The sequence below is a fragment of the Psychrobacter sp. H7-1 genome (assembly GCF_904846585.1).
In the GTDB taxonomy this organism is placed as follows: domain Bacteria; phylum Pseudomonadota; class Gammaproteobacteria; order Pseudomonadales; family Moraxellaceae; genus Psychrobacter; species Psychrobacter raelei.
In genome coordinates this window covers 1-57671 of sequence record NZ_CAJHBH010000007.1, presented here as the reverse complement: position 1 = coordinate 57671, position 57671 = coordinate 1, and the positions used below count along the sequence as shown (strand labels likewise).

47 protein-coding genes and 1 pseudogene (1 of these 48 running past the window's edge) are annotated in these 57671 nt (G+C 45.7%); 23 read left to right on the top strand and 25 right to left on the bottom strand.

The genetic code is table 11. The features are described 5' to 3' along the window. From ssb to JMX92_RS04115, 4 genes are all read left to right on the top strand, one after another. Positions 1–501 carry the 3' portion of a single-stranded DNA-binding protein gene (gene ssb, locus JMX92_RS04130; RefSeq protein ID WP_155587458.1) on the top strand. Its footprint begins 216 nt before the window's first position, so 501 of the gene's 717 nt are visible here — the last part of the coding sequence; its start codon lies beyond the left edge, outside the window; its stop codon occupies positions 499–501. A gap of 121 nt (positions 502–622) precedes the next feature. After that, positions 623–853: a hypothetical protein gene (locus JMX92_RS04125; RefSeq protein WP_201544069.1), complete on the top strand. Its 231-nt coding sequence runs from the start codon at positions 623–625 to the stop codon at positions 851–853. Continuing rightward, positions 843–1733 (top strand): TatD family hydrolase, encoded by an 891-nt coding sequence (locus tag JMX92_RS04120; protein ID WP_201544067.1) that lies wholly within the window; start codon positions 843–845, stop codon positions 1731–1733. Before JMX92_RS04125 ends, JMX92_RS04120 begins: the two co-directional genes overlap by 11 nt. A 107-nt stretch (positions 1734–1840) precedes the next feature. Then, positions 1841–2647 carry a ThiF family adenylyltransferase gene (locus JMX92_RS04115; protein WP_011961204.1) on the top strand — a complete coding sequence of 269 codons (807 nt, stop codon included), beginning with the start codon at positions 1841–1843 and terminating at the stop codon, positions 2645–2647. A 39-nt stretch (positions 2648–2686) separates the two neighbouring features. Here JMX92_RS04115 and mnmC read toward each other — a convergent pair whose 3' ends face one another. The 4 genes from mnmC to ispZ all read right to left on the bottom strand — a co-directional run bounded on the left by mnmC (position 2687) and on the right by ispZ (position 6476). Next, positions 2687–4906, bottom strand: coding sequence for an FAD-dependent 5-carboxymethylaminomethyl-2-thiouridine(34) oxidoreductase MnmC (mnmC, locus tag JMX92_RS04110; protein ID WP_201544065.1), 2220 nt, complete (start codon positions 4904–4906; stop codon positions 2687–2689). A gap of 70 nt (positions 4907–4976) precedes the next feature. Then, the gene (locus JMX92_RS04105) at positions 4977–5543 is read right to left on the bottom strand and encodes a hypothetical protein (RefSeq protein ID WP_201544063.1); all 567 of its coding nucleotides are present in this window, start codon (positions 5541–5543) and stop codon (positions 4977–4979) included. A 36-nt stretch (positions 5544–5579) separates the two neighbouring features. Then, positions 5580–5876 carry a YciI family protein gene (locus JMX92_RS04100; RefSeq protein ID WP_041773804.1) on the bottom strand — a complete coding sequence of 99 codons (297 nt, stop codon included), beginning with the start codon at positions 5874–5876 and terminating at the stop codon, positions 5580–5582. 30 nt (positions 5877–5906) lie between these two features. After that, positions 5907–6476 carry a septation protein IspZ gene (ispZ, locus tag JMX92_RS04095; RefSeq protein WP_011961200.1) on the bottom strand — a complete coding sequence of 190 codons (570 nt, stop codon included), beginning with the start codon at positions 6474–6476 and terminating at the stop codon, positions 5907–5909. 237 nt (positions 6477–6713) lie between these two features. Here ispZ and JMX92_RS04090 point away from each other — a divergent pair, with 237 nt between their 5' ends. Beyond that, positions 6714–7643 (top strand): PHP domain-containing protein, encoded by a 930-nt coding sequence (locus tag JMX92_RS04090; RefSeq protein ID WP_011961199.1) that lies wholly within the window; start codon positions 6714–6716, stop codon positions 7641–7643. A gap of 23 nt (positions 7644–7666) precedes the next feature. On the opposite strand, the gene truD is transcribed toward JMX92_RS04090, so the two are convergent. Further along, positions 7667–8836, bottom strand: a complete 1170-nt coding sequence (gene truD / locus JMX92_RS04085; protein WP_201544061.1) for a tRNA pseudouridine(13) synthase TruD — start codon at positions 8834–8836, stop codon at positions 7667–7669. Positions 8837–9023: 187 nt separating this feature from the next. Between truD and JMX92_RS04080 the strand changes: the two genes are divergently transcribed. Beyond that, complete coding sequence (locus JMX92_RS04080; RefSeq protein ID WP_227675263.1) at positions 9024–9569, top strand: GNAT family N-acetyltransferase; 546 nt, start codon at positions 9024–9026, stop codon at positions 9567–9569. A gap of 40 nt (positions 9570–9609) precedes the next feature. On the opposite strand, the gene JMX92_RS04075 is transcribed toward JMX92_RS04080, so the two are convergent. The 4 genes from JMX92_RS04075 to lon form a co-directional block, all read right to left on the bottom strand. Continuing rightward, positions 9610–10845 carry a regulatory protein RecX gene (locus tag JMX92_RS04075; RefSeq protein WP_201544059.1) on the bottom strand — a complete coding sequence of 412 codons (1236 nt, stop codon included), beginning with the start codon at positions 10843–10845 and terminating at the stop codon, positions 9610–9612. 146 nt (positions 10846–10991) lie between these two features. Further along, positions 10992–12041 (bottom strand): recombinase RecA, encoded by a 1050-nt coding sequence (recA, locus tag JMX92_RS04070; RefSeq protein WP_011961195.1) that lies wholly within the window; start codon positions 12039–12041, stop codon positions 10992–10994. A gap of 521 nt (positions 12042–12562) precedes the next feature. Beyond that, on the bottom strand, positions 12563–13114 hold the full coding sequence (locus JMX92_RS04065) for a superoxide dismutase family protein (RefSeq protein WP_011961194.1): 552 nt from the start codon (positions 13112–13114) through the stop codon (positions 12563–12565). Between the two features lie 245 nt (positions 13115–13359). Then, on the bottom strand, positions 13360–15939 hold the full coding sequence (lon, locus tag JMX92_RS04060) for an endopeptidase La (protein ID WP_227675262.1): 2580 nt from the start codon (positions 15937–15939) through the stop codon (positions 13360–13362). A gap of 499 nt (positions 15940–16438) precedes the next feature. On the opposite strand from lon, the gene JMX92_RS04055 reads away from it, so the two are divergent. Then, positions 16439–17833 (top strand): Na+/H+ antiporter family protein, encoded by a 1395-nt coding sequence (locus JMX92_RS04055; protein WP_201544057.1) that lies wholly within the window; start codon positions 16439–16441, stop codon positions 17831–17833. A gap of 135 nt (positions 17834–17968) precedes the next feature. Here the strand turns inward: JMX92_RS04055 and JMX92_RS04050 are convergent, their stop codons facing one another. Then, on the bottom strand, positions 17969–18316 hold the full coding sequence (locus JMX92_RS04050; RefSeq protein WP_201544055.1) for a hypothetical protein: 348 nt from the start codon (positions 18314–18316) through the stop codon (positions 17969–17971). Between the two features lie 9 nt (positions 18317–18325). Continuing rightward, positions 18326–18940, bottom strand: coding sequence for a 5-formyltetrahydrofolate cyclo-ligase (locus tag JMX92_RS04045; RefSeq protein WP_110816970.1), 615 nt, complete (start codon positions 18938–18940; stop codon positions 18326–18328). Between the two features lie 187 nt (positions 18941–19127). Here JMX92_RS04045 and fumC point away from each other — a divergent pair, with 187 nt between their 5' ends. The 3 genes from fumC (at position 19128) to JMX92_RS04030 (ending at position 22509) form a co-directional block, all read left to right on the top strand. Continuing rightward, positions 19128–20516 carry a class II fumarate hydratase gene (gene fumC / locus JMX92_RS04040; RefSeq protein WP_110816969.1) on the top strand — a complete coding sequence of 463 codons (1389 nt, stop codon included), beginning with the start codon at positions 19128–19130 and terminating at the stop codon, positions 20514–20516. 389 nt (positions 20517–20905) lie between these two features. After that, positions 20906–21337 (top strand): hypothetical protein, encoded by a 432-nt coding sequence (locus JMX92_RS04035; RefSeq protein ID WP_041773356.1) that lies wholly within the window; start codon positions 20906–20908, stop codon positions 21335–21337. 239 nt (positions 21338–21576) lie between these two features. Continuing rightward, positions 21577–22509, top strand: coding sequence for a DUF1311 domain-containing protein (locus JMX92_RS04030; RefSeq protein ID WP_011961187.1), 933 nt, complete (start codon positions 21577–21579; stop codon positions 22507–22509). 197 nt (positions 22510–22706) lie between these two features. On the opposite strand, the gene JMX92_RS04025 is transcribed toward JMX92_RS04030, so the two are convergent. From JMX92_RS04025 to JMX92_RS04015, 3 genes are all read right to left on the bottom strand, one after another. Then, positions 22707–24167, bottom strand: a complete 1461-nt coding sequence (locus JMX92_RS04025; protein ID WP_201544053.1) for a lytic murein transglycosylase — start codon at positions 24165–24167, stop codon at positions 22707–22709. Between the two features lie 114 nt (positions 24168–24281). Further along, positions 24282–24839, bottom strand: a complete 558-nt coding sequence (gene ybeY, locus JMX92_RS04020; RefSeq protein ID WP_201544051.1) for an rRNA maturation RNase YbeY — start codon at positions 24837–24839, stop codon at positions 24282–24284. Between the two features lie 156 nt (positions 24840–24995). After that, a complete protein-coding gene (locus JMX92_RS04015; protein ID WP_110816966.1) occupies positions 24996–26135 on the bottom strand; it encodes a PhoH family protein in 1140 nt (379 codons plus the stop codon). 450 nt (positions 26136–26585) lie between these two features. Here JMX92_RS04015 and JMX92_RS04010 point away from each other — a divergent pair, with 450 nt between their 5' ends. Then, a complete protein-coding gene (locus tag JMX92_RS04010) occupies positions 26586–27872 on the top strand; it encodes a UbiH/UbiF/VisC/COQ6 family ubiquinone biosynthesis hydroxylase (protein ID WP_201544048.1) in 1287 nt (428 codons plus the stop codon). A gap of 83 nt (positions 27873–27955) precedes the next feature. Beyond that, positions 27956–29215, top strand: coding sequence for an FAD-dependent oxidoreductase (locus tag JMX92_RS04005; protein ID WP_201544047.1), 1260 nt, complete (start codon positions 27956–27958; stop codon positions 29213–29215). A gap of 137 nt (positions 29216–29352) precedes the next feature. Here JMX92_RS04005 and JMX92_RS04000 read toward each other — a convergent pair whose 3' ends face one another. The 3 genes from JMX92_RS04000 to nadA all read right to left on the bottom strand — a co-directional run bounded on the left by JMX92_RS04000 (position 29353) and on the right by nadA (position 33655). Then, positions 29353–30279: a lysine exporter LysO family protein gene (locus tag JMX92_RS04000; protein ID WP_227675261.1), complete on the bottom strand. Its 927-nt coding sequence runs from the start codon at positions 30277–30279 to the stop codon at positions 29353–29355. Positions 30280–30485: 206 nt separating this feature from the next. Beyond that, on the bottom strand, positions 30486–32357 hold the full coding sequence (gene nadB / locus JMX92_RS03995) for an L-aspartate oxidase (RefSeq protein ID WP_201544105.1): 1872 nt from the start codon (positions 32355–32357) through the stop codon (positions 30486–30488). A 110-nt stretch (positions 32358–32467) separates the two neighbouring features. Then, entirely contained in the window at positions 32468–33655 is a 1188-nt protein-coding gene (gene nadA / locus JMX92_RS03990) for a quinolinate synthase NadA (RefSeq protein WP_227675260.1), read from the bottom strand. A gap of 559 nt (positions 33656–34214) precedes the next feature. Between nadA and JMX92_RS03985 the strand changes: the two genes are divergently transcribed. From JMX92_RS03985 to JMX92_RS03975, 3 genes are all read left to right on the top strand, one after another. Next, positions 34215–35288, top strand: a complete 1074-nt coding sequence (locus tag JMX92_RS03985) for an NUDIX hydrolase (RefSeq protein ID WP_201544045.1) — start codon at positions 34215–34217, stop codon at positions 35286–35288. A gap of 183 nt (positions 35289–35471) precedes the next feature. Then, complete coding sequence (gene nadC, locus JMX92_RS03980) at positions 35472–36368, top strand: carboxylating nicotinate-nucleotide diphosphorylase (protein WP_011961176.1); 897 nt, start codon at positions 35472–35474, stop codon at positions 36366–36368. Between the two features lie 235 nt (positions 36369–36603). Beyond that, positions 36604–37245 (top strand): MarC family protein, encoded by a 642-nt coding sequence (locus JMX92_RS03975; RefSeq protein ID WP_011961175.1) that lies wholly within the window; start codon positions 36604–36606, stop codon positions 37243–37245. Between the two features lie 190 nt (positions 37246–37435). Here the strand turns inward: JMX92_RS03975 and JMX92_RS03970 are convergent, their stop codons facing one another. Beyond that, positions 37436–38029 carry a LysE/ArgO family amino acid transporter gene (locus tag JMX92_RS03970; RefSeq protein WP_110816958.1) on the bottom strand — a complete coding sequence of 198 codons (594 nt, stop codon included), beginning with the start codon at positions 38027–38029 and terminating at the stop codon, positions 37436–37438. A 220-nt stretch (positions 38030–38249) separates the two neighbouring features. Between JMX92_RS03970 and JMX92_RS03965 the strand changes: the two genes are divergently transcribed. Both JMX92_RS03965 and JMX92_RS03960 read left to right on the top strand, forming a co-directional pair. After that, a complete protein-coding gene (locus JMX92_RS03965; protein ID WP_201544043.1) occupies positions 38250–38840 on the top strand; it encodes a hypothetical protein in 591 nt (196 codons plus the stop codon). A 76-nt stretch (positions 38841–38916) separates the two neighbouring features. After that, complete coding sequence (locus tag JMX92_RS03960; protein ID WP_201544041.1) at positions 38917–39477, top strand: hypothetical protein; 561 nt, start codon at positions 38917–38919, stop codon at positions 39475–39477. A gap of 177 nt (positions 39478–39654) precedes the next feature. Here the strand turns inward: JMX92_RS03960 and rluB are convergent, their stop codons facing one another. From rluB to trpS, 5 genes are all read right to left on the bottom strand, one after another. Beyond that, positions 39655–40692 (bottom strand): 23S rRNA pseudouridine(2605) synthase RluB, encoded by a 1038-nt coding sequence (gene rluB / locus JMX92_RS03955; protein WP_011961171.1) that lies wholly within the window; start codon positions 40690–40692, stop codon positions 39655–39657. A 196-nt stretch (positions 40693–40888) separates the two neighbouring features. Further along, on the bottom strand, positions 40889–41896 hold the full coding sequence (locus tag JMX92_RS03950; protein WP_011961170.1) for an alpha/beta fold hydrolase: 1008 nt from the start codon (positions 41894–41896) through the stop codon (positions 40889–40891). Between the two features lie 137 nt (positions 41897–42033). Then, positions 42034–42591: an SMC-Scp complex subunit ScpB gene (gene scpB, locus JMX92_RS03945; RefSeq protein WP_041773796.1), complete on the bottom strand. Its 558-nt coding sequence runs from the start codon at positions 42589–42591 to the stop codon at positions 42034–42036. 175 nt (positions 42592–42766) lie between these two features. Further along, positions 42767–43639, bottom strand: coding sequence for a segregation and condensation protein A (locus JMX92_RS03940; RefSeq protein WP_162522629.1), 873 nt, complete (start codon positions 43637–43639; stop codon positions 42767–42769). An 84-nt stretch (positions 43640–43723) separates the two neighbouring features. Next, positions 43724–44821 carry a tryptophan--tRNA ligase gene (gene trpS, locus JMX92_RS03935; protein WP_110816952.1) on the bottom strand — a complete coding sequence of 366 codons (1098 nt, stop codon included), beginning with the start codon at positions 44819–44821 and terminating at the stop codon, positions 43724–43726. A gap of 500 nt (positions 44822–45321) precedes the next feature. On the opposite strand from trpS, the gene JMX92_RS13720 reads away from it, so the two are divergent. Further along, positions 45322–47190 (top strand): calcium-binding protein, encoded by a 1869-nt coding sequence (locus JMX92_RS13720; RefSeq protein ID WP_201544039.1) that lies wholly within the window; start codon positions 45322–45324, stop codon positions 47188–47190. An 84-nt stretch (positions 47191–47274) separates the two neighbouring features. On the opposite strand, the gene JMX92_RS03925 is transcribed toward JMX92_RS13720, so the two are convergent. Further along, positions 47275–48261 (bottom strand): lipid A biosynthesis acyltransferase, encoded by a 987-nt coding sequence (locus JMX92_RS03925; protein ID WP_201544101.1) that lies wholly within the window; start codon positions 48259–48261, stop codon positions 47275–47277. Between the two features lie 253 nt (positions 48262–48514). Further along, positions 48515–50476: an ATP-binding cassette domain-containing protein gene (locus tag JMX92_RS03920; RefSeq protein ID WP_201544037.1), complete on the bottom strand. Its 1962-nt coding sequence runs from the start codon at positions 50474–50476 to the stop codon at positions 48515–48517. A 167-nt stretch (positions 50477–50643) separates the two neighbouring features. On the opposite strand from JMX92_RS03920, the gene JMX92_RS03915 reads away from it, so the two are divergent. The 5 genes and pseudogenes from JMX92_RS03915 to JMX92_RS03895 all read left to right on the top strand — a co-directional run. Beyond that, a complete protein-coding gene (locus JMX92_RS03915) occupies positions 50644–50895 on the top strand; it encodes a SlyX family protein (RefSeq protein WP_011961163.1) in 252 nt (83 codons plus the stop codon). Between the two features lie 382 nt (positions 50896–51277). Next, complete coding sequence (locus JMX92_RS03910; protein WP_201544028.1) at positions 51278–52837, top strand: outer membrane protein transport protein; 1560 nt, start codon at positions 51278–51280, stop codon at positions 52835–52837. Positions 52838–53131: 294 nt separating this feature from the next. After that, entirely contained in the window at positions 53132–54676 is a 1545-nt protein-coding gene (locus JMX92_RS03905) for a hypothetical protein (protein ID WP_201544026.1), read from the top strand. Between the two features lie 320 nt (positions 54677–54996). After that, positions 54997–56541: a transferrin-binding protein-like solute binding protein gene (locus JMX92_RS03900; RefSeq protein WP_201544024.1), complete on the top strand. Its 1545-nt coding sequence runs from the start codon at positions 54997–54999 to the stop codon at positions 56539–56541. Positions 56542–56761: 220 nt separating this feature from the next. Next, positions 56762–57671: pseudogene (locus tag JMX92_RS03895) on the top strand (hypothetical protein); the annotation flags it as partial.

Here is a 57671-nt window from a genome sequence, read left to right as displayed (position 1 = left end):
GGCAGCAAAGTATACATCGAGGGCAGCCTACGTACCCGTAAATGGCAAGATCAAAACGGGCAAGACCGTTACACTACCGAAATCCGTGCCGATCAAATGCAGATGCTAGATGGCGCAACCGGTGGTATGGGCGGTGGCGGGTTTACGGGTAATCCGACCGGTGGCCAATGGGGTCAAGGTGCTCAAGGCGGCCAAGGTAATCAGGGCAATCAAGGCTTTGCTGGCAACCCGAACACCACTCAAGGTGGTTTTCAAGGTCAACAAGGCGGTGGTTTTCAAGGTCAACAAGGCGGTGGTTTTCAAGGTCAGCAAGGCGGCAATCAAGGTGGTAATACCTTTAATGCACCACCTGCTGCTACTTCTGGTCAAACTAACTTTGCGCCACAAGCACCGGCTGCACAGCCACCTCAGCCTCAGCAGACCCCTGCCTTTAACAATCAAACGACTACCCCTGCAGGTGGTATGACTGATACGCCTAAAGATGACGATATCCCGTTCTGACGTGTACCTTAGAGATAAGTGTAAATAACAAGCTGTTGTATTTAGAAACATATGGCCCATTGATATAACTGTCATTGGGCTATATTTTTATATCTCTTGTTGTGAGGAGATGGGGGCGGTAATGAAATACTCTAAATTGATTCAGTTAACTGCCATAGGTGTGGCGTTGTTATTAATCCCAAGGCGCAGCAGTCGTCAGCCACAACAGACTGTGGTCCGGCCATCTGATCTAGAGGCAAACTCTGATTTTGTATCTGATGATATATCGCATGCCAAGCCAAAGTCATCTAAGCGCTCTGATCAATCCACGCCACAAAGCAATACGGATAGGGATACCTCCAGTGACAGATAAGCCGATAGATTACGCGTTAATAGATACACACACTCATTTTGATGACTTTGTGTTTGATGAAGATAGGCTGAGCTTGGCAACTGCAGCTTATGGGTCTGGGCTACGTCATTTATTACTCATTGGTTATCTGGCCAAATATTTTGAGCGCATGCGGCAGACTCAGCAGCAGCTATCAAGCTATTCACATAACACACAAGCCAATAAGGCCGCAGTACCCAAGGTCTATCTTGCCTCAGGGCTACATCCTGCTTATATCTTTGAGCATACTGAAGCGGATTTAGACTGTCTGGCTCAATTTTTACAACGCCATCCTCATGTTGCTATCGGTGAGATTGGTCTGGATACCTTTAGCGATGAATTAAAAACAGATGAGTCGTTAAAAAAACAAAAACGCTTCTTTAGCGCTCAATTGGATTTGGCCGTTGAGCATCAGTTGCCGGTGTTGCTGCATATTCGTAAGGCTCATGCTGAATGCTTGGCGCTATTAAAACAGCACAAGTATAAAGCCACTGAACTTGGCGGTATCGCCCACAGCTTTAGTGGAGGTGAGCAAGAAGCCAAAGCCTTTGTTAAGCTAGGTTTTAAGCTTGGCGTTACCGGGCAGATTACCAATACCAATGCCAAAAAACTACGCCGAGCCATTACTGCCGTGGTAGAGGAGTTTGGCCTACAGAGCTTGGTATTAGAGACAGATTGTCCGGACATGACGCCTGTGTGCTGTCAGCAAGGAAGTACGCCTACCCGAAATGTGCCAGGTAATTTAGGCTTTGTGCTACAAGGGTTGAGTGAGCTTCTTCACGTGGATAAGGCCACCTTAGCACAGCAGCTGTGGCAAAACAGTTGTGAGGCGTTGAAAGTGGATTGGCCTTATCCCGCCTAACGAATACTGTATAATAGCCTGTCGTTTTTATTTTAAAACCAGGTGATCGTAACTCTATTCATTAAATCTGGCCCTAAACCCATCATTTTATAAAAAGTAAGCGCTTTATGACCTCAACTTCAGCGACAGACAATAGCCAATATGATCGACGCTTCAAAGGCACTCAGACCTTATATGGTACAAAAGGCTTTGCCAATTTTGAAAAGGCGCATGTCATAGTCATCGGCGTGGGCGGTGTGGGTACTTGGGTGGCAGAAGGGCTAGCACGTACGGCAATTGGTCAAATGACTTTGATTGATATGGACGTGTTGGTGGCCTCCAATGTCAACCGTCAGCTGCCAGCCATGGACAGTGGCTTTGGAAAAAGTAAGATTGAACAGATGGCCGAGCGGGCGCGTCAGATCAATCCAAAGATACAGCTCAACTTAGTTGATGACTTCTTAACCGCAGAAAATGTCGCTCAGCTATTGCCAAGCCGAGAGCAGGCCAAGCAAAGCGCTGAGCAAGGGACAGCGACCATTGTACTTGACTGTACCGATGACATGTCGGCAAAGCTTGCCATTGCCTTACACTGCCGATTTAACAAATTAAAGCTAATTTGTGCTGGCGGTGCTGGTGGTAAAACCGATCCATTACAAATTACAGTGAGTGACCTAAAAGATACCTATCAAGATCCATTGCTGGCACGCCTGCGCACCAAGCTGCGTAATGAGCATGGCATTAATAAGGCCATGAAAGAGAAGTTCGGCATTAAATGTGTCTATTCCACCCAGCCGCCTATTGTCAATAAATCAGCCGATGGTAGCGTGCAGACCGGCGGCCTACATTGCGGCGGTTATGGCTCTGCGGTGGCCGTCACTTCGGTGGTGGGTATGGTCATGGTCAGTGAGACGTTAGCGATGCTAAGCCGCTAGTCTTGGTAGCCATCATAAAACAAACATCAAAAAAAGCCGTTATGATAACGGCTTTTTTAAACTGCTTCGATGCACTGATAGCTTAGCGAGCAGCGCCGCCGGCAGCGGTACAAATTGTGCGGTCATCATATCAGCTAATACCTGGGCACATAGCGGTGCAAAAGCATAGCCCTTAGAGCCCATGCCGCTCAGTGTCCAAATCAGACCCTGCTCATCGACTGCACCCACCAAAGGGTGATAATCTGGCGTCTGTGATCGAATACCCACTCGTGCCTGCCATCGCTGATATAAGTCAGCCTCTGTATCCGGTAAGGGTAGAACCGCCGAAAGCTCAGGCAGCGCCGCTAGTAGCTTTTGATGGTTAATCGCATGCTCACTAAGCCGAACCTCATCATCCAAATCATTGCGAATAAAGCTCGCCCCAAGCAAAAAAGTAGGCACAGAGGGCGTGACTGAGTTAACGGCTTCATCACCGGGCTGCGGTATAAAAGGGGCGCAGTAGCCTGAATATTTTAGTGGTAAGGTTGGCAGTGCTTGCAGCTGCTCGGTAGTGGGCTCAAACCATGATAATTGACCCCGAATTTTACGAAACTCAAAAATGCGCGCATCCAAGCTTTGACTTTCAAAAGCGGCAGCAATAATCACTCTATTGACCGACAACACCTCTCCACTTTCGCAGTGCAGCATAACTTTAGCACGCTTAGCAGGCTGCGCCGTTATATCCGCAGTGACTTCAATTACTTCACTTACTTCAGTTACGTCATCAAAAGCCTTTGCCTGTAAGGGTGTAATGCGCTTAATGTTCGCTTGTTTAAAGCTGATGTTTGGGTGGGTAAGTACCTTATCGGCCAGTGCCTTAGGGTTAATAAGCCCTGATTGAGGCAGGTATAAATTCGCTGTCAAATCCTGCTGCTGTAAACCAGATATATCTCGGGCGCTATCAAGTGATAAGGTGGTGGCCATTTGCTCAGGATATTCAGCGATTTGGTGCACATCGACGTTACTTTTTTGTAGCAAGTCTAAGGTGGTGGTGGGGGTAAAGATTTTATGCTCACCTTGATCGATTTGACGATAAAAGCGTTGGCTATAAAGATAGCTGATGCTGTGCAAATGCTCAGCCACATGAGCAAGCGGCGTCATCTTAGGAGCAAGCAGTGCCCTTGGGTTGCCAGAGGCACCCGCTAACGGGGCCTCTTTGTCTATTAAGCTCACCGCATTACCACGCTGCGCCAATGACCAAGCCGCCATTAATCCACAAACACCTGCACCAATCACTGCAATCTGCTCGTTGGGCGTCACGGCATGTGTATCCAGTGTGACTTGCTTCTTAGAGCGTAATGCTAAAGTTGAATTGGCATCATACTCAGTAGCACCTTGGTTGTCACTGGTATCGTCACTGACTGCTACCGGCTCAAGCTTGGTGGCGGTTAGCATTTCACGTTTGCGTCCAAAGCCTTTGGTTTTTTTGATCTCAAAGCCTGCCGCCATCAAGCCGCGTTTGACCACGCCAGCACTGCTAAAGGTCGCCGCAGTAGTACCAGGCTTAGATAAGCGCTTTACCTGCTCAAAGATCTGATCTGCCCAAAGCGACTCATTACATGCAGGCGCAAAGCCATCTAAGTACCAAGCATCAATGTGAGCGCCGTAGGGCAGCGTGTCATAGCTATTGGCCAATTGTTGTAAGCTGAAACAGGCATCACCAAGCCATAAATCTAACGTGACATCTTCGGCCAACTGTAGGCGATGACAGCCAGATATCAAGGTGGGATATAAGGCGAGTAGCTGATCGACAAAGGGCACCAGACTGGTGTCTTTATGCTTCCAGCTTTCAAGACTGCGGCTTAAATCGGCATGAGTGAGCGGATGCTTTTCGGTACTGATGATATGCAGCCGCGGTGTTAGCGAGCGTGAGCCCTTTAAATGGTCTTGCGAGCTCGTTTGCAGGCTAGTTTGTGAGTTGAAATAAGTATGGAACTGCTGCTTACTGTGTTCCCAAAGCTGCCAAGTGGCCAGTATATTAAGACCGGTACCAAAGCCTAATTCAGCAATGCTAAAGTTAGACGCTGCGCTACTATTCGCTCGGCTAAATAAGGCTTCAAAGCGCTCAGGTAATTTATTTTGGGTCAAAAATACATAACGCGACTCATTTAATCCATCGACCAAAGAGTAATACACATCGCCGAATATCTCAGAGACGGGGACCACGTTACCGAGTTCATCTTCACGCCAAGACAGCTTGGCAGGGGTGACCTTATCCATTTTGTGCCTTATGTTATTGCTTGGGTTATGGTTTTTGTACCAAATCTTGCCTTAACTTTAAGAGTGCCCATTACCAGCGGTCACGGCGACTAAAGATAAAGCCGCCCAACAAAACGCCTAAGAATAAAGAGACGGCGACCGTCACCGCACCATACATAAACAGCTGACCGCTGCGCTCATTGATAAGTACATTAACGCGAGTCTCAAGATCATTAACATCACGCTGCAACTGAGCATTGCGGCTGAGCAGCTCTTGATTGGCCGCTGACAAATCAGCATCACTGGGCTGCATTTTACTGGCTAAGCTTTTTGGGTTTTTTAACACATCGGTATCAGCAGCGGTGCCTGATGCTTGTGCGGCGGCATCTTGTTGCTCAGAGTGAACCGTCTTTGGCAGAGTATCCCCATTAAACGGCGAGGCAGGTGGTGGCGCCACTTGTGGGTCTGTGGGTGCTTGCTCGGTAGCCTGAGCGCCGGGCTGATTGACCACCACTGTCGGCGCAGCCACCGCAGTTAGCGGCAATGCAAATGCCATGCTTAATAGGCCGGCACTGAACATGGCAGCTAGGCGATAGCGGGTTTTTGGAGACGATAATGAGGGAGTTTGAGACTGAGCAAAATCTGAGGCAGCGCGCATAGCTAGGGATTCCAAGAAGCAGTGAAGCTTGAGCAATTAGGCAGAGGGTAGGACTTTAATAAAGGGTTTGATATCGACATGGCTATATACGCCCGCTGTGAGATAAGGCTCTTGGCTGGCCCAGTCTTGGGCCGCTTCTAAGCTTTCAAAAGCGGCGATGATTAAGCTGCCTGACATGGCCGTTTGACCCACTTCAAGAGGCGTTGGTCCAGCGATAACCAAGCGGCCTTGTGCCTCAAGCTCGTGCAGACGGGCCAAATGAGCCTCACGGGTTTGCTGTCTAAGCTCAGAGGAGTTGGCCACATCATGGCCCATAATCATAAATAACGGCATATTCATTCTCAGTTAGTGTATTAGCCTAGCTTATTTTGGCTTGTTTGATTTATTAGATTTGTCATCTAGCATTTCAGGGTTAATGTGGCTTTTTAGTATCACAAACTGACCCACCATGAAGACTAACATGAAAGGTAGCCAGCCGTAGGTTTTGAAGTTGATCCAAGTTTGCTCGCTGGTATAAAAAGCAAAGTAGTACTGCAATCCGGCCATCAATACAAAATAGCCTACCCAGGCCAAAGTCAGCTTATTCCAGCCAGAGTGAGTCAGATTAAACACGCTCTTCATGGCCATCTCTAACAAAGGTCGGCCGATTAATACACTGATTAATAAGGCCACGGCAAATATGCCGTTAATCACCGTCGATTTCCATTTTAGATAAATGTCATCATGGAACAATAAGGTAAGACCACAAAAGACCACGGTAAGCACTAAGGTAATCGCTTGTTGCTTGGTCAGGCGCCCCTTCTGGGTGATCAAATGGATCACTGCCACTGCGACCGTAGCGATTAAAATAGCCCCTGCGCCCGCCAAGATGCCTTGGGTTTTGGCCACATAAAAAAAGGCAAGTAAGGGGATAAAATCTAGCAATGCTTTCATAAAGGTCACAATAATAAAAAAAGAAGAGTGGGGGATGACTTGAGGCAATAGTTTACACGGCCTGACCCACAAAAAAAAGCATTGCGCATACAATACCTTGTAAGATGAGGTTTAAAGCGGGCAGTTATCTTTTTGCGAACTTAATTAAACACAGCTTTTACCAAAACATCGACAAATACCGCTCATTAACCGCTACAATAGTCACTCTATTTTATTGTAATTTTTAAGACTGCTATTATGCCGCACTGCTCACCATCACAACCCTCTACCACAAATCTTGCTTACAAACGCATTGACTTACACAGTCACAGTACCTGCTCTGATGGCAGCAATAGCCCAAGCGAGCTACTGCACAAAGCCCATGCCGCCCATATCGACATCTTTGCGCTAACCGATCACGATACTTTGGCGGGTATCCCAGAGGCCAAGGCCACGGCGCAGGCACTGGGTATTACTTTAATTAATGGGGTGGAGATAAGCTGTCAGCACACGCTTACTGGCGGCTATGGCAAGAATAAAGCCAAAGACAAAATCATTCACGTACTGGGTCTAGGCTTTGATGATTTTGAGCAGATGAATAACACCTTAACTCACATCCAAGTGAGCCGTGGCAATCGTGGCCGGATGATTGTACAAAAAATGGCTGAATTAACGGGTCATGACTTCGATGACATGTGGCAAGCTGTACTGCTCAAGGCAGATGGCAATGCCGATGCCGTAGGACGAGCACACATTGCCAAGGTCTTGTTAGAACAAGAGATTGTGCCTACCATGCAAAAGGCTTTTGATAAGTATTTGGCCGATAATAAAGCCGCTTATGTGCCCATTGAAACCTTAAGCATGCAAGATACCATTGAGCTGATTCATCGCTGCGGCGGCAAAGCGGTATTGGCGCATCCCACCCGCTACAATCTATCGGCGACTCGGGTACGTAAATTGATAGCCGAGTTTGCACAATTTGGCGGTGATGGCTGTGAGCTGCCCAGCAATGATGAGCCATTAAGCACACGGCGCATGGTTGATAGAAGTATTGCAGAGCATGGACTGCAAGTGTCAACTGGTAGCGACTTTCATGGCAGCAGCATGCCTTGGCGCAAGCTTGGCGACGTACCAAGCTTGGCTGAGGGGCAGACATTGGTGATTGAAGCGTTATTGAGTGCCTCTTAATTAAGGTCTACTTGCCGCGGTTGCTATTTTAAATGAGTTACCAAAGCTGACAGTACGCTGGTGGCAAAGGTGCCGGTGGGTAAGGTAAATTGCAGCACCAAACTTGGCTTATCCGCTTGCTCTGTTGTCCATGACCAGCTGAAATCACTCACTGCTAAGCGGGTTGCGCGGCGCATGGTTTTTAACTGTTTTTTCTCAAGGCCTTGAGCCAGTCTTTGTAACACAGCATCTTGACTCACCACTTTATCTTCTAAGGCTTTTGCAGCCTCGCTGACTTTGTCATTTTTGATGCCCCACAATGGCGCAGTTGGGTGAATATCGCCACTGGCCAGTCGCTGGTGTATCTCTTGATCAATCTGCTCAACACAAAACACAGACCCCGATCCATCCAGATTAAACACATCGCCGTCTATGGCAGTATTCCAGCCTCCCAGCTGAACTCTGGCTGAGACGATTTGATTAAAAATAGCGCTGCGGGCTGAGGAGAGTAATAAAGATTGCGCATCACGGCTTTTTTTTGGATGAGGCGGACGGCCATTTATTGTGCCCTGTTCAAACCACTCCAAAGCGCTGACAATGTTGTTGCCCTGCCTGCCAAAGCGCTGCTCACCAAAGTAGTTGGGCACCCCTTCTTTGCTGATAAGCGTTAGGGTCTCATCAACTGTAGCAAGGGCAGCTGCCACCTTAGGGTTGAGCTCAATATCGGTTAAGCGAATGACAAATCTATTGGCCTTGTGCGTACCGCGATTGAGCTTTTTGCTGTGCCAGGTTTGCTGTCGTACTTCTACCGATTCGGTGGCAGTGGTCAAGTGCGCTTTGGCAAATTCATCAAAGCTTATATCAGGCAGCTTGCCTTTGGGTAGACGCAAGCTAAACCACTGGGTGGTCACCGCATGACGGTCTTTTAGCCCAGAGTAACCCACATCCCGACTGGGTATCTTGGCCCATTTAGCAAGCTGATCGGCCACAAAGCTGGTATTCATGGCGGTCTTTTTAATCAATAGCCACAAATGCTCCCCTTCACCAGACAGACCAACTTCCAGCAGCTCATCTACCTGAAAGTCTTCAGGGGACTGCTTAAAACAGGCGCTTAATATAGGGGCAGGCAGGGGCTGAGCTAGGCATTGACTGCTGGTCAGTTGCTTGATTTGATCGGAAGTAATTTCAGGTAACAGAGGCGTAGCGGAAGTCATAAGCGGCTCAAATGATAAAATGATTTTGGAAAATAGGGGTAAATAACTGCGATAATAACATGTTTACTTGCCTGCTTAATTTTTGGTTTAATAGCTTAACGCGTTATTTAACTCAGCCTTTGGAGAATGAGTCATGCCAAGCCCCAATGTTTTTTTGCGTCAAGCCACCCTATAGGATAGTGAGGCTTTGCTGCGTCTGTTAAATCAATGCTATCGCGATGATGTGGGCTGGACCAATGAAGCACATTTGGTGGGCGGTATTCGCACCACAGTGGCTGAAATTGAAAAGGTAATTAATACCCCTCGGCATTATTTATTTGTTTTTCCTCAAGTCACCGAAGGCAAGGAAACTGGGGATATTTTAGGCTGTATTGCTGTTGATTTTGGCCAGGCAGATAACCGCGAGCACAGCAGCCAAAATAATGATGCTTATATTGGTATGTTTGCGGTTCATTGTGACTTACAAGGTCGGGGCGTTGGCAATCAGATTCTGCAAGCGGCTGAGACCTTTGCCGGTCGGCATTTAAAATCAGAAGATACGCAAGGCAACGCCAGATTAACCATGAGCATTTTGAGCCAACGCCCTGAGCTGCTGGCTTACTATCAGCGCCGAGGCTATGTGTTAACTGGTAAGAGTATGCCGTTTCCTGTAGATGGCAATAATGGTGAGCCCAAAGTTGAGGGGCTACAATTGCTTGAACTAGAAAAGAGGCTGTCTGCCATAGGCGATTAGACACACCAAGGCTTGGCTTATCACGGCAACAGATGTGACTTTAAAACCGCTCATCAAGTGTTTGCAGGTTATATTTAATCGCCTCAAAACAAATATCAGGCTTAAAGCCGCGGTATTGTAAGAATCGAAGCTGACGCGCTTTTATTTTTTGGTCAGTGGGAATCTCATCGCCATATTTTTTGACCCGGGTTTCAACGGCCAAACGCAGCCAGTCGACGCCTTCTACCAATGTATTATCTGACAACACATCGACAAACTCTTCGTTATCCGCCATCGCCATATCAATCAGTTCATCGATGTTCGCAGGCACCTCAACTTTGCGTTTATAAAAGTCATTCTTGATCCGAACACGGCCGCGGCCTTTACGAATGCCTTCACGGATCAGCATGAGCGCTGTGCGGTGGTCGCTTTGATAGCCTTTATCTTTAAACTCTTGTAAAAGGGCTTCTATTTTTTTTGGGTCTTGCTCTTTATCGAGCAATTTTTGGCGCAGCTCTCCTGCAGAGTGTTCGCGTCTAGACAGATAATAAAAAGCCAGCCAGCGCAGCCGACTTTCCGCTTTTATCTCCTCTTTTTCTGCTTGACGTTGCTCAGGTGTTCTTAGGTAAGCTTTTAGCGCAGCAGGTAGATTGTCTATGCCTAAGTCATCGGTTATGAGGGCATTATCTGCAGAAGAATCATCAGAGTAGGAGTGGGGTGTGGATGCCGATGCCTCAGCCAAGGGGACCAGAGCGTCTGTTTGCTGTTGGGCTTCGGCCTTCACCTGTGCCAATAAGCTTTTAATACTATTGGGGTCGACTTCTTTGATGGGCTCAGCCAGCTGGGTTTTTGGCTGATAAGGGGCGGCTGGATGGAATGTTTTGTTTTTACGCTGTTTAGGCTGAGCCGATAGCTTGTGTGCAGTGTCTGGTGATACATCTACTTGATTATCACTGCCAACATCAGTATGAAACTCATCGGTATGGTCTGGTTTATTTCCTAAGCTTGGTTTTTTGGCATAAGAGCGTTTGCGGTACGAGGGTTTCGCCGCCTTAGAATGCTGTGAGGGTTTGGAGAGTTTAGAGCGCTTAGCGTCAAGCCGCTGCGGCTGACAATCTTGCAGCGCATCTACCGCACAATCATTGGTAGTACCGGCAGAGCTGGCCTGTGCCCGTGATGTTGTCTGGTGCGCGCTGTTTTTTGACTTTGCTTGCCCAGATTTTGACTGACGTTGAGTGGATTTCTTATCACCAGTCTCGTTTTCTGCCAAAATCTGAGCTAAGGTTTTTATCTGCATAATATTGTCTAATAAGACCTCATAGAGTAAATAGCCTTAAATAAAAAGGTAGGGGCTTAATATAGTTATCAAAGCCACCTACCCATTAAATCAAAGCGTCAAATCACAAACCAGATCGCTACACAGTATAGCGACTTAAGCCAAAGCTATTCGACTTCAGATTCAGGCTCAACCTCATCTACAGCTTCAGCCCCTTTTTCTGGCTCTACCGCCAGCTTTTCGGCACGGATTTTGGCTTCAATCTCTTCAGCAATGGCGGGGTTGTCTTTTAAGAACAACACTGAGTTGGCTTTACCTTGTCCAATTTTTTCATCGCCATAGCTGTACCATGCACCGGCCTTACCGACCACGCCAATCTCAACCCCTAAGTCGATCACTTCAGCCAAGTGGTTGGTGCCTTCACCATAAGTAATCTCAAACTCAGCTTGACGGAATGGTGGCGCCATTTTGTTTTTGATAACTTTAACACGGGTTTGGTTACCAATGATTTCATCACCGCTTTTCACCGCGCCAATACGGCGAATATCTAGACGTACTGAGGCGTAGAATTTAAGGGCATTACCACCGGTTGTGGTTTCAGGCGAACCGAACATAACCCCAATTTTCATACGAATTTGGTTAATAAAGATAACCATACAGTTTGAGCGTTTGGCGTTACCGGTGATTTTACGTAGCGCCTGACTCATTAGACGCGCCTGCAAGCCCATGTGGCTGTCACCCATCTCACCTTCAATCTCCGCACGCGGGGTAAGGGCAGCGACCGAGTCAATAACAATCATGTCTAATGCGCCTGAACGCACCAGCATGTCGGTAATCTCAAGCGCTTGCTCACCATTATCAGGCTGAGACACCAATAAGTCATCAGTATTTACCCCAAGTTTACGGGCATAGATGGGATCTAAAGCGTGTTCGGCATCGATAAAGGCACAAGTACCGCCTTGTTTTTGACACTCAGCAATGGCTTGCAAGGTCAATGTGGTTTTACCTGAGCTTTCTGGGCCATAAATCTCAATAATACGACCTTTTGGCAAACCGCCAATACCTAAAGCAATATCTAAGCCAAGTGAGCCGGTAGAGACCACGTCCACATCCAGCGTGGCGGAGTTATCGCCCAAATGCATAATGGTGTTTTTACCAAATTGTTTTTCGATTTGGCCTAAGGCTGCTTTTAACGCTTTGGCTTTATTGTCATCCATAATGATGTCCTAATTAAATGATTTTAAAAGAGTATGTTATTTAATAATAAATGGTGAGTTAAGAGGGGAAAACGGCAGATCGACCCAGTATATCGCTTAATTGACCTATTAACAGAACTAATTAGTAAAACGCTAACAGTCTATATCAGTTAATGTGCAATAAAGGAGGTTAAGACAAAAAGTTTATCCGCTTATAAGGCAATAAGCGCGTGATGATTAGGTCGATACACACCGCTTTTGTATACGGTAAGTATAACAAATTATCGCTCACTTAATAGAGTCACCCTTATACTATACGACAGGTAGTGTCGTATAGTATGAGAGCGGCTAACCTCATTGATTTATGCGTGCAAAACACCCGTATATAAGGGCCTAAGCGAGTGGATATAAGACAGATCAAATCAAAAAAACCAGCGGCGTCAACACAAATTAGATTTGTATTAAACACCGCTGGTTTTTTAATCAACTATCGACTATTAACTATATGCTGTTAAAAGCGAGTCAACCTAGTACTTCTCGATCTAGTACTTCTCGATAATGCCACAAGCGATACGAGCACCGGCATTACCCGCAGGCTGGCTGACATAATCATCTACACCGCCATGAACGATAAAGGCACGACGATAGACACTATTATCGCCTTGCATCGCTACAGAGATGTCTTTTTTGACAAAATTCATGGAGGCCACACCATTGGCATCAGCAGTCAAGTTAGGTAGGTCGCCTGCATGGTTCTCTGCCCCCATAGGGTTGCCATGCAACTTATGGTAAGGGTTAAAATGACCACCGGCCGCTTTACCCATATCGGCACAGCTGCCCGTCTCATGAATGTGCATCGCAACGGTGGCACCTGGTGTCAAGCCTTGTAGCTTACCAAAGACTTGAACGCCGCCGGCCACAGGACGTAAGAACATATCACCTATGTGCTTATTGCTGCCATCTGTGGTCATAATTTGTGATTTTAAAACCGGTTGGGCTTCATCAGGCACGCTTTGTTTAGTAGGGGTGCTCTGACACGCACTTAATGCTAAAGCTGAGGCTAAAAGGGTAGAGGCTGTGAATAAGGTTTTCATTATTAAACTCCAAAAATTATGGTGAAAAGTCAGACATCCCTGTCTTAGAATAAATGAGTGACAATACTGAGTATAACTTTATCTCTACAGAAACAATTATGCCAAGCGTTGCAATACGTTATGATATGTAAATAGCGTAAATAATCGTGAAAGCTTGAGGAATAAAAAAGGCCGTCCAAGTTAATTGGACGGCGTTTTTTACGTCAATGATTTGATAGAGGGCGGTGGCTAAGCCCGCCTTTAGATTAGCTGCGTAGTGCTGGCTCAGCTTTGGTCGTGTCTACCGCCACCTTAACTTTATTGGGAGCCAGTGGCTTTGGCATCTCAACCAAGGCCGCCTGAAGCACCTCATCAATGGTAGATACCGGCTGGATGGTCAAGCCCTCTTTAACATTATCTGGAATCTCAACCAGATCACGCTCGTTAGAGGCTGGGATTAACACGTGCTTGATACCACCACGGTGGGCCGCTAATAGCTTCTCTTTAAGGCCACCAATGCGCAGCACTTTGCCACGTAAGGTCACCTCGCCTGTCATAGCGATGTCTGGGCGGATGGCAATGCCAGTCATCGCAGATACTAGGGCGGTGGTCAGGGCAATGCCGGCTGACGGACCATCTTTTGGTGTGGCACCTTCTGGCATATGTACGTGCACATCTTTTGACTTAAAGGTCTCGTAGTCAATGCCAATCATCTCCCCACGGGCACGTACCACACTCATCGCAGCACGAATAGACTCTTTCATCACATCACCCAGTGATCCGGTATACACAAAGTCGCCTTTACCGGGCATAGTGATGGTCTCAATGGTGAGTAACTCGCCGCCCACGCTGGTCCAAGCTAGGCCAGTGACACGGCCCACTTCAGGCGCTTCTTCTGCCAGACCAAAGTCGTATTGATGCACGCCTAAGTAGTCGCTGATGTTATCTGCATCTACCACAACGGTCTCAATCTTGGTCTTTTTGGTCGGCTTAGCGCCATATTTCTCAATAGACTCGCGTACCACCTTACGGCAAATCTTGTTGACCTCACGCTCAAGATTACGCACACCAGCTTCACGGGTATAACGCTGAACGATGCTGTGCAAAGCTTCTGGCACAATTTCAATCTCGTCATTTTTTAGCCCGTTTTGCTTAATGGCCTTGGGCACCAAGTACTTCTCAGCGATGTTGATTTTTTCGTCTTCCGTGTAGCCTGGCAGACGAATCACCTCCATACGGTCGAGCAGGGCAGGCGGAATGTCCATGCTGTTGGCGGTACAGATAAACATCACTTGCGATAAGTCCAGGTCCAAATCTAGATAGTGGTCGTTAAACTTATCGTTCTGTGAGGGGTCAAGTACTTCAAGCAGTGCTGAGGCTGGATCACCACGGAAGTCTTGCGCCATTTTGTCGATTTCATCAAGCAAAAATAGCGGGTTTTTCACCTCAACTTTGGCCAGTGATTGGACAATTTTACCCGGCATAGCCCCGATGTAAGTACGGCGGTGACCACGGATTTCTGCCTCATCACGCACGCCGCCTAAGGCCATACGCACAAATTTACGGCCAGTGGCTCGGGCAATAGATTCACCCAGTGAGGTTTTACCCACACCTGGAGGACCTACCAGACAAAGAATGGGACCACGTAGCTTTTTGACCCGTGATTGAACGGCCAGATATTCTAAGATGCGGTCTTTGACATCTTGTAGACCATAGTGGTCCGCATCAAGCACTTCTTCTGCCTTATCAAGTTTGATAGATACCTTACTGGCTTTGTTCCAGGGGGTATCTAAGATCCAGTCGATGTAGTTGCGCACCACTGAGGATTCACTTGACGCCGGCGGCATCATTTTAAGCTTCTTAAACTCTTGCTCCGCTTTTTTGCGCACATCTTCAGGCAGGTCAGCTTCTTTTAAGCGGGCCTCTAACTCTTCAAGATCATCTTCACTGTCAAAAGAGCCATCACTGATTTCAGAAAGCTCATTTTTGATGGCCTTCATCTTCTCGTTTAAATAGTACTCGCGCTGGTTGCTCTCCATTTGACGGCGAACCGCATCTTGGATTTCTTGCTCAATCGACTGCTCAGCACTTTGCTTGGCCAAATACTCAGTGATGGTATTAATGTGCAGCGCGATGTCGTCTTTTTCGAGTAATTGCTGTTTGGCCTCAAGATCCATAGAGACACGAGTGGCGATAAAATACACCAGCTCTAATAAGTGATCGATGCGTTCAGAGACGCGGATTAATTCGCGGCTATTGCGCAGGCGAGCTTCAGCGTAGTTAGCGAACAGCTGACGCAGTGCCTCTAAGGTGTTTTTTTGCTGCGACTCATTCATCGTCAAGGTAATGGCGCTATAGGTATAGTCGCCCACAAGCATTCCATCGTCTTGTTCGGTTACCTTATCTAAGCGCACGCGGTTTTCGCCTTCAATAAGCACCTTAATACAGTTTTCATCACTGTCGTGTGGCATGGTGCTTACGATACGGCACACCGTACCATACTGATATAGGTTCTCTTGATGGATGTCTTCGCTCAGCGAATCCTTTTGGGCCACGACCAATACTTGGTCATTATGGCTTTTTTTAGCGGCGTTAATGGCTTTAATAGAGGGGTCACGACCGACAAACAAGGCAATTTGCATGTGCGGATAAACCACCACGTCACGCAGCGCAAGCAAAGGTAGCGAGCTGGCTTCTTGGTCAATACTCAGTGCCACATCCGTCGGCTCAAAATCTGTCACTACGTCAGACTCTTGAGCATCGGCTGTAGAATCAACTTCGTTATCGATGTTGTCTTCAAATTGCTGCTCAAAATCACTGTCATAGTTGTTATCGGATTTACTCATATTTTTTCCTTATCGTGTGACACAACCCATTTTTAGGGAAGTTTTTTATGCTATGACTAACTAAATGGTGGTGACTGAGTATAATTGCAAGCTTATTTTGCAGCTTAAGGCCAGCTTAAGCGACCTGCCGCACAAAAATCGGGTAGAATAGACAGTTTGTAACGCTATATTTGCGCACAGGTTACTTATAAATATACGCTTTTTTAATGGCAGGTTTAAAGCTAATTTACCCTTAATTGAAAAAATAATCAGCAACGTTCCGTTCAGAGGGCGGGGATAACTGTGTGCTGAGCTTGACTGTTTTTTTTATTTATAGCGTCGATAGGACTAAGATATAAGGGCTAAGACATATCAAACCAATAGCCGGCGCAAGAGAGTAATAACGCAAGATATGGGGTTGGCGCGTAACGTTTTAAATTATGATGTTGGAATACTGACAGACACTCAATCAAGGTATGCGTCGTGGGGCAGATCACAGGCCATATCTAGGGGATAGATTATGATAAATGCGGTATTGTTGGCAGTGGTAGTCATGCTTGGGCTATCCGTGGCTCGGGTACACGTGGTACTGAGCTTGCTGATTGGAGCCATGGTGGGCGGACTGGTGGGCGGATTGGGCGTGGATGCCACACTAGCGGCTTTTCAAGAAGGGATAAAAAATGGCGCCCAAATTGCACTGTCTTATGCCTTGCTAGGCGCTTTTGCGGTGGCTATTGCCCATTCAGGACTGCCACAGTCGCTGTCAAATGGGGTGATTAACCGCATTAACAATCAACAAGCCGGCAGCAGCATCTCCTCTATTAAGTGGCTGCTGTTCTTGGGTTTGGTATTGATGAGTGTGTTTAGTCAAAACCTCATTCCCATTCACATCGCCTTTATTCCTCTGATTATTCCGCCTTTGTTAGGTGTGTTTAATCGTCTACAAGTGGACAGACGCTTGCTGGCATGTCTGATGAGCTTTGGCTTGGTCACCACTTATATGTTTATCCCTTATGGGTTTGGTGAGATTTACTTGGACCAAATCATGCTAAAAAACGTGGGAGAGGCAGGGCTGAATGTCGAGAATATTTCGGTCATGCATGCCATGGCCATTCCTGCACTGGGTATGTTGACCGGCCTGTTGATAGCGGTGTTTTTTAGCTATCGTAAGCCGCGTAGCTATGCAATGACAGCCGATGGCACCGCTATGACAAACAATAGCATCAGTGCCAATAGCGGTGTACCAAGTGGCCATCAAGATACCCTAACCAATGTGGCCGCCAATGCCATTGTGCCCAGTCGTGGTAAGACCCTTGTTGCGCTGCTGGCCATTATCACCGCCTTTGTGGTGCAGTTATACACTGAGTCTTTGTTATTGGGCTCGCTGTTTGGCTTTGGGATATTTATGGCAACCGGTGTGGTTAAGTGGAATGAAGCCGACAGCGTGTTTAATGACGGTATTAAGCTGATGGCAATGATTGGTTTTATCATGATTACCGCGCAAGGTTTCGCTGAGGTGATGAAGGCCACCGATCAGATTGCACCGCTTGTCGATGGTGCCACCAGTCTGTTTGCCGGCAATAAGGGTATCGCAGCCTTTATCATGTTATTAATTGGTTTGGTTGTCACCATGGGTATTGGCTCGTCCTTTTCGACCATTCCTATTATTGCTGCCATTTATGTGCCGCTTTGTATCTCGCTGGGCTTCTCGCCGCTTGCCACAGTGGCTATTGTCGGTACGGCCGGCGCGCTGGGAGATGCCGGTTCACCTGCTTCAGACTCAACCCTAGGTCCTACCTCGGGCCTGAGTGTCGATGGCCAGCACGATCATATTAAAGACAGTGTGATTCCCACCTTTTTGCACTTTAATATTCCGCTGCTTATCTTTGGCTGGATTGCAGCGATGGTGCTGTAATTGAGCGCTTAATGAGTCGTTTAATACATTGCTTAATCGATCATGCTCAAAAAAAGCGAGGCTAGGTATCTGCCTCGCTTTTTTGTTTTTTAAGCCTCTGAAAATAGCTTGAATTAGGGCATAGCGGACTCTTATTTAATCCTCAAACTTGTTAATCTCACCGGTTAGATACCCCAAAAAATCATCGCCATTACTCATCAAGGCTTTGAGTTTATCGGGATTGACCAGCCGCGCCAGCTCATCTTCAGTAAATAGCTGCTCTTCAGGTGACAGTTGGCGCCGCTGGGCTGCTTGACCCTTAGTCTCTAATGCTTGCAAGTGGCTGTTAACATGGTCGGCAACACTATCTGTACTGGAGACTGTACTGGAGGCTGTACTGGAGGCTGTACTGGAGGCTGTACTGGAGACTGTGGCCGCCAAATCTGGGCCATGGTCATTGTCGTCTCGAGCAAGCTGCTTATTGTCACTGGTGTCGTTACTCATCGCTTAGCCTTATGAAAACCAACGTAATTTTTTAGGGGTGATTAACGCATTCAAGGGCACATCCCAAGGCTGCCTCTCAAGCTGATCCACCACCTGAAACTCATATGCCCAGCCGACACGCAGCGGATGACGGCGATGGTTTTTTGAGCTGCTGTAGTGATATGACGTGGCAAGCGTGGTGTCATAAAAGCCACCACCCATACCCATGCGATTGCCTTGTTCATCAGCGGCGACCAGCGGACACAGTATCAAATCTAATTGGTCGGCAGTTAACAAATGGCGACTTTTGGATTCTTTCATACCAAAGCTGTGGCGGACGGTGGCAAGGTTGGCCAATTTGCTTCGATAAATAGGTGCAAATCGGATCTGTCTGTTGCCGCGGCCTAGCGTATTAATGACCGGCAGGTAGGCCTGATAGCCCATACGCTGGCACCATGTTAACAACGGCTGGGTGGGTAGCTCACCAAAGTCATCGATATAAATACCGACTTTAGCGCCTTTAGGCAGGCGAGGGGTCAGCTTCGACAGATGATGGCTGGCAAGGGTACCGGCACTACGGCGCTGCTGCTCAGATAAGGCGCGGCGCTTACGGTTAATTTCACGGCGAGAGGGTATATTGGTCATAGTTTGGTTTATAATAGTTGGGGTCAAAAGGTGAAATGCGTTTAGCAGTGAGTCATGCTATCATAATTGCGCTGTATTTGATTGAAGCCTGCCGCATAAGCAAGCTTAATAAGCCATGTCATGCATTTTATAATTAGTAACACCATAAAAATTCTTTTAGATTTTATATAAAAAAACAGGAGACATTATGTCAACTCGTATAGAAAAAGATACCATGGGCAACGTGGAAGTACCAAGTGATGCGTATTGGGGTGCTCAAACTCAGCGCAGCCGTGAAAACTTCAAAATTGGTGGCGAAACCCTACCTCGTCCAATGATTGAAGCTATGGCACTGGTAAAAAAAGCTGCAGCCATTACTAACGCAAGCCTAGGCCGTATCGAAGAGAGTCAACGTGACCTAATTATCCAAGCGGCAGATGAGGTCATCAATGGCGGCTTAACAGATCAGTTCCCACTTGTGGTGTGGCAAACTGGCTCAGGCACTCAGTCAAACATGAACATGAACGAAGTACTGGCTAACCGTGCCAACGAAATCGCTGGCAACCCACGTGGTACTTACAAGCCTGTCCATCCAAACGACCATGTAAACCATGCTCAATCTACCAACGACAGCTTCCCAACGGCTATTCGTGTGGCGGCAGCACGTCAAATCAACAGCCTGCTCATCCCAGCGGTTAAAGCACTACGCGATACTTTGGATAAAAAAGCCAAAGAATTTGACAGCATTGTTAAAATTGGCCGTACTCATTTACAAGACGCCACGCCATTGACTTTAGGCCAAGAGTTCAGCGGTTATGTGAGCCAACTTGACCATGCTCTAGTGCGTATTGAGAACGCTCTAGATGGTCTATATCAGCTGCCTCTAGGCGGTACTGCAGTCGGTACCGGTCTAAACTCGCACCCAGATTATGCGGTAAAAGCTGCTGAGCAATTATCAGAGCTAACTGGCCTACCATTTGTCACCTCTCCAAACAAATTCGAAGCACTAGCGGCTCGTGATGCCGAAGTATTTGCTTCAGGCGCTTTAAAAACGCTAGCTGCCAGCTTAAACAAAATTGCAAACGATGTGCGTTGGTTGGCCTCTGGTCCTCGCTGTGGTCTTGGCGAATTAACCATTCCTGAAAATGAGCCAGGCTCATCTATCATGCCAGGTAAAGTAAACCCCACTCAGTCAGAAGCGATGACTATGGTTGTGGCGCAGGTTATGGGTAACGATGTCACCATCAGTATGGCGGGTGCCTCAGGTAACTTTGAGCTAAACGTATTTAAGCCAGTCATTGCTTATAACTTATTACAATCTATCAAACTACTAGGCGATGCGTGCAACAGCTTCAATGACAACTGTGCGGTAGGTATCGAGCCTGTTAAAGAAAAAATCGATGACTTCTTACATAACTCATTGATGCTAGTGACCTCACTAAACCGTCATGTCGGCTATGAAAATGCGGCTAAAATTGCAAAAACCGCTTACAAAGAAAACAAAACTTTGAAGCAAGTCGCGGTTGAATTAGAGCTGTTAACTGAAGCGCAATTCGATGAGTGGGTTATCCCTGCAGATATGGTTCATCCTAAATAAGTTTTATCCCTATTTAGGCGTCAACCATTGACGTAATACCCATAATGTATACTCAAAAGACCTTATCATATAGATGGTAGGGTCTTTTTTTTGATGAGACAAAAAATGAATGGTTGGCAAATTTTGAGTGACAGCAACAGTATGTCAATAAAAAATGAGTAAAACGCCACATATATTGTTATGTTATAACAAAACAATATATTAAGATTACGCTGCACCAACAGCTGTCAAAAAATAATAGGTTTATCATATACCTACAGTCCAAATGTTGATAATAAACGTTATAACTCAGTGCTGTTAAAGGCCATAAACATATAATATTTAATCATTTGGATGTCAGGATGGGCTTTCCGTCTTGTTTATTGTGCCAATTATAAAAGGTGTTTTTTATGAAAAAATTAACGACAGTATTATCCTCTGCAGCTATCCTATCGGCCGCATTAAGCTCAGGCTCAGCCTTGGCCTATTCTGAACAAGTGATGGATGCCGCAACCAGCCATGATACTGCAGTTAAGGTAAGACAAGTCAACTATAGCTGCCAAAATAACGCTAAAGTGAGTGTAACTTATGGCTTTAATAAACAGAATTTACCCACTTATGCTTCAGCCTATTTAAACGGCAAAGACAGATTTTTACCGATCAATCTCGCGCGCACCGATAAGGTTGATACCGTCTTTGGTGATGAAGACAACTTTAGCATTATGAGTGGGGCATTAAGCTTAAATAATTACCACAAATCAAGCATTAACGTACAGGATGCCAGCAGCAAAATCGTCTATAAAGGCTGTCATGTCAAATCAGTAAAGAAAATTAAAGGCTAAGCCTACCGCGCCATATATACAGTCGTTGTAGAATGCGTGGTTTGACTCAAATCAAAAAGACCCTGCTATAGATTGGCAGGGTCTTTTTTTTGGACGGGTAGGCCAGCTATTTTTATAATCTAAACTAAATACACTATTTCTAAATTTGACTATTTTTGTTACTATAATCTTATCACAATGTTACTTTGAATTTATTAATGTGTCTTCAGATTAAGTAGAGGCCAAATTAGGAATAGCCCATGCAAAAAAATCTATTGAAAATGGCTGTATTAAGCACAGTATTGGCCGTTGTCGGCTGTGATAAAGTCTCGGAAAAAATTGCAGGTAAAAGTAAGATTGAGTGCTCCGACCCAGATGCGAAAAATCTGGTCATTGATTCTATGCAAAAGGCGATTAACTCTAGCGCTAAGGGATATGCGTCATCTTTTGAAAAGCCCACTTCAGGCTCTAGTATTCGAGCGGGCATTAATCAGATTAAAATGAACTTAGATCACATCAGAACCTCTCAAGATGATCCGCAGAGTACCAAAAACTTCTGTAAAGGCACCTTGACGGTGACACTACCTGCTAAGCTGATTCAAAACGCAGATATTACCCGAGAATATAATGGCGAGGTGGATGTACAAGAAGATGCCTACCAGCAGGACATTGAGCTTGATGCCAATAAGATTGACTATGAAATGGAGTACTCCGTACAACCCACAGATGATGGTGAGGTTATCTTTGTGGAGTCTCAAAATGGCAGCGATTTGGCCATGTTCTTAGCGTATGTCTTGGTAGATGCCGATCAAAAAAATCATGTGAAAGGCAAAAAAGTCGTAGAAGCCAAGCAAGAGGCTAAAAAAGTATCTGAAACACAAAGTGCGGCTGATAAAGCTGCTGCCGCCGCTGCCAGTGCCATGGCTGCCACAGCTGCAGAGCAAGCTAAAGTAAAAGCTGAGATGGATTATAAACGCAGTGAATTTAATAAACTGTGGGGCAAAGCCTCTAAAGAAGCACAAGACTCTTTAGAGTATGATCAAAAAGATTGGGTAGAGTGGCGTGATGAGGTTTGTGTGGATGAAGCTCGAAGTGCCGAGCCTGCGCGTCAAGAGATTGTACGCATGCAATGTATCACCCGTCTACTCAGTGAGCGTTATTATGAAGTCAAAGAGTACTTCGATAATTATTAAAAAAGTACTTCGATAACTATTAATTGGTAGCTAAGTCGTGACAGGTCTTGATGGGCCACACCTAATAACACCGCCAATTAGTAACACTGACAATAAAAAATGCCAGGCTTAAACTCGCCTGGCATTTTGCTATTCATATTCCAACATCAATCAACCTATTTCATTAACAACCAACGAAACTCAAAAACGTGTCGCCATTAGCGTTTGCGTCTACTCACCAGTGCAATGACCAGCACAATAAACAGGCCTATCAAGATGGCCGTTAGGCTTTTAATTTGCAGCAACTTACTCAGACCCGACTTGGTTTCGCTGATTTTTTTGCTGGCACTGTGGGCATTGCCGGTAGCCAATTGATCATCATCGGCTGTATGCTGCGCTTCATCAGCGGGCTCACTTTTATGCTGCGGCATATTGGCAGTAACGTGCATCAAATGCTGATGGATTTTTTTACCGGCTCTGCCATCGGGGGTTAAGCCATTATCGGTCTGATATTGCTGAATGGCGCGGCGGGTACCATCACCGATGATGCCATCAACTTCGCCAATATCATAACCCAATAAATTAAGCGCCTGCTGCAGCTCTCGAGACTGTTTACGGCTTAAGCCTGGATCATCAGTTGGCCAAGGCGTAGCAAAGTCCACATCGGTGTTTTGCTGCTCAATACGATCAGACAAATGAGCAATGGCTAATGCATAGTTCTCAGAAGCATTGTAGGCATAAAACGCATCGAAATTACGACCGACTAAGAAAGCGGGGCCATTTTTGCCGGCGGGTAACAACAAGCCTGCATTGCTGAGTGAATCAGGCAGCTCACTGCCATCGACCAAGGTAATGCCTAAGTTGCGCCAATGCGAAATGGGCTGTTTGTTTTTGCGATCATTGCTGGCATTGATATTGGCCGGTAAGCGCACCTCATAGCCCCAAGGTTGTCCAGACTGATAGCCACTGTTTTTTAAGAAGTTGGCGGTGGAGGCTAGGGCATCGGCTTGGCTATTGACCAAGTCTTTTCGGCCATCACCATCGAAGTCTTGTGCCAGTTGCAAGAAGGTTGAGGGCATAAATTGGGTCTGCCCAAATGCACCCGCCCAAGAGCCTTTAAAGTCATTGGGGGCAATGTCGCCTTGCTTTAAGATTTTTAGGGCGCTGACATATTCAATGCGAAAATAGCTTTGGCGGCGACCAAAGCAAGATAAGGTAGCCAAGGACTGCACCACCTCTTTTTTGCCAAGGGTAGTTCCAAAGTCAGATTCAACGCCCCACACGCCAAGCACATCGTAACGGTTGACACCGTATTGCGCTTCAATACGTGCTAAGACATCGGCATAACGCTCACTGGCCGCAATGCCATCGATAACCCGCTCTTCGTCTACCAAGCTTGCCAGATAATCCCAAGGCTCTTTTTGAAATTCAGGTTGATAATCGAGCGACTCTAACACGCTAGGGTCGCCTTGTGCTGGGCGATACTGAGCCAAAGTGTCTTTAACACTGGCAAAAGCTGAAGACTGGCTCAGATTATCTAAACACACATTAAACTGGTTGTTATCCAGAGTGGGTAACGGCTTTTGCTCAGCGTAACTGGTAGGTGCAATAAAAACTAGGCTGGCAAGCCCTAGTGTGGATAATACAGGCAACACAGCAGATAACTTAGTGGATGACATGGCAACAGGCTCAGTAGTAATAAAATCTAAACCTATATATTAGCAGATAAGCTGTGATTTGAAACAAAGAGTTTCAGCTTTGTAACGCTTATCCGTCAGCTATCTGCCAGCACTCTATCTGGCGAGATAAGGATTACCAATCCCAAGCTGCTCTAGAATCGCAATTTCAAAGCCTTCCATTTCATCTTGCTGTGCTTGCCCGAGCTCATGATCAAAGCCGAGTAGATGCAAAATCCCATGGACCAATAAATGGGTCACATGCTCTGCCACCGTTTTGTGCTGCTCAGCGGCTTGCTGCTTAACCACGTCATGACAAACGATCAGCTCACCTAAAGCCAGCTCAGGCATTTGCTCAATAATAAATGCCGGCAGCTCACTGGGATACGACAATATATTGGTCGCATAATCTTTATCACGCGCCTCTAAATTAAGCGCACGACCTTCTACTGCATCGGTGATATATACTCCAAGCTGTTTGGGCTTATGTTGCCAAATACTGGGCTCAATCTCACTAAAATAAGGCAAGACTATGTCAGATTGCGCCTGCATAAAGTCAAGCGTAGTGGTCAGCACCTTTTGTAATAGCTGCGGCGTGTAGAACTGCTCAATTATCTGCGTATCTACAAGCTCAGAGGCGCTGATATCAATTAAAGGGATGGCGGCAGAGGTCATAATAAAGCTCACAAAAAATAGGGTGTCGTAAGGCTTTTTAAAGGTATCAATCGACAGTGGTAAAACAGCTAAGTAATGCGGACAAATAAAAAAGCTGGATATCATACCCAGCTTTTTAAATGATAGCCAATTAAGATAGGCCAGTCTTAAAGGCAGTTAAGACTGAGAGCCGGATGCAAGCTCAGCATCAATTTGCTTACGCTCTTGTTCCGCGATACGTGCTTGTTTGCGCGCCTCTTTTAAGGCTTCTTGCTCTTCATCAAACTCGCCGTAAGCTTCAACAATCTTCTGTACCAGTTGATGGCGTACCACATCTTTTGAGTCAAACTTAGTGATATGAATCTCATCAATATTGCTTAAGATTTGTAGTGCTTGAGCCAGACCTGACTTATGGCCGCGCGGCAAATCTACCTGCGTCACATCACCTGTAATCACCGCACGTGAGCCAAAGCCTAAACGGGTCAAGAACATTTTCATCTGTTCAGGCGTGGTGTTTTGTGCCTCATCAAGAATAACAAATGAGTTATTTAAGGTGCGGCCACGCATGTAGGCTAAAGGCGCCACTTCAATGATTTGCTTCTCAATTAATTTGCCTACTTTTTCAAAGCCGAGCATTTCATAAAGCGCATCATACAAAGGACGCAAATAAGGGTCAATCTTCTGGGTTAAGTCGCCAGGTAAGAAGCCGAGTTTTTCGCCCGCTTCAACCGCAGGACGCACCAGTAAGATACGCTCAATCTCATTACGCTCTAACATATCAACGGCACAGGCAACCGCCAGATAGGTTTTACCCGTACCGGCAGGGCCAACGCCAAAAGACACATCTGAGGTCAAGATACGCTTAACGTATTGCTGCTGATTGCCGCCACGGGGAATAATTTTGCCTTTGCGGGTACGTAGCGCAATGCTGTCGTAGTTGGCCTCGGCATCGTACTCATAGCTTGGACGCTGATAGCTGTCGCCTTCGCTATAACCAGATTTGGTGTCAGCGTCACTCACGCTTACTGCACCTTCAAAGTTACGAGATAAGCTAGATTGAATGATTAAATGCAGCTCTTCTGGAGTGATGTCATCGGCACTTTGCGCCTCATCGGCCAGTTTATTTAAGATGTAATCGCCACGCTCTACTGCTGTTAAATCACCGGCTAAGGTAAACTTGTTTTGGCGCTGATTGATAGTAATACCCAAACGATCTTGGATGTACTTTAAATGGTTGTTGTATTCGCCTACCAAAACCTTGAGTTGAGGTGAGGTTAAAAAATCTAGGTTTACTTTGCGAGTTACAGTATCAGTCAAGTGATGATCCTTTTTTTTATGAAGTATGGTTATCAGGTTTTTGTTTTACGACTGTGTTTTGTGGTGTCAGATGGCCAGTCTTTGCCATCCGCTAAGTGTAAGTATCGCTAAGATAACGGCAAGGCGTAGAGTTAACATTAGGGTTAAGGGGCTGACATCAGCCCAAAAATAAAACAGTTGCTTATGTTTATTATGGCTGTTTCATACCGAAATTCAAGCGATAGCCACTTAGCAGTTGGTCGATTTTTGTAACCCTCACTATTTTACCCCCACTTGATAAGCATTCAGTATGCACAATCTGCTCGAGTTTAAAATTTGCATAAAATCACAACAGGTTTTGGCCGCTTAGATGCACTATATTAAAGCCACCCAAGGCGCTAACATGGTAAGATAATAGCCAAAGATAAAATGAACGAACGATGAATAATTAAAAATAAAGCGAGCGATATTATGACCGAGTTAACCTGTAAATCCTTTAGCAAACCAAGCAACTGTATTACCGACCAAAGCGTCATTATCACTGGTGGTGGCCATGTTGGCCTATCGTTTGCCTTGCTATTGGCGGATAAAGGCATTGCCAGTACACTAGTTGAGCGCAATAGCTATCCTAACATTGGCCCAGAACAAGATGCCAAAAGAACCCATTATTTAGACAGCCGCAATACCGCCTTGTCACGACGCACAGTACAGATTTATCAAGAGATTGGTCTGTGGGATGAGTTGCAAAGCCATGCTTGCCGTATCGATTCAGTGCAGGTCAGCGAACAAGGCAGTTTTGGTTATGCTCAGTTGAATAAAGAAGAAGAAAAAGTAGAGTCGTTTGGGCAGGTGATGGAAAATGCGTGGCTTGGGCGCAAATTGTTATTGGCGGTGCAGCAAAACCCTTTAATTAGCCTAGTTGATGGTGCTGTGGTGACTCAAGTTGAGCAGACTGCCACAACGGCCACAATCACTTATGATACCGAAGAGCAGCAGCAGCAAACCTTGAGTGCAGACTTGGTGGTGGCCTGTGACGGTAGAGACTCAACGGTGCGTAACTTGTTGGGTATTGGTACCCAAGAATACGACTATGGCCAATCGGCAATAGTGGGTGTGGTACAGACCGATAAGCCGCATGAGCATGTGGCCATTGAGCGCTTTAGTCCAGCAGGGCCATTGGCAGTACTGCCGTTGACCGATGCAGAGGGCGATGGTAATAATGCGCATCAGGCCGGTTACCGCCGCTCGGTGGTGTGGATCTGTAAGCGAGGCGAGGAGGCGCAGTATCTGGAGGATGAAGCGCTGTTTTTATCCACCCTGCAACAAGGCTTCGGCCAGCGTGCCGGCAAGTTTATCAAAGCGGGCAGACGCGGTGCTTATCCCTTAACCCGAGTATTGGCCGACAAGCAAGTAGAGGGCCGCGTGGTCATCATGGGCAATGCAGCGCATACCTTGCATCCTGTGGCAGGACAAGGCTTTAACCTATGTATGCGTGATGCACATGTACTGGCAAAAATGCTGGCCAATCAGGTGATGCGCGGCGAGGATATTGGTGATAACCGTATGCTACAAGACTATGAGCAGGCCCGCAAAAAGGACCAAAAACGGGTTATTCGCTTCTGTGATGCAGTGGTTCTTGGCTTTACCCATCCCAATCCTGCAATCAAGCTGGCGCGCAATGTGGCGCTTATTGCCTTTGATAAGCTGCCCAACATCAAGCCTTTGGTGGCCAACTACGCCATGGGTCTTAAGTCGTGATAAAGGGCATCATATCACCTACAATGATCTGATTAAAACTTAACACATCCCACTTTGATAACTTTAATAATACGGCGGCTTTTATGGCAACATCTGCACAAACCCTAATCATCGGCGGCGGCATCGTCGGGGCAACATTGGCTTTGAAGTTAGCGCAGCAGCAGCAAAAAGTGACTTTAATTGATGCGCGTCCTGCATTAACCGAAGCGGACTGGCAACAAAAGCTATTGCAGCGTGATGCCCGTGTCTTTGCGCTTAGTATCGCCAGTATTGAGCTGTTAAAACAGGTCGGGGCGTGGCAACTGATTGCCAAATCAGGACGCAAAGCCGATTACACCCAAATGCAAGTCTGGCAACAAGATGGGCGCGGTGAATTAAACTTCGGAGATGAGGCGGTGCCACAATTGCTGGGCAGCATGGTTGAGCCTTTTGTCATTGAGCAGGCATTATATCAGCGCATGGCCGCGGATGATGTCAGTGAGTATCTGACCTTGGTCGCCGGTCACAAGGTCACTTTGCTTGACTGGCGGGGCACTCAGCAAGGCTATGAGGTGCACTTGGACAATGGCCAGACGCTACAAGGTAAGCTGCTTATTGGTGCCGATGGCCGGGGGTCATTGGTGCGACGCGAGGCAGGTATTGAGCTAGATACCTTGGATTACCACCAGACTGCCATTTGCTGCGCCATTAAGACCCAGCAGCCGCATCGAGCCACGGCCCGTCAGTTGATGTTGCCTACGGGTACTTTGGCCTTACTGCCGCTGGCTGATGTCACTGAGGACGATAAAGCCAATCCGCAGCATTGGCAGTCTGTGGTCTGGAGCTTACCTCGCAATAAAGCGCTTGAGTTGCTGCAATTAAATGATATCGACCGTGATAGTCTACGCACCGAGCTTGCCGCTGCCAGTCAATATGCTTTAGGCGATATCGAGCGGCTAGAGTCTGTTGCCAGTTTTCCATTGACGGCTCAGCAGGCCAAACACTATGTGAAAGAAAACTTAGTGCTGGTGGGCGATGCAGCACATGGCGTTCATCCACTGGCAGGTCAGGGTCTAAATCTAGGTATGCTTGATGTGGCGGCCTTGGTTGCCACTTTATTTGAAGATTATCAGCGTAGTGGCGGTAAATGTTGGGGAGAGCTTGCCACGCTTCGTCGCTACGAGCGAACCCGTCGACCACACAACAGCGTGATGATGCACAGTTTTTCATTAATGAATTGGCTGTTCGCTGGAGACTTTGCAGCGCTGCGTCCGGTACAACAAATTCGTAGTGAGGGCATGTATCAAGTGGGCAAGATTAAACCGTTAATGCGGTTTTTTACTCAAAAGGCGAGCGGGCTATAAATGAAATCTTCATCGCTAACTGTAGCTGCTATTTTACAGATGAGGGCTTTGTGCGTGTTGGTCTCTCAGGCCGATTGCCGCCAATGATGATGACTGCCTGCAAGATATTTTGAAGATTGAAGATAAATAGCAGTGTATTACCCAAACGACGCAAACACCACCATCAATACTGGCGCCACAATGTTGATAATAAAGCCAAAGCTAATGGCTAATGGAACCACACCAAGTCCGCCTGACTGTTGAATAACCGGTAAGGTGAAATCCAGGCTGGTAGCCCCGCCAAGACCTACTGCGGCAGATGGTGTCTTACGCATAAAAAATGGGATAAATAACAACGCGAAGAACTCACGCACCAAGTCATTAAACAGCGCCACACTGCCCCAAACCGCGCCATAAGCATCGGTCATCACAATGGCCGACAGCGAGTACCAACCAAAGCCTGAAGCCAAAGCCAGGCTTTGAGGTAAAGACACCTCATCGAAGACTAACCAAAAGATAATGCCGCCCATGAGTACGGCAAGCGTAAAAATCACGCTGGTTTGCATCCCACGTTTGCTCAGCAGTACCTCTTTTAAAGTGATACCAGATGCCTTTAAGCCAATGCCCACCAATAAGATTAACAACATCAATAGGCCGGTCATGGTGTTACCTGGCGGCATAAAGCTTGCGGGCAAAAATTGCCCGATAACAAAGCCAATCAGCACACAAGATACCTGAATAAGGCTGCCTCGAATACTTACCTTGTGCTTAGTAACAGACTGCTTGCCTGGTGGCGACCAAGGCACCATTCGATCAAACACCATTAGCCCGGCCAGCCCCCCACCTATGGTCAACACAGACAGCACGGTGACATACAAGGCGATACTGGCAATTTGACTGCCAAGCCCTTCTACTTGCGCCAGCTCAATACCGATTAAGGTGAGGATAATATAGACCAAATAGCCAAGTAGACGCTCTGAGAGTTGTACCAAAGTGCGGTTTAGTGGCAATGCAAACCCAATAAACAATGGAGCAAGTATGAGGACAAGGGTAATAAGATTGTCTATATTTTGAGGTGTTTGCATGATAAAAAGGACACACAGGCTGGTTGAGAAGAAATGAAAAAGTGATTCTATCATAGCTGGGTGAGACTGGGTGGTTTGCTGATCGACAATCCTAGATTTTGCCTAAATACTCGCTCAGTGTTATTTGGTTTAGTGGTGTCAACAAAAATACCCCGCTAAATCAACGGGGCAACTTTATTAGCTTTTAGCTAGACGGCTTTTTTTAGCTAGACGGCTTTGGGAATAAAAGCTGTGCATCGGTCGGCTAACAGGGGCATTGCTTTAGGCCGCACTGAATTTTGCTCTGCTGCTTGCCCCGCTATGTTTTGAGCGTAAAGCGGGGTTAGCTGTCCAAAGCTGTCGGTGCCATTGCGTAAACATAAAGCGTTACAGTCCAGCTGCGGTGGCTGCAAGCCTTGTACTAAGCTCATGGCGGCTGTGTCGGCAAGGCTTGGGTAGTCATTGCGGTAATGACCACCTCGGCTTTCAAGGCGGGTAAGGGCACAGCCGAATAGTAAGCTTGCCAGCTGAAGTAGGCGCTGTAAGCGTCTGCTATTAAGCAGTGCCACTATATCTTGACTGTCCACACCTGCTTTACTTGGGATGGGCGCTGACAGCTGTTGTTGCCAAAAAGACAGTTGCTTTAAGGCCATATTTAGACCTGAGGCGCTGCGTCTGATGCCCATGTGCTCGCTCATTAACTGCTTAAGAGCGGTTAAACTAAGCGGCGGCTGATCGGTGTCGCTATTGGTGGTATTGAAGGCTAACGGTGCAACAGGCGCATCGCGGCTAGGCTCAATAACCAATGGCTTATAAAGAGACTGCGGCGCTTGCCAATTGTCTTTATCCAGCAAGTAACTGGGTAAATGATGGGCAATTGCACGGCCCATTACCACGCATTCAAGTAAAGAGTTACTGGCCAGACGATTGGCGCCATGTAATCCAGTATTGGCGACTTCACCGGCAGCATATAAGCCTTTGATATCGGTCTGTCCCTTCGCCGTCGACAGTACGCCGCCACAGGTATAATGAGCCGTTGGCGCTACCGGAATAGGGTCTGTGGTAATGTCGATGCCTAAGCTTAAGCAGTGGGCGTAGATATCGGGGAAGTGCTCACGAATAAACGCAGCAGGTTTATGCGAGATGTCCAAATGAACGTAGCCTAAGCCGTTATGAGCAATCTCATTAGCAATAGCACGAGCGACAATGTCACGGGGGGCTAATTCTTCGCGCTTATCATAGCGTGGCATAAAGCGCTCATGGCTAATGGGACAGCGAAGTAGGCCGCCTTCACCGCGCACGGCTTCAGAGATCAGAAAATTGCTGCTGCCTTGCGCATCATTATAAACCAGACCGGTTGGATGAAACTGGATAAACTCTAAGTTAGCCAAACGGCAGCCTGCTTCCCACGCCATCATAATACCATCGCCCATGCAGACATTGGGCGCTGTGGCTCGGGTGAATAATTGACCCAGCCCGCCGCTGGCAAGTACCACCGCTTGGCTATCAAATTGAACCAGCTTCTGGGTCTGTGTGTTCACCACGATAGCGCCTGTGCAGCGATGATTGTCAGTCAATAGGCTAAGCGCCTCATGATAGGTGTAGAGCTTGATATTAGGTGCCGCGGCGATTTGCTGTTGTAGTGCCTGCATAATGTGCTTGCCAGTGGCATCATCAGCATGTGCCACACGTCGACAGCCATGACCGCCTTCTTGAGTCAGATGTAGGTCAGCGAGCGTAGGTGTGGGCTTTAAGTCAGCATCTGACTGAGGGTGCTTGGTGGTAAAAGGTACCTTATGTTTGAGCAGCCAATCAATGGCGTTGGCACCTTGGGCGAGGATTTGGGTGGTGGCCGCCGCATCACACAAGCCATCGCCGGCGATTAACGTGTCGCTGACATGATCGGCGACGCTGTCCTCGCTATCAATCACTGCGGCAATACCGCCTTGAGCGTAGTGGCTTGAGCAGGCCTGAAGATCTTGCTTGGCAAGCACAGCGATGCTGAGGTGTTTTGGCAACGAAAGCGCTGCCGAAAGCCCTGCCAACCCCGCGCCGATAATCAACACATCACAGTTTTGATGAGGGGCAGCACTGGCCATCTGTGCTAATGCGGTATCCACTGAATAAGTTGGCATAGGGTGCTCTCTGGTTAAAAGGTGTTATGGGGACTACATCTAGCCTGCCAGCAGCAGCTTAATATAGCGAAAACTTAAGCTGGGCCAACGTTTGCAAATAACGCACGGTCTTCAATAATATCGCCACTGGTGGCCACACGACGTTTTTGCTCAGCGGCGAAATCCAACATACGCTGTAGTGGCTTTAAAGCCGCCTGTGCCAATTCGGGCGCTAATTTAATCTCGCCACTGCCAGTCTGTAGACAGTTTTCGATACCCTTTAGACCATTCATGGCCATCCAAGGGCAAAACGCACAGCTCTTACAAGTTGCGCTTTCACCAGCAGTAGGGGCTGCCAAAAACAGCTTATCTGGTGAGTGCTTTTGCATCTCATGTAAGATGCCAAGGTCAGTGCCCACGATAAAGGTTTGGTTATCCATCTCTTTGGTGGCGTTTAATAGCTTGCTGGTTGAGCCCACCACATCGGCCAAAGCCACCACGCTATCAGGAGACTCAGGATGAACCAGCACCACAGCCTCAGGGTATTGTGCTTTTAATTGCTCAAGTTCACGTGCTTTAAATTCGTTATGTACAATACACGAGCCTTGCCACAGCAGCATGTCAGCACCGGTCTGTTTTTGAATGTATTTACCCAAATGACGGTCTGGTCCCCAGATTATTTTTTGACCCTGCTCATGCAGATGAGTCACAATTTCAAGACCTACAGATGAGGTCACCACCCAATCTGCACGTGCTTTGACTTCTGCGCTGGTGTTGGCATAGACCACCACAGTGCGGTCGGGATGCTGATCACAAAATGCACTAAACTCGTCTATAGGGCAGCCCAAATCCAGCGAACACTCAGCTTCAAGATCTGCCATAAGTACGGTTTTTTCCATACTCAGAATTTTGGCAGACTCCCCCATAAACCTTACGCCGGCCACCACCAAGGTTTGCGCCTCATGTTCTTTACCAAAACGCGCCATCTCTAAGGAGTCTCCCACACAGCCGCCAGTCTCTAAGGCTAAGTCCTGAATGTAGGGGTCGACATAATAATGCGCCACCAGTACCGCATTGTGCTGTTTTAGCAGGCGCTTAATGTTTTCTACCACTTGCAGGCGCTCAGTACGAGACAGCTCAGCGGGTATCTTAGCTTTGGCATAGTCGATATTAATGCTTTGAATGGCAGAAGACTGGTTGCTTTGGGCCAAAGTTGGCGCGTCATAAGCAAAAATCTCAGTCTTCTCAGCGGGCGTGTACGAGCTGGCTTGTGAGGTAGTCATAAAAAATCCCTGTCGTTGTGTGCTCTAAAGGCGGCACTTAATTAATCAAAACTTGAGAGCCAAAACTTGATAAGCAAATAATAAAGCGATGGCTATAATTATGCTCATTTTGAGTATAAATACAAGAATTTTTTTATAATTGCTTTTAAAGCCTTTTTAGTCATTATTTAAGTCACTGGGCTTAAATGTCCCTTTAGATAAGCCGCATGCTGTTGATTTTGAGAAATAAAAATGCTCTGTTAGTCTCTAAACGAGGGGATAACTTGGTTGTCCGGCAGGATGATTTTAAGCGCCGCCTTAGTGCATAAAACCAACAAAATACAGGTGCTCAACAGCTTGATACATAATGTCAAGCCGTGTAATTATCACCATTAACGGCTATACTAAAGTGACTACATAGCGAATCATTGCACCATTTGTCCAGACAACTACAAATAGCTGTTACCAAGACTAAAACTGGAAAAATAGAGCGTATGTTTGCTGCTCTAAGATGTTTTTGTGTCTGCACTACGATTTTTTGATATGTTCATTCACCCTTTTAATAAGTATTGATATTTTTATGAGTTTGTCTTTTTCTCACGCGCATAGCCAAGGCAGTGGAACCACAGAGGTGGTTGCGGTGTTGATTGCTATTACCAATAACAGTGCCCGTGTACTTACGGTGGATGGCGGTAAGCTGCTTCCTAATGGTCCATTGATGCCTTTGCACCGATCATTACAGGCCGGCGTGCGTCAATGGGTGGAGGAGCAAACCCGCCAACCTCTAGGCTATATTGAGCAGCTTTATACTTTTGTTGATACCAATCGCCGCAATAAACAGGGGCATGCTCTGGTGTATGTAAGCTATATGGGGCTGGTGCAAGAGGTGGCGGCACAAAGCCCAAATTCTGATCCTCCTCACTTAGAAGCTCGCTCACAAAGTGGCGCTAAGTGGCGAGACTGGTATGACTATTTCCCTTGGGAAAATCATTTGGATAAAAAGGTACAAAAACACACTCAGCTGATTACCCAGAAGCTGAAGCAGTGGGCAGATTTGGCCGATACAAATGATGAGCGTATCAAGCGCTTGCAACGCATTTATCTGTGTTGGGGCGGTGATTGGGAGCTAGATGACTCAGAGTTTGAAGCAGTAATCGCCAGTGATAGCAGCCACAGTAGCAGTGTCAAAGAGATGTTTAGTAAGTGGATTGCTGAGCATGCCCTGCTGCGTTACGAGATGCTGTATGAAGCTGGATTATTGCCTGAGTCGCCATATTATAATGCCGCAAAACTGCCTGATGACTGGCAACAAGCCACAGGAGAGCCGATGTATTATGACCATCGCCGCGTGATAGCCACGGCCATATCTCGCCTGCGTGCTAAGATTGAATATCGCCCGCTCATCTTTGGCTTGATGCCAGAGGAGTTTACCTTATTGCAATTACAACAAAGCGTTGAAGCGTTATCTGGTGTGGCTCTACACAAACAAAACTTTAGACGTCTGCTTGAGAGCCAAAACCTACTAGAGCCGACAGGTAACAGTAGTCAAACCGGTCGCGGGCGTCCTGCTAAGCTGTATCGTTTTCGCTTCGATGTTGAATTACAAAGCTTGCTGATGGACAGTAAACTGCCCAAAAGTGCCATCCGATCTTAATTAGTGATTGCTAATGTCAAATTTCTCCGCTATATTTATGCTCATAATGAGCATTATTAGCCTAGGTTTTATGTCGTTTTTTAGCTTTATTTAGCGACTAAAATCAGCTGTCATTGATTTAACTTTATCACCGGTCGCCGTAAACCTACCCATTTTATATCGCTTTTTAAATAAGGACGCTTTATGTCAATATCTGCCGCCCATGAGCCCGCCACTGTAGTAGAGCCACCATTGAATGATGTGTTACTGCTACCCTTAATTCAGGCCGCACTACTAGAGGATTTGGGCCGCCGTGGTGATGTGACCTCGCAGGCGACCATTCCGGCAGATAAGCAAGCAACTTTGACCTTAACTGTGCGCGATGATGGCGTGGTGTGTGGGCTTGATTTGGCCAGATTGGCTTTTGCGCAAGTAGATCCAGATATCGAATTTAAAGCGCATACTCAAGATGGTGCAGCGGTGAGTAAGGGTGAGGTGCTGGCGACCATTAGTGGTAATGCTCGCAATTTGTTGACCGCCGAGCGCACCGCACTGAATTTTATGACGCATCTTAGTGGCATTGCGACAGCCACACGTAAGGTGGTAGATTTGGTGGCTGACTATCCGGCTCAAATTACGTGTACCCGTAAGACCATCCCAGGTCTGCGCACTGTTCAAAAATACGCGGTACGCTGTGGCGGCGGGCGCAATCACCGTCTGGGCCTCGATGACGCCATCTTAATCAAAGACAATCATATTGCTATTGCCGGTAACATTGCCAAGGCCTTACAGCAAGCCCAGCAATTGGCCGGTCATCTTATTCCCATTGAGATTGAGGTTGATACCCTAGAGCAGCTGCAACAAGCAATAGAGGCAGGCGCTGAGCTGGTATTATTAGATAATATGGCTCCAGAGACGTTACGTAAAGCAGTGGCCTTGTGCAAAAATCATCCCAGCGGACGTATTAAGACCGAGGCATCAGGGGGGATTACCCCAGATAGTGTCGTCGCAGTTGCCCAAACGGGTGTTGACTTTATAGCCATGGGCTATTTGACCCACAGTACCACAGCCTTAGATATCGGTATGGATTTTACCGCTTAATCCTCTACAGATACGCCAAATATTGTGTAAGTCATTGTATAAATTTGATTTATAGCAAAATAGGGTAAAAACAGTGCTTGCTATCAACGTGAAGAAAGTCAGTATTCTTGTCGATGCCTTGTAATAATATGATACACAGCTAATACACAAAGCCATTATTGCTCTATAATAAAGGGTATTTGCACGGCTTGGCATGTGCTAAAATCGCTCCTTTTTTGCAAACTGAGGCGCCCGTATGGACACCGAAATTGTCAAAATAATTTTGGCATTTGTGGTACTAATTAACCCCTTTAGTGCCTTAACGCTATTTTTAGATTCGACTCGTGGCTATAGCATGACTGATAAGCGCCGCTTTGCGCGTATCAGTAGTTTGACGGTGTTTATTACCATTGCTTTTTTTACTGTCGCTGGTGAGACCTTACTTAAAGTGCTGGGCATCTCAGTGGGCTCGTTCCAGATTGCTGGTGGGGTATTGGTATTTTTGATTGCCATTAACATGATGAATGGCGAGGGTAATCCGGTAAAGCCCAATCAAGAAAACGTGGAAGTTGATGACAGCTTTGAGAGCATAGGCAGTACCGCCGCTGCCGTTGTGCCTTTGGCCATTCCGATGATGGTGGGACCAGGCGGGATTTCTACCGTTATTATTTACTCAGCACAAGTGACAGGTTGGCAGCAGAAGTTAGCCATCATTATTGCCGGTTTGCTCATTTCTATATTTTGTTATTTGGCTTTAATGGCCGCCGGTCAGCTAAGCCGGTTCTTAGGTGACACCGGTCTTAATATTATTAGCCGTATCATGGGTATGCTGCTTGCAGCGGTGGCCATCGAAATCTTGGTCAATGGTATTAAGACTGTTTTTCCTGGTCTGATCTAAAGGCCGATAGAGATAAGCTTTACGCTTAGCTATTGGTTGCTCATTTATGGTGTTATACCAAAAAGCCCCTGTTTAATTGAACTAAACCGTCCAAGATTTGGGGGTCAGTTCATCAGCAGGGGCTTTTTTATCAGGCTTAGTCTAACTGGAAAATTGCTAAAATATCGCTCTAATTTGGCGCAGATTTAGATTAACTGTTGTATAGATGCCAAGATAAATAAAGCATTAATACGCCCACTAAAGCATCTAAAATATTCCAAGATTTAGGCTTGGCAAACAGTGGGCCGAGTAGGCGCGCGCCATACCCTAAGCTGAAGAAAAATACAAAAGAAGCACTCACCGCACCGGTGGCAAATAGTAGCTTACTATTGGCACCGGTAGACACCATACCGACCAGCACCAAGGTATCTAAATACACGTGTGGATTAAGCCAGGTAAACCCAAAACACAGCATAAGCGATCTATTTAAGCTGCTTTCGGCGGCAGCATTACTGTCTAGGGCATGCGACTTGGTAAAGCCTGCATATAAGCTTTGCAGACCATATACTAATAAAAATAAAGCCCCAGCAAGCTTCGCAATATTCACAATATTGGGATGTTGTGCCGTCATGGCGCCAAATCCTGCAACCCCTGCCGAGATGAGAAGCGCATCTGATAGGGCACAAAACAGGCATACGGCAAACACGTGCTGCTTTTTTAGACCTTGCTTTAAGATAAAGGCATTTTGGGAGCCAATGGCGAAGATGAGTGATAAGCCGAGCGCAAAGCCTGATACATAATCCATCTGGTTATCTCATGGTAAATTATTAAAATAGAGCCATAGCTTACAATATGAGTGATTTACACCCATCAACAGCAGCGGCTTTGCCATCTGTCTTGTTTTATAAGTTTTGGGTGCAATTATAGTCGGGTGTCAGTCGAGATGATATGACCAAATGAGCCTATAGAGCTTGGGTGAGGGCACTCATTGGTCAAATGATAAACATACACGAAGGGATGAGGTTATGACGCAAGCCACTGCAATGTTTGTGATGTTCATTTTATATGGCGTGCTGCCTGCAGCCGGTATTTACTTGGGCTATCGGGGCGTAAAAAAACTTACTCAGCCCAAGATGCTTGAGTATAAAGCCATGCCGCAACTGGGCAGCATTCCCGAAAAAAGCATGCCGCAAGAGGTCGCACAAAAGCTGGCGATCATTAATGAAAAAGGTGAAAAGCTAAAGCGGCTATATGGCGATACTAACAATGATGGCGTTATTGATGACAAAGATGCAGTCAATGAGACCTATGTGATGATAAAAAACGTCATGGATATCCATATTCCTGAAGCGGTGGCCGATTATCGACGCTTGCACGACTTAGATAGTAACGTCAACAAAACCGTGGTTATCTCTGCTGAAAAAAGCGGTGACGCCTTAAGCCGTGCTGATACCACTAAGATTAAAAACTCAAACATGACGGGCAGACAAGCTTTATTGGAAGTATTAAATACAGTGGATACACAGTTTGATGGGTTGCTTGATGCCGCTTATCATCAAGATGGTCAAAAGCTGTTGGCAACCAATCGCTATTTGCAGCAGCGTTTTGAGAAATAAAAGCTTTGAGAAATAAGATGAGATGTGTACTTATCGTCGCTAAGCTCAAACTTTATAATCCATAGGTGACAAAAAAATGAGTGTGGTTATCGGTGCAGGTGTACTTACCTTAGTGGCAGCCGGCTATGTGGGCCGTAAGGGCTGGCTCGCCTTCCATCGTGCAGTGGGTATTACACCAGGCAAAATGAAATATATAGAGCCCTCACAGCAGCAGCCTAAAATGCGCCAATTGTCTTGGTCGGCTGAGCGGATGCAAGACTTACCACCCAGTGTATTGCAGCAATTACAGCGCATAGACACCAAGGCACAGCTGTTACAGCAGTGGCGAGATGAGCTGACACAGTCGGGGCAAACACCCGCTGTGAGCGAAGAAGAATTCTTAGTTAATAAGCTGCTAAAAGAGCGGTTGCCTGAGCTGTTGACCAATTACCAACGCCTTGCCCGTCATGATGCCGTGTTACAACAAACACAACCTGACTCACCTACTCAGTCGCACGGTGAGGGCAGTGCGTTAAATCTAGTGTTTGAGCTATTGATAACGATTGAAGCTAAGTTAGACGCGCTACTAACCCGTTATCAGCATAATACCTTGCAGGACATGCAGGTGATGCAGCGCTATTTGCAGCAGCGTCAGTGATGCCTCTACAAGCCCCTTTTGAGTTAAATATGAACGTCAGTTAAATATGGATATCAGTTAAATAGGGAGCATACCACCCGAAGCTGACAAAAATACCCCATAAGTTGTGTCCAACTTATGGGGTTCAGTTCATCTACTAAGGGCTTTTTATATAAATGCGCTATAAATAAGTCGTATTTAACGCTTAGAGCCTCTATTACCAGTATCTCTACCACGAGTGGCACTGGTATTTTTGCCAGTTGAGGTGCTGGCACGACCGCTGCGAGAGCTGGTACGAATGGTGCGGGCTTTCATCGGTTTTTTCTGGAAGCGCTCTTTTTTCTCTTTGGCTTTACCATGCACACCCATGTCCTCACGAGGACGTATGCCGACCAGATCAATCAGACGGTGAATGTCTTTTCTATCAAGCTCGATAAAGCGGCCGGTACGTAGCTCCTTGGGTAGATCCACTGAGCCATAGCTGGTACGCAGTAGACGGCTTACTTTTAGGCCTTGTGATTCAATCAGACGGCGTACTTCACGGTTACGGCCCTCTTTTAGCTTCACGTGATACCATTTGTTTACGCCTTCACCGCCGCCTTGTTTGATGTCTTCAAACTTAGCAAGGCCATCCTCAAGCATAACGCCATCGGTTAAATTGCGCATCATTTCAGGGGTCAGCTCGCCTAAGATACGTACCGCATATTCACGTACAATCTCGTTTGATGGGTGCATTAAACGGTGCGCCAATTCGCCATCGTTGGTGAATAATAATAAGCCCGTAGAGTTAATGTCTAGACGACCCACCATAATCCAGCGATCATGAGTCAGCTTAGGCAGACGCTCAAATACCGTGGTACGACCTTCTGGATCATTGGCAGAGCAGATTTCACCTTCTGGCTTGTAATAGGCCAAAACGCGGCGGCGTTTTTCACGCTCAGATTTGTATTTAATTAGGCGGCCATCAACACGGATTTCATCGCCTTGTTCGACACGATCACCGATGCTGGCAGGTTTTTGGTTAATAGAAACACGGCCTGCTTTAATGACCTCTTCCATTTGGCGACGTGAGCCTAGGCCCATACGAGCCAATGCTTTTTGTAGCTTTTCGGTGCCGGCTGTGCTGGCAGAAGTGGTAGGCGCTGCGAACTGATAATCGCCATTGTGGTCAATGGTAACATCGCTTTGTAGTGTATCGGGAGCTTGGGTTTCGGGGTTTTGATTTGACTGAGGCATGGTATGCATCCTGGAATCGGTGGGTGACTACATTTCACAATGTAGGTTATTCAGTTTTTAGAATTAACGCAGCTATTGTACGTGATATTGTGGCTATTGTGGATATTTTCTCACCACCCTTGAGTAATCTGGCCACTTTATAAGTGTTATGAGGGGTTACCAGCTGCATTTTTTATTGTCCACGCAAGAAAAAGCATTAGCGGCTGTGCTTTTCAATCCAGTTAAGTACTGTGGGCCAAACTTCGGCGGCAGCATTACGGCTTAAAAATATACGGGTATGGTTATAATTCTCTAAATCGCCACTGGCAATACCAAACTCCCGAAAGTGATTGTTAGCATTGTTAAAGGCTTGTAAAAACTTTAAGCACCCTTGTGGTGGTGCAACAGAGTCACCTGCTGCACAAATAGCATAAGTGGGCGTAGTGATATAGGGCATCACAGTACGGTAATCGAAGGGTTGCTGCGGGATAACAGCGGTATGACGACGTTGAAAACCCTGGCCTGAGCGTTTATCAATCAGTCGATGCATTCGCTGATTAAAGGCCTGTTTTAACTGATGTCTTATCGGGGTAGGCGAGTAGCTACTAAAGTTTTGGTTTAAGTTCCAGTCCATCCACTGTGACAGTAGATAGTAACTTTCATTCATGGTGCCAAGCTTTAGGCGTTTGCCTCTTACAATCCCCATTTGACGGGTGGCAGCTTTACTTAGCAGTAATTTGGCGTAGCTGACTGGGGTGGTCGCTGCAGCAAAAGCTTGGCAGGCAAATAAAGTGATACTAGATATTTTATCGACATACTCAGTATGGCGGGTCAGAAGCATGGTTAGGCAAATACCACCACCACTGTGGGTGATACAGTGTAAATTATCGAGGTTTAGCTCGTTAACTAAGTAATCAAGAGTGGCCCTCACATCATAAAAAGCGATATCTTCTAAATGATAGGGCGTTTTGGGCTGGCTGCTACTGCCATGACCACGCCATTCCATAATAAAACAGGGATAACCTAAAGACGCAAAATAACTGGCAATACCGAGGCAGACCCCTTTGTCCGAAAAAGCGCCATGAAGCAACAATAGATTTTGTCTTTTATGATTGCCTATGGACGGATTTAGGGGGTTTTTAATGGCCTCATTATCTGTAATTTTCCAAACAGCAATTTGCTGATGGTCTGCTGTGGTCACAAGATTAAGCGTTTGATGTATCATCGTTGATCACTTTATATCCTTATAAGCTATGCAAAATAAGCTATGCAAATATGACTGCCTGTCTATTTTTACATCATAGTCTGTTTTTACATCATAGATAGTTATCAATGAGATGCCTACCGCTTGGCTTGAATGCCCTAGTCACTTTGCAAATTTAAATCAGGAAGTGGCGGCAACTGCTCCAAGCTCTCAAGCCCAAAGGCATCCAAAAACTGTGGCGTGGTATGCAAAAGGGCAGGGCGCCCTAGAGTCTCTCGATAGCCTTTTTCAATAATCCAGCCTTTATCAAACAGCTGCCTTAATATATTGCTAGATACGGTGACACCTCGCACCTGCTCAATATCACCTCGGGTCACAGGCTGTTTATAAGCAATCACGCTTAAAGTCTCAAGCAATGCCTGACTTAAGCTCTCTAATCGCTGCGGGAAGACGTGTTGAATTAATGCACTATATTCACTGCGAATCTGTAGCCGATAGCCGCTGGCAGATTCACTTAAGCTGAGTACACCTGTGGTCAGTCTTTGCTGTAAGACTAACAGAGCAGTCTCAAGCTCCGGCTTTGATAAAGACAGATGTTTTCTAAGTTGGCTGTCGGTCAGAGGTGATTCAGAGGCATGTAGCAACACTTCAATACGGCGGCTTAGCTGATCATAACGGTGAAAATTGTTAAGGTCAGTTTGCGCTGTATCGCTCATGTCAGCCTGTGCCGATTGACCTGTTGCTGCCACATCATTGTCCTTATGGGGGTCTGAAACTGTGGTAACTGTAAGGGGCGAGTTAAAAGGCGTATTGGGCATAATCAGTAAGGCTTTTAAAAATTAAAGGGGGGTCACACAGACGAGGAGGGTTGGCATCATAGTCAATAAAGAATTAAGCGACCCAGCGCAGCTTTAAACTTGATAGGCTATAAGTCGGCTTATGCTCAGCCGGTACTGCGCCATCTATAACGGCATCTTGTGCGGTATTGGCAATGTTATGGGTGGCGAGTGGTTTTATGGCCACAGACGCAGTTGTTAACGCGCTGTCTGTCTCAATCACATCAATAATCTGACGCTTCATTAGCTCAAGCACAGCCACGAAGCTGACCACCACCCCAAGACGTCCCTGACTCTGATCAAGAAGCTCAATAAAGGCGCCTTCACCACGTTCACTTAACTGGCGACTGATGCTGGCAATACGATCTGATAAGGGAATAGGATCAACTTTGATACTGTGCATCTGATAGTCAGGTTTAAGCTGCATTTTTAATAAGCTCTCCACCAGTATTTCAGCAGGGTAGCTTGGTAGCTGGGCAGCCATAACCTCAGGGTCTGGCAGGCTAGCCATTGCCAAAAATACATCACGCTCTAGACGTATCAGATTGTCCAAACGACGAGCAGCCTCCTTAATTTGAGCATAGTCCTCCAGACGAGATATTAATTCAGCTTTCGGGTCGCGCTCATCTTCTAACTTCTCAGGCGCCGGTAGCAATAGCTCGGTCTTAATGGCAATCAAAGTCGAAGCCATCAGCAGATAATCACCAGCCAGCTCAAAATGATCAGCATCAAGCTCATCGATATATGCCAAATACTGCTCAGTAATTGGCAAAATAGCGGTGTCTGTGATGTCAAAATTGTTCTTTTTGACCAGATATAATAAAAAGTCGAGTGGGCCTTCAAACTGATCAAGCCAAATGGCAAAAGCTTGAGGTGGTATGTACAAGTCTTCTGGCAATGACTGTACAGGCGTGGTATAGATTCTAATACCAGCGCCTGAGTCTAAATTTGGCTCAGAATAGGCCTGCGTGTCTGAGCGGCTATCATTTACAGTTGTCAAAAAATGCCAACCTTATTTAAGCTTAGCTAACGGCTTAATACCGATAGCACGGCGTGTTTTATCCAACTGTTTGCGGCTGTGACGGCGGGCTTTTTCGGCCCCCATGAGCAAGATTTCCTCTAGCTCTTTAGGGTTGGCCATCAGCTCAAAATAACGCTCGCGGAAAGGGGCGATTTCACTATTAATTTTTTCAAATAAAATCTGCTTAGCATCGCCCCAAGCAATCCCCGCCTCAAACTGAGCACGTAAATCTGCAATCTCTTCTGTGCTACCAAAGGCTTTATAGATCTCAAAGATTACCGAGTCATCAGGATTTTTTGGCTCTTCAGGGGCTTGTGAATTGGTCACAATTTGCATGATGGCCTTACGCATCTGCTTCTCGGGGTCTACTTGTGGGTTATATTCACCAAATAAAGGAATGGTATTGCCGTAGCTTTTGCTCATCTTGCGACCATCAAGACCGGTGAGTAGCGCCACATTTTCATCTACCACCGCAGAGGGTAGAGTAAATAATGACTTGTATTTGTGGTTGAACGTACCGGCGATATCGCGCGCCATTTCAATGTGCTGGATTTGGTCACGGCCGACAGGCACATGGGTGGCATTAAACATTAAGATGTCGGCGGCCATTAATACAGGATACCCAAACAGACCCATGGTGATACCTTGGTCGGGATCCACGTCACTTTTTTCATTATTAATGTCGACCGCCGCTTTATAAGCATGGGCTCGGTTCATCAGTCCTTTGGGGCATGAACAGTTTAAAATCCACGCAAGCTCTGGAATCTCAGGCACATCAGATTGACGATAAAACACTACCTTTTCAGGGTCAAGACCACACGCAAGCCAAGTGGCGGCAATGGCTTTGGTTGATTCGTGAATTTGTTTTGGGTCATAGCATTTGATAATGCCATGGTAGTCGGCCAAAAAGAAAAAAGACTGATCTTCTTCATTTAGGCTGTTTTGCGCAGATTGAATCGCAGGACGAATAGCGCCCACATAGTTACCTAAGTGTGGGATACCGGTTGTGGTAACACCAGTTAAGATACGTTTTGGCTGAGTGTCTTCGGCTTTTTGAGTGTGCTCTGAAGTATTTTGTTCTACAGTCATAAGGGGTCTACTTTTACAAAGAGAAGTGGTTTGGCTGGCTTTAGATATAAGAAGCTATTTTAAGTAAATGCAGTATAACAAATTCTGATTTATTTGCTTAGCCTATTGGCCTTAGGCATTAGCATAAAAGGACAGCGAAACAAACGACAATAGCAGATTTACGCAAGTTTTTTGTCTTAGCTTGCCGTCTTAATGACTGCGTTAATAGCGTGACTATCAAGGGGCTGTATCTGCTTGATAACTTAAGCTTTATTTTATTTAATATAAACTAATTTTTTATTAAGTATTTGATTTTATCGTGTTAATTATTTTTATTTAATTGAAGCAAGGTATTAAAGTAAGGTATTAAAAAATAATTTAATATGGGCAATACTTTGTAGAAAAAATGAACTCATTGGTTTACATTCCGCTATATTAAGACTTGCATTAGTGCTTTATAGTCAGGTCTCAACTTAACCCAGTAAAATGGATTTACTACACAATATAAGGATATAACGTGTATGGGAATGTTCGACTATAAAAACTACTCAAGTGAAGAGGCCGCCAAATTAGTAGACGATGCCAGTCGTCTCTCAGCCTATACCAATGCAGTCAGCTTTTTTGGCTTTATCCCAGGCGCTGATGCGCTAAATGTTGTTGGTAAACTGACCGGTGATTTGTTCCCCAATGAGACTAAAGTAGGTATTCCTGATGGTTGGGCGCAGCTTACGCCTAGCGACTTAGGTGTCAGTGATTCTTTAGTAGATAAGGAAGGCTACTTTCAAATAGATAGCCTGTTCAGTGGCAAGACTGTGGGTGGCCCGCAAGCGCTTATCTTCGGCCAATATGACAATGCCGGCAAACTGATAGGCATTAACCTCAACATTTCGGGCACCAATAATCTCATCGATGTCTTAGACTATCTGGATTTTAATAGCCGTAAAGGCATCGCTTTATTAGAGCCTATTTTAACTGTCGTTAAAGACTTTGCTGTTGCCAATGGTTTAGACGGTAGCGATGTCCTTATTAGTGGATATAGTGCAGGCGCTGCTGTAACCAATATGATCGCCGCTGAGCGTGAAAATTTGGCAGATGGTTTTTTTGAAGATGCTGACTATATGGCCTTTGCCGTACCTACCATTTATGAAAACTCCGACGTTATTTTAAACTTTGGTTATGAGAACGATGTGGTACATCGTATTACTGGCAGCGAGTCTAGTATTATTGATGCTATCAAGGCAGCAGATTTTGGATTGGTCAACCCAGATAAAGATTTTGACGGCTCAACTGATAACGTGGTGTTATTCAATGATGTATATGCATCTCCTATTTGGGATGTGAGCTTATTTTCACTATTAAATATCCCTACTGGCTGGTATGCGCACATTAATGGTGTTACCACAGATGCCATCAGCCGCATTAGCAACTCTACTTTCTATGAATATACCAAGCAAGACAGCACCGTTATAGTGGCAGATTTAACCGCCGTAAGCCGAGCGACAACATGGGTGCAAGATGACAAGTCGCACACCTCAAGCCATTATGGCAGCGCCGCCTTTATTGTGGGTAGCGAACACAATGATTTAATCGCTGGTGGCAAAAACTTTGATTATATCGACGCAGGTTTGGGTGATGATATTATCAAAGCAGGTACAGGCGTTGATCATGTTGATGGCAATGAGGGTCATGACCAAATACGCATTGAAGGTAGAAGTGGCGACTGGGATGTCTTTAAGATGGCCGATGACACCTTATTTTTCTTAGATAAAAAAGGCACCAATTTGGTTGAGGCCAATAATGTTGAATCAGTCAGCTTCAATGGTGAATTGGCAAGCCACCTAAACAACTATGATATTGGTAGCACAGGTCTGATTGAGAACCGTCCAGTAATTAAATGGTTCAGCGAAGGCAAAGAGTATGGCGTCCACACCGAAGGCAGTGATGCGGATGATAATTTAAGTGGTAATATCGTTTTCGGTCGTGATGGTGATGATACCATTCAAGGTACCAAAGGTAATAACACCTTACATGGTGGTGAAGGCAATGATGTGCTGTATGGTCTTGGTGGTAATGACAAGCTGTATGGTGCAGAAGGTGATGACCGCTTAGATGGGGGTGCGGGCAATGATTGGTTGATTGGTGGTATCGGCAATGACACCTTTGTTGTTAATAATAACGCAGGCTCAGATACTATCCTTGACTTTAATAACGACATTGGCTATCACGATATTATTGAATTCTCCTCATCGTTATTTAATGATTTAACCAGTCTGGCCAGTCACACCATTCAGTCTAAGGCTGATGTTTTAGTGGCCTTAAATGCTAATGACTACTTAACCGTATTAAATTCAACGGTTGACGATGTGTTGGCCAGTGCGGTTATTATTTAATCAATAGCTTCTTGACCAAAAAAGACGCCTCTTTCAAAGGGGCGTCTTTTTACTTAGGTGTCTGACTGAATGAATCGGTGTCAATCAAGGATAGTAGTCACTGCGGCCATTAGGCGTGTTTTTATAACGCTTGTGAAACCACATCCACTGGGTGGGGTCAATACGAATAAGACTCTCTAATACCTCATTGATACGAGTAGCATCAGCGACTTCATCAGCTGAGGGATAGCCGTCTATTATCGGTGTAATAGTAAGGTGGTAATGCGGACGCTTACCTTTTGGCATATTATCTGGCGTCTGACGGTAAGTATGTAAAGCCATGACGACTGGGGGAGTAGACTTCTTGCCCAGTTTTGCCAGTCGTCTAGGCGCAGTAACGGTGGCAGCAGGTACGCCAAAAAAGGGTGCCATAACCCCATGCTTTAAGCCGTAATCTTGATCAGGGGAGTACCAGATAATTTTACCAAGCTTAATACGGTTTACCAGTTTGCGCATATCGCTGTGATCAATCTGCTCATCAAAAATATTGCGGCGACCATTATAAATGAACCAGTCAAGCAGTGGATTGTTTTGTGGACGATACACACAGTCAGTGGCAGCAAACTGCGTAAACAAACGGCCACCCAAATCCAACATGGTATAGTGAGCGCCTAATAACAACACCGCTCTACCTTGCTGCTGAGCTTGCACTAAGTGCTGAAGCCCTGAAATAGAAAAGGTACGCATAAACACATTCGGGCGCAGCCAAGCACACAAGGTTTCGAAGATACCAATGCCTTGATTGACGAAGACCTGCTTTGCCATACGTTCACGCTCAGCCTCCATTTTTTCAGGAAAGGCCAATCTTAAGTTCACCAAGGTATCCCTACGTCGACCTTGTAGCAGATGATAGAGGATGATACCCAGCTTACGACCTATCCAAAATTGATAGCGTAGAGGCAGATACATCAGCAACAAAAATAAAGCCAGCATGAGCCAGATCAGCCAGTACTGAGGCAATAAAAATTGCCACTTAAAAGGCTTCTTATCTGCTATATGTGCCTGCTTATGGTTATCCGTAATGCTTGGCATCCCAGCAGGAATAGGCAGCGCCTTTGATCCTGCTGCCTTGTCACTGGTATGGTTAACCGAGCTGTTAACAGATTGAGCCACAGAGCTCTCAGCAGGCGAGGCGTGCGCGCTTTGTTTGGGGTCAAACTGCTGCACAGAAGTAACAACAGGAATCTTATTAGATTCCTGTTTTTTTGGATTGGGAGTGGGGGTATTGGAATCAGTCATATTAACTCATTAAGGACTTGCTTTGCGGACAATGAGCTTGCGGCAGTTAGCTGTCTAGCTCATCCCAGCGCTCTAATTTGGCCATGAGCGCTTCATCGATCTCTGACAGTCTTTCACTGGCAGCAGTAGCAGCTTCTAAGTCCGTGGTAAACCACGAGCCGTCGGCCAATTTTTGTTGCAGCTGATTTTGCTCTTTTTCAAGCTCAGCAATTTGCTTGGGTAAGGCGTCAAGTTCACGCTGCTCATTATAGCTAAGCTTACGTTTGGGGGCTGTTGTCGCTTTGTCATCAGTATTATTAGATGTAGGCTGTGCCGCTTTAACAGGTTTTTTTTCGGCCTCGACTTTAGCGCTCGGGTTTTTGCTGGCAAAGCTGTCTTCGCGCTGTTTTTGAACCAAGTAATCTTGATAGCCGCCGACGTATTCTTTAACGATGCCTTTGCCTGCTTCGTCCTTATCAAAGACCCAAGTAGAGGTCACCACGTTATCCATAAAAGCACGGTCATGGCTGATAAGAAGGATAGTGCCATTGAAGCTGGCAACCGATTCTTCTAATAACTCAAGGGTGGCCATATCCAAGTCGTTGGTCGGCTCGTCAAGCACCAGAATGTTGGCAGGCTTTAACAGCTGCTTGGCCAGAAGCACGCGGTTACGCTCACCACCCGACAAGGCTTTTACGGGGGTACGTGCCCGCTCTGGTGCAAATAAGAAATCTTGTAAGTAGCTCATAATATGGGTTTTTTTGCCACCGACTTCAATGAAGTCTGAACCTTCAGAGACGTTTTGAGCCACACTGGCCTCAAGATCTAATTGATCACGCAACTGATCGAAAAAAGCAATCTGTAAATTGGTGCCCAAAGTTACGCTACCAGTTTGGATAACCTCATCATCAGACATATCTAAGATGGCTTTAATCAGGGTAGTTTTACCCGCACCATTTGGTCCAATAATACCGATTTTGTCACCACGCACGATTGTGGTGGTAAAGTTATCGACCAATACATTACCATCATATTCAAGATGTAGGTCTTTCACTTTACACACAAGCTTCCCGCTCTTATCGCCGCTGGTCATGGTGATGTTGACATTGCCTACTTGTTCACGGCGTTGTTTGCGCTCTTCTCGCAACTGTTTTAGCTCACGTACACGGCCTTCATTACGGGTACGGCGTGCTTTAATGCCTTGGCGAATCCATACCTCTTCTTGAGCGAGTTTTTTATCGAAATTGGCATTGTTTTTCTCTTCGGCGATCAATTGCTGCTCTTTTAGCTCTTGATAGCGTGCGTAACCGCCAGCGCCTTGGGTCACGTCATAGCTGCTGAGCTTGCCGCGGTCTAACTCAATAATACGAGTCGCTAACTTATCAACAAAAGCCCTATCGTGGGTGACAAAAAGCAGGGTAAGACCTTGCCAGTCTTTTAAGAACTGTTCTAGCCATTCGATACTGGCCACATCTAAGTGGTTGGTTGGCTCATCAAGTAGCAAAATATCCGGCTTAGTCACCAAAGAGCGGGCAAGAAGTACACGGCGTTTACGGCCGCCTGATAAGGAGGATAAGTCATCTTCAGGATCTAGCCCCATAGTGGTAATGATTTGGCGTGCTTCACGCTCTAAATCCCAACCATGTGCCGCATCAATATCATGCTGCAAGTCTGACATAGCCTCACATGCTGTCATGTCCCCTGACGCGCAAGCATCGGCCTTTTGGTTATAAGCAATGAGCAGCTCTGCGGTTTTTTTGTCGCCGCCCATAACAATGTCTAAAATGCGCCCACTGGTTTCGGGTACGTCTTGCTCAAGCATTGCCACCTTGACGCTGCTGTTAATAACCACCTCACCACTGTCAGGAACAATGCGTCCATCGATGAGCTTAAATAAAGTAGACTTTCCCTCGCCATTACGGCCAATCAAACAGACGCGCTCACCCGCCTCAATGCTTAAGTCGATGCCATCAAGAATGGGCGCGACGCCGAAGGCTAAGTGGATGTTTTTTAAATTAATAAGTGCCATAACTGTATTATCACCGTGTGCTACATGCTAAAATTAAGCACAGTATATCATGCAGGCAACAAATCATAACCTGTCAATACTGCCGCTTGAGATTAATTGACTTCGCCCTTGTCTCTATACCCATTTGTTAACTTCTAAACAATTGATTCACAAAAAAAGCCATTACCATGTCAAAGCCTAATGTTGTTCAGACCGATCCCATTTATCAAAGCCTACAGCAGCAGATAGCTGACTTACAGTCTCACGTGGCTTATATGGAGTTGACCATAGATAGCTTAGATACAGTGGTGACTAAGCAAGATAAGCAGCTACAAGACATGCAGCGTCAGTTGCAATTGGTCTATGCACAGCTCAGCCGTCAGATCGATTCAGGCATTGCTCCCTTTGATGCTGCCTCTGAAGTTCCGCCCCACTATTAAACCTAAACCCTTCTAAAAAATATTAAAGACTCACTGGTCATAATAAAGATAATGACCTTTTTGCATAGCTTTTATTGCACCGCTACGGCCTTGTGTTAAGCCTTATAAAACCGGTTTGTCTCAAAAAATAACACCATAAACACCAAAAATTTATTTCCTTTAGGGTCTCCAAAAAATTGTTAAAACAATAAGTATAAATATATCAAAGTGTTGCAATTCATTTCTTAGTTAAGTAGTATTGCCGATAACTGATTGTTCGGTAGGTAATAAGTAACCCAACGATAGTCAGTATCCATCCCTGTTTTATGACCTCATATTTAATGAGAAGCCTAATCATAAAGCTCAAGTGCCCATCCTATAAATGGAATTTTTGGAGAAATAAATGCGCTCATCCTTTGCTATTAAACCCCTCGTTACTGCCATAGCGGCTTTCTCAGTTGCAAGCGTTGCTCAAGCAGCAGGCCTTGATCGTTCAGGTCAAGATACCACTGCGTTTTTCCAAGATGGCACCTATGCAGAAGCTGTTTATACTTACATCGATGCTGATGTAACCGGCCGTGATGCTGCAGGCAATAAAGTAAAAGATATTGCTAAGGATTATGACTTCTTCCGTTATGGTGTAAAAACAGATATAGATAATAAATTCAGTATTGGTGTGTTATATGACGAGCCTTGGGGCGCAGCTGCTGATTACCATGGTAATAATGACTTTGTGGGCTCACCAAGTCGAGTAGCAGATAGCCTTATCTCATCACGTTTAGGTAATGGTGCACCTGAAGCTGATAATATAGGCGTTAACAACGTTGAGCAGTTCAAAGGCTTTATCAATCAAACAGCAGATAAACTAGCAGAAGGTCGACAGCAGCTAGCAACTTTACAAGGTTTTGAGCAGCAAATTAACGCAGCCATTGCTGGTGGTGCGCCAATGGAAGAGATTGATCAACAAGTGGCACAGACGGCTGCACAATTAGGCCGACCAGAGATAAATAGCTTTGCTGCTTTTCAGCAACTGGTTAATGGGACTGAGCAATCGCTTGCAGATGGAGAAGCAAACTATCAGCGCTTGAAAGGCTTAGAAGGGGTACTAGATACCGCTCTTACAAATGCAGAAGCCACAGAAGTAGAGGTGCGCTCTGAAAGCTTAACCGGTTTATTAGGCATGAAGTTTGGCCAAAATAATAACTTCCAAGTTTATGGTGGTCCGGTTGCCCAGCGCTTAAAAGCCAAAGTAAAATTACGTGGTAATGCTTATGAAACCGCAACGGGCTACGATTTAAATGTTAATCCAGATATTGACTATGGTTGGATCGCAGGTCTGCAATATAGTAAGCCTGAGATTGCATTAAAAGCATCTTTAACCTATCGCTCAGAGATTGATCATGAGGTGACAGCTAGTGAGTATTTACCTTTAGCGGCCTTGCGTGGCGTGCCACCAAATCAGGCTAATAAAATGGAAATCACCACGCCTGAGTCTGTGAACTTTGATTTCCAAACCGGTATTAACCCAACAACATTAGCAACAGCCAAAGTGCGCTGGGTGCCTTGGGGTGACTTCAAAATTACACCTCCTTTGTATAACGCCGCATCACAGTTTGATTATGGACCTAAGGGTTTAAATCTAGTGGATTATGATGATGACCAGTGGGTTGTTGAATTAGGCTTAGCAAAACGTCTACAACCCAATCTAGCCATTTCAGGAACTATTGGATGGGACAGCGGCTCTGGTGATCCTACCACTTCTTTAGGTCCTATTGAGGGCTACTATAGCGTAGGTGCTGGTGCTAAATATAATCTTGATGAAAACTGGGCCATTTCAGCCGGTGGTAAATACCTATGGTTTGGTGATGCCAAAGGTCAGATTCCAAATGGCAATATCGTAAGTGATTTTAAAGACAATGATGGCTTTATCTTGGGTGTGAAACTGTCTTATCAAGATAAATAATCTTTATAGTAAAACGTCCTATTTCTAAGCAGCCAGCTTTGCTTAGATAAGCCATAAAAAAGCAGCCTAAGGCTGCTTTTTTATGTTTTTTGATAAATTACTAAAACAAGTGTTGCTATAAATACTTATTTTCACTATCCTTATTACAAGAATTACGTATTTTTACATATATTCAATATTTTTATTCGTATGTTAAGAATATGTATGCCTTTGGCACAGGATTGCCTGCGACTCTCATCGCTATTTTATAAACAGATAGCATGTGGCCAATAACTTTCATGGAGAATTCCCAATATGTTACACAAATTCCCTATCTCTAAGCTGACGCTTGCTCTTTTAACATTACCCCTAGCTTCTTTAACACACGCTGCCGGCCTTGATCGCTCAGGGCAAGATGTTACTGCTTTTCTTCAAGATGGTACTTACGCTGAAGCGGTTTATACCTATGTAGATGCTGATGTTTCAGGTGTGGATAACTCAGGTAATAAAACTGGAGATATAGCGGAAGGCTATGACTTTTTTCGCTATGGTGTAAAGACCGATGTGAATGATAGATTCAGTGTGGGTGTGCTTTATGATGAGCCTTGGGGGGCATCGGCTAAATATAGAGGCGATAATAATTTTACTGGCGTAGCAAATATGACTGGAGCAGGGGCTATTCAGCAAATTGCTCAGCAGGCCATTGCTAATACAGAAAATAAAATTGAGACCGTTCAAGGCTTACAAGCCAGCCAGAACCCACAAGGTTTGGATGCCTTAGTATATGCTACAGCTCTAGCGGGTCTAAATAGTACCCTCGATAGTTATAAAGAATTAGCTGCGGCACCTTCTTTAGAGAAGTACAACGGTATTATAGATCAAACTAATGATACACTAGCTGGCACAGAGGCCACATTAGGTTCTCTAGGTCAATTCCTAAGCCCAGAAGCGCTTGCTACTGCACAACAACTTCTACAATCTAATAAATCAGATGCTGCCACATCTGAAAATGCTAGAGATGCAGTTGCTAATCTATTAAGTATTGATGGAGCCACAAATGTAGAAGTTCGTTCTAATAATCTATCTGTAATTGGCGGGGCAAAGTTTGGTGCTAATAATGAATTTCAGGTTTATGGTGGTCCTGTAGCGCAACGCCTTAAAGCTGATGTTAGATTAAAAGGCGATGCTTACAAGCAAGCTGCTGGTTATACTGCACATATCTCTCCTGATATTGACTATGGTTATTTAATAGGTTTTTCTTATAGTAAGCCAGAAATTGCTCTGAAAGCGGCATTGACATATCGATCTGAAATCGAACACTCATTAACGGTCGCCGAAAGTTTCCCAGCATTGGCTATTGTAGGTCAAAACCCAGAAGCTTTTAGTAATTTTAAAGTAAAGACACCTGACTCTTTCAACTTTGATTTCCAGACAGGTATTAACCCCACCACATTAGCCACAGCTAAGATCCGTTATGTGCCATGGAGCGACTTCTCTATTGTGCCACCACTTTATAATAAAGCGTCCAATTTACCTTTAGTTAATTATAGTGACGATCAATGGCAAGTAGAATTAGGCTTAGGTAAACGGTTGGCTGATAACTTAGCTGTATCTGGTTCAGTCGGTTGGGACAGTGGCGCTGGTGACCCAACTTCTTCACTAGGCCCTATTGAGGGTTATTATAGTGTGGGGCTTGGTGCCAAATATGACTTAACCAAAAATTGGGCTGTATCGGCTGGTGGTAAGTATTTGTGGTTTGGAGACGCAAAAGGCTCATTACCAAGTCGTGAGGTTGTTTCAAACTTTAAAGATAATGATGGATACATTGTAGGCGTTAAACTGTCTTATCAGGACAAATAACCACAAAACTTATAATCTCTTATAAAAAAAGCAGCTCTGATGGGGCTGCTTTTTTATTTGCTTACAATTTATTATTTATTAAGTATCCGCTTAATAAAAGAACGCTATCCCTTAATGCACAAGCCTTAAGCCACAATAAAGCATCTTATTTAATTCAACTTATCTTAGTTGTACAGATTAACTATTCTAAAAATAATTGACTTGTTATATTAAGTCTGCCTAATATAAAAGGTGCAAATAAACGAAGTTAGTATTTCATTTCGATTTATTTGAACCAAACGAAATAATAGATTATACCTAGTCTTCATGGAGGAAGATGAATGTCACCAATGAATTATTCTGTGCTGAACAGCACCACGGCAAAAAAATTACAAACACCGCTTAAAGCGAGTGTTTTTTTACTAACCACAGTTATTCTGGCTTCCTGTGGACTAGACAGTAGCTCAACCTCTTATTATACCTCTCCTTCTGAGGTTCCTAGTAGCCCAGATACGCCACCGCTACCGCCTGAGCCAACACCTACACCTACACCAACGCCTACACCAACGCCTACACCAGAGCCAACGCCAGAGCCAACGCCAGAGCCAACGCCAGAGCCAACGCCAGAGCCTACACCTGAGCCTACACCAACGCCTACACCAACGCCTACACCAACGCCTACACCAACGCCTACGCCAGAGCCTACGCCAACACCTACACCAGAGCCTACACCAACGCCTACACCAGAGCCTACACCAACGCCTACACCAGAGCCGACACCAGAGCCGACACCAGAGCCGACACCAGAGCCGACACCTGAGCCAACGCCAGAGCCGACACCTGAGCCAACGCCTGAGCCAACGCCTGAGCCAACGCCTGAGCCAACGCCTGAGCCAACGCCTGAGCCGACACCAGTCGTTAACCCAGACGTAGCAGCTGATAGCGCAATGACGGGCTTCCAATCTACAGCTCTAAGTAGTGTTGCTAGAGAGATTGAGATTGCACAAACTGTTTTAGACAATGCAATTGGCTATGTCGCCATTCGTGATGACAAATCAAACTGGTCAGGAAATCAAGCTGATTTGGTTAACAAAGACGGTGCATTAGTGCCGGTTGATACACAAGATGGCGATAATTTCACCTCATTTGATAGCTTATCTGTACGAGCAGATATGGTGAAACCAGAGTCTGTCAAAAAACCATTGAACGTGTCATTAGGTGAATCTGGTAGTATCACAGTAGAAGCGGGTAAAGGCTCACTAAACCCTAATTTCAACTATAAATCAGTATATGAGAGTTTTGATACTCAAATGCAAGTGGGTCATATCTACGGCAATATTAGATCGGGTATAGCTGGAGATTTATCACGAGTCTCAAATGTTTATGTCCAAGGTCATTTAACTGATCAAGCTGATCTTGATTATTTAAAGCAAGTTAATGAAGGTAAGGCAAAATATGAAGGTATAGCAACCTATATTGAGAAGTTACATTTGGGTGATTTTAACAAGGTAGATGGTAGTACTACTCTAGGTGTGACTCAGCATAACTACCAGACTACAGATATGGGTGCTGACCCGGTGCAAGGTAAATCAAGTTTCGATGTCGACTTTGTGAATAATTCTGTTAAAGGTGAACTGACTTTTAATGGTGATTTCAAATACAACTCAAGTGGTAAGATTGGCATTGTAGCAACCATTGACGGCAATACTTTTGCTGGCAATGCAAATGGTATCGACACCGCAGGTGGCTTCTACGGTGAAGATGCTCAGTTCCTAGGCGGTATATACCAAGATGCCTCAGCAATGGAAGGTGCTTCAGGTGGTAAAGGTACGACTCCAGGTACTGGAACCAAATTCCAAGGCACATTCGGAGCTGAAAAACAGTAAATATTAAACATTAAATTTAGTCTTTTTTAACTATAACAAACAAAAAAAGTATCGTTAGATACTTTTTTTGTTTGTTTTTTTTTGTTTGATACTGTACTGTAACTAAAGCTATTGTTTAAATTCAGTTAACAGATGTGCTTATTAGTAGCTGCATCATACTGTATAAACACTCGAGACTACTAACTATGCAACACTACATCATCTTCATGGAGGAAGACGAATGTCACCTATCATCAGTCATTCAATATCAAACAGCTCAGCTATTTCTACTGCAAAAAATCTATATACCTCAAAAAAGTTAAAAACGCCTTTAAAAGCCAGTGTGGTTATTCTAACCACGTTAATTTTAGCTTCTTGTGGCTCTGATGGTAGCTCTACTTCCTACTATACAGCACCTTCAGATATTCCTTCTAATCCTGAAACCGGTAATGGAACCGGTGGTGACACCGATAACGGAACCGGTGGTGACACCGATAATGGAACCGGTGACGATACTGATAATGGAGCCGGTGGTGACACCGATAATGGAACCGGTGACGATACCGATAATGGGACTGGTGACGACACTGATAATGGAGCCGGTGGTGACACCAATAATGGAGCCGGTGGTGACACCGATAACGGAGCCGGTGGTGATACCGATAACGGAGCCGGTGGTGAAGCAACTGATGCAGAGCTGCAGCAGGCTTTAAAAGATTTAGATGATGCAAGAGCAGAAGCCCAAAAAGCTCAACAGGAAGTTGCTGCCGCAAAAGCAGAAGCTGAAAAATTACAACAGGAATTAGAAGAGGCACAAAATGCTAGCGGCAGTGGTAATTCAGAACAATTAAAGGCCATTGTGGAGGCTAAGACAGCTGCAGCAGCAGAGGCTGCTTTGGCAGTAACAGCCAAAGAAAAAACAGCAGCCGATGCCATTGCGGCAGCGCAGGCGCAAACGACAGCTGCCGAAGAAGCCCTACAAGCAGCTAATAATGCAGCAGCAGCGGCTGAGATTAAGAACGCTGCTGAATCAGCGAAGAGTGGTGTACAGACCTTAAATGTAGACGTTGTACCGTTAAACAAAGTATTTAACACCACCACACGCGACTTTGACGCAGATAGCACAAGCGTTGTTGCCCGCGCTGATCTGG

Excerpts from the sequence above, each read along its gene's own strand:
- JMX92_RS04125 (WP_201544069.1), top strand. The coding sequence starts at position 623 with ATGAAATACTCTAAATTGATTCAGTTAACTGCCATAGGTGTGGCGTTG.
- JMX92_RS04115 (WP_011961204.1), top strand. The coding sequence starts at position 1,841 with ATGACCTCAACTTCAGCGACAGACAATAGCCAATATGATCGACGCTTC.
- mnmC (WP_201544065.1), bottom strand. The coding sequence starts at position 4,906 with ATGGATAAGGTCACCCCTGCCAAGCTGTCTTGGCGTGAAGATGAACTC.
- JMX92_RS04105 (WP_201544063.1), bottom strand. The coding sequence starts at position 5,543 with ATGCGCGCTGCCTCAGATTTTGCTCAGTCTCAAACTCCCTCATTATCG.
- JMX92_RS04100 (WP_041773804.1), bottom strand. The coding sequence starts at position 5,876 with ATGCCGTTATTTATGATTATGGGCCATGATGTGGCCAACTCCTCTGAG.
- ispZ (WP_011961200.1), bottom strand. The coding sequence starts at position 6,476 with ATGAAAGCATTGCTAGATTTTATCCCCTTACTTGCCTTTTTTTATGTG.
- JMX92_RS04090 (WP_011961199.1), top strand. The coding sequence starts at position 6,714 with ATGCCGCACTGCTCACCATCACAACCCTCTACCACAAATCTTGCTTAC.
- truD (WP_201544061.1), bottom strand. The coding sequence starts at position 8,836 with ATGACTTCCGCTACGCCTCTGTTACCTGAAATTACTTCCGATCAAATC.
- JMX92_RS04075 (WP_201544059.1), bottom strand. The coding sequence starts at position 10,845 with ATGCAGATAAAAACCTTAGCTCAGATTTTGGCAGAAAACGAGACTGGT.
- recA (WP_011961195.1), bottom strand. The coding sequence starts at position 12,041 with ATGGATGACAATAAAGCCAAAGCGTTAAAAGCAGCCTTAGGCCAAATC.
- JMX92_RS04065 (WP_011961194.1), bottom strand. The coding sequence starts at position 13,114 with ATGAAAACCTTATTCACAGCCTCTACCCTTTTAGCCTCAGCTTTAGCA.
- lon (WP_227675262.1), bottom strand. The coding sequence starts at position 15,939 with ATGAGTAAATCCGATAACAACTATGACAGTGATTTTGAGCAGCAATTT.
- JMX92_RS04055 (WP_201544057.1), top strand. The coding sequence starts at position 16,439 with ATGATAAATGCGGTATTGTTGGCAGTGGTAGTCATGCTTGGGCTATCC.
- JMX92_RS04050 (WP_201544055.1), bottom strand. The coding sequence starts at position 18,316 with ATGAGTAACGACACCAGTGACAATAAGCAGCTTGCTCGAGACGACAAT.
- JMX92_RS04045 (WP_110816970.1), bottom strand. The coding sequence starts at position 18,940 with ATGACCAATATACCCTCTCGCCGTGAAATTAACCGTAAGCGCCGCGCC.
- fumC (WP_110816969.1), top strand. The coding sequence starts at position 19,128 with ATGTCAACTCGTATAGAAAAAGATACCATGGGCAACGTGGAAGTACCA.
- JMX92_RS04035 (WP_041773356.1), top strand. The coding sequence starts at position 20,906 with ATGAAAAAATTAACGACAGTATTATCCTCTGCAGCTATCCTATCGGCC.
- JMX92_RS04030 (WP_011961187.1), top strand. The coding sequence starts at position 21,577 with ATGCAAAAAAATCTATTGAAAATGGCTGTATTAAGCACAGTATTGGCC.
- JMX92_RS04025 (WP_201544053.1), bottom strand. The coding sequence starts at position 24,167 with ATGTCATCCACTAAGTTATCTGCTGTGTTGCCTGTATTATCCACACTA.
- ybeY (WP_201544051.1), bottom strand. The coding sequence starts at position 24,839 with ATGACCTCTGCCGCCATCCCTTTAATTGATATCAGCGCCTCTGAGCTT.
- JMX92_RS04010 (WP_201544048.1), top strand. The coding sequence starts at position 26,586 with ATGACCGAGTTAACCTGTAAATCCTTTAGCAAACCAAGCAACTGTATT.
- JMX92_RS04005 (WP_201544047.1), top strand. The coding sequence starts at position 27,956 with ATGGCAACATCTGCACAAACCCTAATCATCGGCGGCGGCATCGTCGGG.
- JMX92_RS04000 (WP_227675261.1), bottom strand. The coding sequence starts at position 30,279 with ATGCAAACACCTCAAAATATAGACAATCTTATTACCCTTGTCCTCATA.
- nadB (WP_201544105.1), bottom strand. The coding sequence starts at position 32,357 with ATGGCCAGTGCTGCCCCTCATCAAAACTGTGATGTGTTGATTATCGGC.
- nadA (WP_227675260.1), bottom strand. The coding sequence starts at position 33,655 with ATGACTACCTCACAAGCCAGCTCGTACACGCCCGCTGAGAAGACTGAG.
- JMX92_RS03985 (WP_201544045.1), top strand. The coding sequence starts at position 34,215 with ATGAGTTTGTCTTTTTCTCACGCGCATAGCCAAGGCAGTGGAACCACA.
- nadC (WP_011961176.1), top strand. The coding sequence starts at position 35,472 with ATGTCAATATCTGCCGCCCATGAGCCCGCCACTGTAGTAGAGCCACCA.
- JMX92_RS03975 (WP_011961175.1), top strand. The coding sequence starts at position 36,604 with ATGGACACCGAAATTGTCAAAATAATTTTGGCATTTGTGGTACTAATT.
- JMX92_RS03970 (WP_110816958.1), bottom strand. The coding sequence starts at position 38,029 with ATGGATTATGTATCAGGCTTTGCGCTCGGCTTATCACTCATCTTCGCC.
- JMX92_RS03965 (WP_201544043.1), top strand. The coding sequence starts at position 38,250 with ATGACGCAAGCCACTGCAATGTTTGTGATGTTCATTTTATATGGCGTG.
- JMX92_RS03960 (WP_201544041.1), top strand. The coding sequence starts at position 38,917 with ATGAGTGTGGTTATCGGTGCAGGTGTACTTACCTTAGTGGCAGCCGGC.
- rluB (WP_011961171.1), bottom strand. The coding sequence starts at position 40,692 with ATGCCTCAGTCAAATCAAAACCCCGAAACCCAAGCTCCCGATACACTA.
- JMX92_RS03950 (WP_011961170.1), bottom strand. The coding sequence starts at position 41,896 with ATGATACATCAAACGCTTAATCTTGTGACCACAGCAGACCATCAGCAA.
- scpB (WP_041773796.1), bottom strand. The coding sequence starts at position 42,591 with ATGAGCGATACAGCGCAAACTGACCTTAACAATTTTCACCGTTATGAT.
- trpS (WP_110816952.1), bottom strand. The coding sequence starts at position 44,821 with ATGACTGTAGAACAAAATACTTCAGAGCACACTCAAAAAGCCGAAGAC.
- JMX92_RS13720 (WP_201544039.1), top strand. The coding sequence starts at position 45,322 with ATGGGAATGTTCGACTATAAAAACTACTCAAGTGAAGAGGCCGCCAAA.
- JMX92_RS03925 (WP_201544101.1), bottom strand. The coding sequence starts at position 48,261 with ATGCCAAGCATTACGGATAACCATAAGCAGGCACATATAGCAGATAAG.
- JMX92_RS03920 (WP_201544037.1), bottom strand. The coding sequence starts at position 50,476 with ATGGCACTTATTAATTTAAAAAACATCCACTTAGCCTTCGGCGTCGCG.
- JMX92_RS03915 (WP_011961163.1), top strand. The coding sequence starts at position 50,644 with ATGTCAAAGCCTAATGTTGTTCAGACCGATCCCATTTATCAAAGCCTA.
- JMX92_RS03910 (WP_201544028.1), top strand. The coding sequence starts at position 51,278 with ATGCGCTCATCCTTTGCTATTAAACCCCTCGTTACTGCCATAGCGGCT.
- JMX92_RS03905 (WP_201544026.1), top strand. The coding sequence starts at position 53,132 with ATGTTACACAAATTCCCTATCTCTAAGCTGACGCTTGCTCTTTTAACA.
- JMX92_RS03900 (WP_201544024.1), top strand. The coding sequence starts at position 54,997 with ATGTCACCAATGAATTATTCTGTGCTGAACAGCACCACGGCAAAAAAA.